This window comes from Rhodococcus koreensis (assembly GCF_900105905.1).
In the GTDB taxonomy this organism is placed as follows: Bacteria; Actinomycetota; Actinomycetes; order Mycobacteriales; family Mycobacteriaceae; genus Rhodococcus_F; species Rhodococcus_F koreensis.
Genome location: NZ_FNSV01000005.1, coordinates 6816309 through 6871766, shown reverse-complemented (window position 1 = coordinate 6871766; position 55458 = coordinate 6816309). Strand labels below are relative to the sequence as shown.

Below are 55458 nucleotides of genomic sequence, written 5' to 3'. Positions count from 1 at the left end.
CGCGCACCGATCACGATCAGCGACTGCCCCTGCGGCGACCGCGGCGTGATCGAGGGACCCTTGACGGAGAAGTGGTCTCCCTCGAAATCGATGTAGTGCAGCTTGTCCCGGTCGATGAAACGGCCGGTGGCCACGTCGCGGATCTCGGCGTCGTCCTCCCAGCTGTCCCACAGCAGGCCGACCACCTCGATCGCGTCGGCCGCCTCCGCCCACAGATTCTCGGCGTCCTGCGCGTCCTTGCGCCCGAACAGATCCGCCTGGACCTGACCGGAGGACACGTCGACCTGCCACCCGGCCCGGCCGCCCGACGCGTGGTCGAGGCTGGCGATCGCCTTGGACACGTGGAACGGTTCGGTGTGCGTGACGGTCACCGTGGGGACGAGGCCGATGCGCTCGGTGGACGCGACGGCCCGGGCGGTGATCGCCACGGCGTCCAGTTGCCCACGCTGATCGGCATGTCCGGTCGTGGCGATCGCGAAGGAATCGCCGACGAACGCGAGGTCCACGCCGGCCGAGTCGGCCTGCCCGATCAGGCCGGTCCAGTAGGCGGCGGTGAAGAGGTCCTCGGCGCGCGAGTCCTGGCGACGCCAGGACTGCGGATGAATCCCCGTGCCGTACAGATCGACGGCGACGAGGGGACGGTGTGGCTCAGGCATGAATCGATTCCTCCAGCTGTGCGGAACGTGGGCGCCCGACGGACCGTCCCGGGATGGCGTCGAGCAGCTGCCGGGTGTAGTCGTGGCGCGGGTTGTCGAATATGTCGGCCGCGGTGCCCGATTCGACGATGCGGCCGGACCGCATCACCGCGACCGTGTCGCTGATCTGCCGGACCACGGCGAGGTCGTGCGAGATGAAGAGGTAGCTGAGCCCGAGGTCGCGTTGCAGGCTCTCGAGCAGTCCGAGGATCTGCGCCTGCACCGAGACGTCCAGGGCCGACACCGGTTCGTCCAGCACCACGAGTTCGGGGCGCAGAGCGAGCGCGCGGGCGATGGCGACCCGTTGACGTTGCCCGCCGGACAGCTCGGCCGGCCGGCGTTCGAGGTAGGTGCGCGGCAACGCGACCTGTTCGAGCAGTTCGGCCACCCGCGCGGCCCGCTCCGCCCTGGTTCCGACATCGAACGCACCGAGCGGTTCCGCGACGATGTCCGCGATCGCCAGTTTCGGATCGAGGGAGGCGTACGGGTTCTGGTACACGATCTGCACCCGCCGGCGCAGTGCCCGCAGCGCGCCGCCGCGCAGACCGGTGATGTCCCGGCCGTCGAATTCGACGCGGCCCGCGGTGGGCGACTCCAGCCGGATCGCGATCCGGGCCACCGTGGACTTGCCCGACCCGGACTCCCCCACCAGCGACAGCGTGCGCCCGCGGGGGACCTCGAACGATACGTCCCGGACGGCGTCGATGGACGTGCGCCGGTCGACCCGGAACGTCCTGGACACGCCGGAGACGCGCAGCAGGACGTCGGGGCCGGCTCCGCCCGCCTCCTCGCCGCGGGTGCGGTCCTGTCCCACCGACAGGCTCGGCGCCGCGGCCAGCAGGGTGCGGGTGTACTCGTGCTGTGGGTTCGCGAGGATCTGACGGGTCGGGCCGGCTTCCACCACCTCGCCCTGGCTCATCACCACGATCCGGTCCGCCCGGTCGGCCGCGACACCCAGATCGTGCGTGATCAGCAGGACCGCGGTGCCGGATTCGGCGATCCGCGCGTCGAGATGATCGAGGATCCGGCGCTGCACGGTGACGTCGAGGGCGCTGGTCGGTTCGTCCGCGATCACGAGTTCGGGGCTGCACGCCAGCGCGATCCCGATCAGGACACGCTGCCGTTGCCCGCCGGACAGGTCCTGCGGGTACTGCCGCGCCCGCACCTCGGGCTCGTCGATCCCGGCCTCGGCCAGAATGCGCACCGCCTCGATGCCTGCCGTCCGCCGGTCGGCGAGACCGTGGATCCGGAGCACCTCCGCCACCTGGGCGCCGACCCGCAGGACCGGGTTGAGCGACGTTGTCGGGTCCTGCGGAACGAGGCCGATCCGGGCGCCGCGGACGCGTTCGAGTGCGCGTTCCGACTTGGTGTCGAGACGCTCACCGTCGAACGTGACGGTGCCGGCGACGGCCCGCCCGGATCCGCTGAGCAGTCCGAGAATGGCGTGCGCCGTGGTGGATTTTCCGGAGCCGGACTCGCCGACCACGGCCACCACCTCACCGCGCGCGACCGTGAGGTCGACGCCCTGCACGGCCACGATGGGTTCGCCGGCGCTCCCGTACGCCACCCGCAGTCCGGAGACCTGCAGCAGCGGAGTGTCGTTCGCGCTCATCGCACTTCTCTCTGTTCGAGTGCATGCCCGAGCCGGTGCGCCGACAGCACGACGGCCACGATCACCAGTCCGGGCAGGGTTGTCATCCACCACGCGGTGGCGAGGTAGTTCCGGCCCTCGGAGATCAGCGAGCCCCATTCCGGGGTGGGCGGCACCGCGCCGAACCCGAGGAAGCTCAGCGACGACACCGCGAGGACCGCCATGCCGAACTCGACGGCGGCGAGGGCGACGACCGGCGCGTACGAGTTCCGCAGCACGTGGCGGCGCAGCACCGTGTGCCAGCGGACACCCGACGCGAACGCGGCCTCGACGTACAGCGACCGCCGCACCCGCAGCACCTCCGACCGCATCACGCGGGCGAAGTTCGCGATCAGCGACACGCCCACCGCGATCGCGACGTTGACCGTGCCGAATCCCAGTGCGGTCACCAGTGCCAGCGAGAGCAGCAGCGCCGGGATCGACAGGAGGACGTCGACGACCCGCATCAGGACGGCGTCCAGAGCACCTCCGAGGGCGCCGGACAGCAGTCCGATCAGCGAACCGACGACCAGTGCGATGCCCACCGCCAGCAGTGTCGCGGTCAGCGACAATCCGGCGCCGTGCACCACCCGGGTGTACACGTCGCGTCCGATGTTGTCGGTGCCGAACCAGTGCGCGGCACTCGGCGCCTGCAGCTTCTGCGCGGGCACCCCGACCAGCGGGTCGCCGCTCGCGAACACCGACGGCGCCACCGCGAATCCGACCGCGACGAGGAGCACCGCCGCCGAGGCGACGAGCACGAGGTTGCGACGCCACCACGCCACCACGCGGCGTCCGCGGCCGTGCGGACGGGGCGCGATCGCGGGAGGCGCTTCGACCGGCGGAGGGCCGAAACCCTCGGCCTCCTCGATCAGTTCTCTGGTGAGGATGTCAGACATGAACCTTCTCCTCCACATTCGCGACGGTGTCGCTGCGCTCGGAACTCCGCCTGCCCTCGACGATCCTGGGGTCGATCAGTGGGTAGAGCAGATCCACGGCGAGATTGACGAGGACATAGACGAGCGAGCTCAACACCACGATGCCCTGGACCACCGGAATGTCCTGCGCCATAACGGAAGTCTGGGTGAGCCGCCCCACCCCGGCGCGGGAGAACACCGTCTCGACGACGACCGATCCCGCCAGCAGATTGCCGACGAGCACACCGGCGATGGTGAACGCGGGAATGCTCGACAGGCGCAGCGCGTGCCGGGTCTGGATCTGCCAGCGCGACGCCCCCTTCGCCCGCGCGGCCTCGATGAACGGCTGCCGCCACGTGGTCTGCAGACTCGCCGCGAGCACCTGGGCGATGACGGCCCCGGTCGGGAGCGCGAGCGTCACCGCCGGCAGCACCAGCGTCGCGACCCCCTGGTCGCCGAACGCGGGGAAGGCCTTCAGCCGGAACGAGAACAGTTGCAGCAGAATCAGGCCCACCCAGAACGTCGGCACCGCGACACCGAGCGGGGGCAGGGAGAACAGCAGGTTCCGCACCCAGTGGACCCGCGTGTAGGTGGCGAGGAACGCGACCCCCGCCCCGAACACGACGGCGAGGACCAGCGCCGCGGACGCCAGCGCGAGAGTGCTGGGCACCGCGTTGCCGATGGCCTCGGTCACCGACTGCCCGGTGGCGATCGAGTACCCGAAGTCACCGCGGACGGCGTGGCTCAGCGAGTTCCAGTACTGCACCCACACCGGCTGGTCGAGTCCGTACCGAGCCTGCAGTTCCGCGACGGCCGCCGCGTCGACCGTCGTCCCGGTGGACGCCGAGTCGACGGCGATGCTCACCGGGTCGGACGGCAGGAGGAACAGCACGGCGAACGACACGGTGAACGTCGCCCACAGGACGGCGATCGCCTGCAGCACGCGGAGTCCGAGGTAGCGAATCATGGCTCAGCGTCCGCTGATCCAGGTGTCGAAGAACTGGAGCCGGGCCGAGGCCTCAAACTTCAGGTCCTGCACGTTCGGGCCCGCGCCGATCGCCTGCGACAACTCCACCGTGGGGATCCACAGGCCGTTGTCGAGGACCTGCTGCTGGGCGTCGGCGACGAGCGCGCTCCGCGCGGCGGGATCGGTGGTGGCGAGCTGCTTCGCCAGCACGTCGTCGAGCGCGGGAATCGGGCCGCGGCTGTTCAGGTTGCGACCTTCGAGCCCGAACTGGGTGCGCAGGATGTCGCCGTCGGCACGGGTGCTGTTGTAGTAGGTGGCGTCGAAGTCCTTGGAATTCTGGCGGGCGGTGGCTTCCGGGGTCGACACGAGGTCGAGCTGCAGGTCCACTCCCACCGCTCTGAGCTGCTGCTGCACCAGTTCGAGGATGGCCTGGTTGCCGGCGAACACGGAGCTGAACAGAACGGGGAAGGCGAGCTTCTGACCACCCTTCTCGCGGATGCCGTCGGCGCCGGGCACCCAGCCCGCCTGATCCAGGATCGACTTCGCCTTCTCCGGGTCGTACGTCACGTCGGGCAGTGCCACGTAGCCCGGGGTGCGGCTGGCCAGGGTGCTGGTGGCCGGCTTGAAGTTGGGGCCGAGCACGGTGTCGACCAGTTCCTGCCGGTTGATCGCCGGCACCAGCGCGCTGCGCACGACGGGGTCGACGAGCGGTCCGCGGGTCACGTTGGGCTGGAAGCCGAACGGGGTTCCGGGATTCGAGGTGGTGAGCACCTGCCCGCCCGCACCTTCGATCTGCGGGGCGTCCTGCGGCAGCGCGTCGCTGATCGCGTCCAGCTGTCCCGAGGACAGGCTGCCCGTGCGGACACCGGATTCGGGGACGACGGTGAACTCGATGGTGTCGAGGTAGGCCTCGCCGTCGTGGGCGAACACGTCGGAACCCCAGTTGTATCCGGCGCGCTTGGCGAGGGTGACCGACTTGTCCTGCTGGTAGTCGGCGTACGTGAACGGCCCGGTGCCCGAGATGTTGCCGGTGCACCGCTCTTCGGCGGACTTCGCGACGGACGCGTCGGACAGGATGCCGAGCTGCGGGGTGGACGACGCCTGGAGGAACTGCGCGTTGGGTGCGGCGAAGTCGACCTGCGCGGTCTGCGGGTCGATCACGGTGGTGCCCGTGTACCCGGTGAGGTAGCTGGCACCCAGTGCGGCCTTGGCGCCGGTGAGGGTGTTCACGATGGCGTCGAGGTTCTTCTTCACCGACTCCGCGGTGAAAGGCGTTCCGTCACTGAACGTCACCCCCTCCTTCAGATGGAACGTGAAGGAGGACGCGTCGGCGTCGGTGTCCCAGCTCTCGGCCAGCCACGGCTTCAGTTCGCCCGTCTCCGGGTCCTGATCGGTGAGCGAGTCCACCACCTGCCGGGCCACGTAGATCGTCTGGTTGGTGCCCGACTGGGCGGGGTCGGCGCACGTGGGTGCCTGGGACAGGCCGTAGCGGAGGGTGCCGCCGGGCTGGGGCGGGCCCGCGTCCGCGGAGGAACTGCTGGAGCCGCCACCGCAGGCGGTGAGCGCCGTGGCCAGCACGGCGGCGGCGCCGATACCTGCCGCGATGCGGCCGCGGTGGGACGAGGACAAAGGCACTGATGGCACCGAGAACTCCGTGATCTCGAAGAAGTGCCGTGCGCGCTACCCGTCGAGTGGGCAGCGCTCACGCGCACAGAAAGGTGAGTGACACCGGATCCGACGCGGATGCGGTGTGTAGAGCAGGAACCCCGGATGTCTGCCGGGGTGTCAGATCAGCTGTGACAGATGGAGGTGGACAACCGGCAGAGATCGACGTGCAGACGCCCCCAGGCGCTCACGAAGCCTTCGGTCAACATGGTTCCTCCATCGATCCCGGCGGTAGCACCCGCACCCGCAGGGCGGGGGGTTGCTGCGACGTCAACGAGCCAGGTCTCTCGGTCGCTCTGGATGGTCGTTACCGAGTGTAAGAGATCGCCGGTCGCCGCGCCACACGGCCCCCGCTACCCGACTGCCTGCCGGGGCGGGAGTTCCCGTCGCGACAGCGGCGGGCGGAGACCGAGATGCTCACGCAGCGTCGAGCCTTCGTATTGCGTTCGGTACGAGCCGCGCTCCTGCAGTTCGGGTACGAGCAGGTCGACGATCTCGTCGAGTCCGGTGGGCACCAGGTAGGGGGAGATGTTGAATCCGTCGGTCGCGCCGCTGCGAACCCACCGGGTGAGTTCGTCGGCGACCTGCCCCGGGGTGCCCGCGAAACCGGACCGCTGAGTGGTCGCGATCGCGACCTGCCGCAGCGACAGGTTCTGCGCCTCCGCCAGGGCCCGCCACTCGCGGGCGATGGCGAGCGGGTCCTTGCCGTCGCGGGCGGCCCCGCGGGTGACGGAGATCGGTGCGGGCACCGGATCTAATTCGGGCAGTGGACCGTCCGGGTCGCGATCGGACAGATCGCGGCCCCACACCTGCCCGACCAGCGACAGCGCCGTCTGCCCGGTGTACTGGCCTTCGCGGACCCAGCGGACCTTGTCCTCCACCTCGGACGCGTTCTCCGCGAGCACGATCTGGGTGCCCGGCAAAATCTTGACGTCGTCCTCGGGGCGCCCCGCGCGGCGCAGTCTCGCCCGGATGTCCTCGGCGAAGCCGAGCGCCTCGTCGAAATGGGTTCCGTGGCGGGAGAAGATCACGTCGGCGTGCGTGGCCGCGAAGTCCCTGCCTGCCGGTGAGTCGCCGGCCTGGAAGATGACGGGATGGCCCTGGGCGCTGCGCGGCAGGGTGGGGGTGATCGTGACGTCGAACTGCGACGTGCGCCGCGACACGTCCTGCACACTGCCCGCGGTGGCCCAGGACGGCGCCTCGGTGCTCGTCGCGACGGTGCCGTCGGCCCACGCGTCCCAGATCGCCCGCGCGGTGCCCAGGAACTGCCCGGCCCGTTCGTACCGGTCGGCGTGATCGAGGAAGCCGCCGCGCCGGAAGTTCTCACCGGTCCACGCGTTGTCCGTGGTGACGGCGTTCCAGCCGGCGCGTCCGCCGGACAGCAGGTCCAGCCCGGACAGTCGCCGGGCGAGGTCGGCCGGTTCGTTGTAGGTGGTGTTCTGGGTGGCCACCAGCCCGATGTGCCGGGTGATGCCGGCCAGCGCCGAGAGCTGGGTGATCGCATCCGGCCTGCCCACGATGTCGAGATCGAGGATCTTGCCTTCCTGTTCCCGCAGGCGTAGACCCTCACCCAGGAAGAAGGCGTCGAACAGGCCCCGCTCGGCGGTCTGTGCCACCCGACGGAACGTTTCGAAGTCGATCTGCGATCCGCTCGTCGGATCCGACCAGATCGTCGTGTGGTTGACGCCCTGGAAGAAGACCCCGAAATGCACCTGGGCTTCGGGCCGGGCGTACGAGTTGTCGGTCATGATCTCCACAACCTTTCAGCGAGAGGATTCTGCGAGGCGCTCGGCCCGGAATCGGTTGGCGGGGCGGTCGAGTCCGAGCGTGCTGCGCAGAGTCGAACCGGGAACGGGACGGTGGGCGGCACCGGCGCGCAGGAGTGCCGGGATCACGTACCGCGCCAGCACCGGGAGGTCCTCGTCGACCACGGCGGGATGCAGGCGCACACCGTCGACCTGCGAATCCAGTGCGCGCAGCAGTTCCACCAGTCCGGTGGCCTCGCCGGCGAACGACAGCCGCTCACTCGACGGGGCGGGAGTGGCTGCGCCCAGCGCCACGTCGAGTTCGGCGAACACCAGCGCCGCCCCGCGGTCCTTCGCCCGCGCGGCGGCGTCGGCGATGTCACCGGGCGTCGTCCCGGACACCAGCACCACGTCGACCTGGGTCGGATCGGTCTGCCCGTCGAGTCCGAACACCACCAGTTGCCCCTGCGGCGGCCGCGGCACGATCGCCGGACCCTTCACCGAGTACGTCTCGCCCCGGAAGTCGATGTAGTGCAGCCGGTCGCGGTCGACGAAACGGCCGGTGGCGTAGTCGCGGATCACCGCGTCGTCCTCCCAGGAATCCCACAGGTTCCGGACCACGGCGATCGCGTCCCGCTCCTCCCGCGCGAGGTCGGCGGGTGCGGTGATCTCGGTCCGGCCCAGTGCGCCCGCGACCCGCGGGTCGGTGTCGCGTGCGGCGATCCAGCCGCCGCGGCCCCGCGACGCGTAGTCGAGTGTCGCGAGCTGGGAGGACGTGTGAAACGGTTCGGCGTAGGTGGTGCCGACCACCGGTACGAGACCGATCGTGCTGGTGGTCGCGGCCACGAACGCGGCGCGGTTCACGGCGTCGATCCGGCCGACGGGTCCCCCGACGGCGCCGGGCGGCAGCAGCGAATCGTCGAAGGAGGCGAATGTGAAACCGGCGTTCTCCGCCGCAGCGACCCGGTCCGCCACCGTTCGCCCGGTCAGCAACCGGTCGGGTGTGTGCGCGGCGCGCCGCCAGGCCTCGGGATGCGTTCCCTCGCCGTCGAGTTCGATGCCCAGATGCAGGCTCATGGCCGTTCCTCCTCTGTGTCGGCCGCGAGGGGGCGGCTCTGAATGGTCTCGCGCAACGCGGGCGCCACCTCGGCCTGGAACAGCTCGAGGCTCTCGCGGTGCTGTTTGTCGCTGCCGACGCGGTCGGCGCTCAGGTGGATCACCTCGTGGCCGAACTGCTCGTGGTAGCGCTGCACCTTGTCGATCACCTGCTGCGGGCTGCCGATCAGCGCGGAGCTGCGTTCGACGAAGTCCTCGAGGGTCTCGAATACCACGGGAAGTCCTGCCCTGCAGGCGAAGTCGAGCCGGGCGGCGTGAATCGGCCGCCACACGTCGAGCGCGTCCTGCGAGTTCGGTGTGACGTAGAACCCGGCGGTCCCGGCGCCGACGAGGGCGTCGGCGGGATCGTGACCGTAATGGGTCCACCGTTCGCGGTAGTGCCGGACGAGTTCGGCGTAGGAGTCGATGGGATACGTCACGTTCGCGGAGAAGATCGGATCTCCGTAGCGGGCGGCGAGATCCACCGATTCCTTGCTCGTCGCGCTGCCGTGCCAGATCCGGATCCGCCGCTGCAACGGGCGGGGCAGCGCGACGGCGTGCTCGAGCGACGGCCGGAACGTGCCCTCCCAGGTGACGTCCTCGCTCTCCCACAACTTCCGGAACAGCTCGTACCCTTCTCGGTTGCGGTCCCACTGGTCGTCCGGCGTGACGTGGAACAGCTGTGCCTGCGCGGTGCCGTTTCCCTTGCCGATGATGAGCTGCAGCCGGCCACCCGACAGGTTGTCGAGCGTCGAGTAGTCCTCGAACGCACGGACCGGGTCGAGCAGGCTCAGCGTGGTCACCGCGGTCCACAACTGCAGGGTGGTGGTCCGCGCCGCGATGGCGCTGAGCACCACGGGCGGCGACGAGGACAGGAAGGGGTGTTCGTGGCGCTCGCCCACCGCGAAACCGTCGTACCCCAGTTGCTCGGCGAGGACGGCCGATTCCACGACCTCCCGAAGCCTGGCCGCGGTGCCGATCTTCTCCCCGGTCACCGGATCCGGGTGGTGAGTGATCAGGCTCATCAGCAGAAACTTCATACGGACTCGTACTCCTTTGCGGCGCAGTCGGAAGGCAGGGCGGTGTGCAGGAGCTTCTCGAATCCGTGGACCCCGATTTCCTGCGGTGGGAGGGAGCGGTCGAACAGCGCCGTGTACCCCGCGGCCAGGTACAGGGCCACCGCCTCGGGTTGCCGCGGCCCGGTGGTGAGGAAGATGCGCGAGTAGCCGGCCCGGACGATCTCGGCCTCGAGTTCCCGCAGCACGATGCGCCCGAGTCCGCGCCTGCGGTGCGAGGACGAGGTCCAGATCCGCTTGAGTTCCGCGGTCGTGTCGTCGTAGCGGCGGAAGGCCCCGCCCGCCACCGACATCCCGTCCTCGACCACGACGAGCAGCGCGCCCCCCGGCGCGGCGAACTCTTCCGCCGGATACGTGCTGAGATCCTCGTACATCTGGTCGCGGGACCGCCCGTACCGAGTGCTGTATTCGGTCGCCAGTTCTTCGAGCAGCGGCGCGGCCAGTGGATCGGTCTGATCGACGAACACGGTCTGCACGGGGTCGGTCCTCTCGCTCACTGTTCCTCCTGTCAGCTGGTCTTCGGGAGCCCGGGCGGGTTGACGACCGACGTGTTCACGGCCTCGTTCGCGATGTTCCAGCGGTCGAGAACCTGTGCGTACGTGCCGTTCTCGATGACATGGTTGATGGCCTCGTTGACGGCGGTAATCAGCCCGTTGTCCTTCTTGGTGAGCACGGCGATCTCACCCTGGAGTGCGTCGCCGGCGCCCGAGAACGTTCCGGCGATCTCGGTCTCCCCGGCCTGCGCCACGTGGAACGACGAGGAGGGGTTGGGGCCGAAGTAGGCGTCGATCCGCCCCGACGCGAGCGGCAGGTAGTAGTCGGTGGCGTTCTGGTAGTAGGTGATGTCGGTGGGTTCGAGACCGGCCGCCACGTTCTGCTCGCTCCACTTCACCAGCAGCGCTTCCTGATTGGTGCCGGAGGAGACCGCGATCTTCAGGCCCGCGACGTCCTTGGGTTCCTTGATCTGGATGCCGCTGTCCTTCTTCGTCTCGAACGCGACCGTGTCGAGGCGGTATGTCGAGAAGTCGTACTTCTCCTTCCGCTCCTCGGTGACGGTGACGTTGGAGATGAAGGCGTCGGCCTCCCCCGAGTCGATCCGGACGAAGTTCTGCGCCCAGTCCGCGGCCTGGAGATCGACCTTCAGGCCGAGGACGTCGCCGATCAGGTATGCGAAGTCGGTTTCCGAGCCGATGAGCGTCTTGTCGTCGTCGGCGTAGAAGCGCAGCGGCGGGGCGGAACCGGCACTGCCCGTGACGACGAGCGTGCCGCGGTCGCGGATCTGCTGGGGAACCTTCGCGGCGATCGACTCGACCTCGTCGGTGGTGATGCGATTCTGATCGGCGGTGAGGTTGTAGCCGGCGGCCGAGGTGGGCCCCGATCCCTCGTCCTCGACGTCGCCGCCCCCGCACGCGGCGGCGAGGAGCGCGACGGTGGTGAGAGCCGAGGCCAGAATCTTCTTACGGAACCGTGCGGTGGACATGTGTGCCTTTCGGGGATCCACACCGGGGTGTGGAGGTCAGAGAACTCGGGAGAGAAAAGCTTTGGTGCGGTCGTGCTGTGGGTCGTCGATGACCTGCTCGGGCGGGCCCTGCTCCACGACGACGCCGGCGTCCATGAAGACGGCCGTGTCGGCGACCTCCCGCGCGAAACCCACCTCGTGGGTGACGATGACGAGGGTGGCGCCGTCGCGTGCCAGTTGCTTGATGACGGCGAGAACCTCGCCGACCAGTTCCGGGTCGAGCGCCGACGTGGGCTCGTCGAACAGGATCACCGCAGGGCGCAGTGCGAGGGCCCGGGCGATCGCGACCCGCTGCTGCTGGCCGCCGGACAGTTGCCGCGGGTACTCGTGGGCCTTGTCACCCACGCCGACCCGTTCGAGGAGGGCGATCGCCTCGGCCTCGACCTCGGCCCGGTCACGGCCCTGCGCCGACACCGGTGCCTCGACCACGTTCTCCAGCACCGTGAGGTGGGGGAACAGGTTGAAGTTCTGGAACACGAATCCGATCCGGGACCGCTGCTTCAGGATGTCGCGTTCCCGCAGTTCGTGGAGTTTGTTGCCCTTGCGCCGGTAGCCGATGAGGTCGCCGTCGATCCGGATGGTGCCCCGGTCGACCTTCTCCAGGTGGTTGAGCGTGCGGAGCAGCGTGGACTTGCCGGAACCCGACGGGCCCAGGATCACCGTCACCTCGCCCTTGCGGACCAGCAGGTCCACACCCTGGAGGACTTCGAGTGCGCCGAAGGACTTGTGGACTCCGCGAACCTCCACCGCGAACTCTGCCTGCTGGGTGTCGGTCGTCATTTCGTGGCCCCTCTCGGTACGGAGACGCCGGCGTCGCGGATCTCGGCGAATTTCCGGGTGACCTTCTGCCACGGAGTCGGGGGCAGTGCCCGAGCCGATCCGCGGGCGTAGTGCCGCTCGACGTAGTACTGGCCGACCGACAACAGCGTGGTCAGGATGATGTACCAGATCGTCGCGACCATCAGCAGGGGCACGACGCGACCGTTGCGGCCGAAGATCACCTGAACCTGGTAGAACAGTTCCGCGATCGCCATCGTCGACACGATCGACGTGCCCTTGAACAGGCTGATCACCTCGTTCGCGGCGTTCGGCAGGATGCCGCGCATCGCCTGCGGCAGAACGATCTTGAAGAACTGGCGACGACGCGGAATACCCAGCGACTGCGCCGCCTCGATTTGCCCGTGGTCCACCGAGATGATGCCGGAACGGATGATCTCGGCGGAGTACGCGGCCTGGTGCAGGGCCAGACCGATGACGGCGGCGGTGAAGCCGCTGATGACGCCGTTGACCTCGAACGTGAAGAAGCCCGGTCCGAACGGAATTCCCAGCGACAGAGTCTGATACAGGTACGTGATGTTGAACCAGAACAGGAGTTGCACGATCAGCGGGATCGACCGGAACGCCCAGATGTAGACCCAGGCGATCACCTGCAGCACCGGGTTGTGCGACAGGCGGCTGACCGCCAGCACCACACCGAGCGCGAATCCGAGGACCGTCCCCCAGAGGGTCAGCTTCACCGTCATCCACAGGGCCTGCAGCACGGAGCCGGCGGTGAAGTACTTGCCGAACGTCGCCCAGTCCCACCCCGGGTTGGTGGCGAGGCCGTGGACGAACTGGGCGAGCAGCACCAGCACGGCGGCGCTGACCACCCACCGCCACGGGTGCCACCGCCGTGCGACCTCCAGCGCGGCGTCCGCGGGCCGGTCACCATTGCCGGACGGTTCGGAATCAAGGGGCGCGGCCGAACGCGCCCGGACGGGGGCGCTCACGCTCGCTCACCACTGGGAACAGACATCACTGAGGCGGCCTTTCACCTGGAGACGGGACGGGGAAGAGGGCGCGTCTTCCGCGGGATGCGGGCGCGCGTCAGGCGCTCACCTGGCGTTTTACCCGGTGAGCGTGCGGTGAGACCTCGTCAACAGTGGCAGGAGGTGGTACGGCACAGGTCGATGTGCCGTCTGCGCCACGCAGGGCGCGCGGGGTAGTTCATGTGCTGCCTTCCATCGATCCCGGCGGTAGCACCCGCACCCGAAAAATTCGGAAGGGTTGCTGCGACGTCAACGAGCCAGGTCTCTCGGTCGCTCTGGATGGTTGAAGCGAACACTAGCTGCATTCCCGGACGTCGTCAACACGGGGTATTTCCCTGCAACACAGGGGAAATGGCGTCGAGCGGACGCAAGAATCACCGTGCGCAGAAGTGCTGACAAGTGGTCGGAGATGCGGTTGGATGAGACGAGCAGTCGCGTATCGCCACCGCCGCGTGACCCGGCTGCCGGGCCGTCCGAGGCCCTTGTAACGTCGCCTCGGTGACACCACTCGAAGTCATCGCGATCCTGGTAGCCGGCGTCGGCGCGGGCGCGATCAACGCCATCGTCGGCAGCGGCACGCTCATCACCTTCCCCACCCTGGTGGCTTTCGGGTTCCCTCCGGTGACCGCGACGATGTCGAACGCGATCGGCCTGGTCGCCGGTGGCGTGTCCGGCACGTGGGGGTACCGGCGGGAGCTGGCCGGGCAGGGGCCGCGGTTGCGGTGGCAGATCCCGGCGTCCCTGTGCGGTGCGGTTCTCGGCTCGTGGCTGCTGCTGCACCTCCCCGAAACGGTGTTCGAACTCGTCGTCCCGGTGCTGCTGATCCTCGCCCTGATCCTGGTGGTGCTGCAGCCGAAGATCCAGGCCTGGGCGAAGCAGCGTGGCAGCCACGAGGCGGGCCTGAGCACGGCGCGACTCACCCTGCTGACCGTCGGCACGTTCGCCGTCGGCGTGTACGGCGGATACTTCACCGCTGCGCAGGGCATTCTGCTGATGGGCGTGATGGGCGCGATCCTGCCGGAGAGCCTGCAACGGATGAACGGCGCGAAGAATCTGCTGTCGCTCATCGTCAACGTCGTCGCGGCGACCGCGTACACGCTCGTGGCCTTCGACCGGATCAGCTGGGCGGCCGCCGGCCTCATCGCGGTGGGCTCGCTGCTCGGAGGCGTCCTCGGCGCCCGCTACGGCCGCCGCCTGTCCCCCACCGCACTACGGGGAACCATCGTCGTCGTCGGTCTCATCGGCCTGTTCCGGCTGCTCGCATAGTCACGCATGCACCCTCCCGCTCCCCCATACTGAGTCGGTGAGCAACGAAGTAGAGCACCCGGGCTGGACCTATCTCATGGACATGGACGGCGTTCTCGTCCACGAAGAGCATCTGGTCCCCGGCGCCGACCTGTTCCTGGCCGAACTCCGGGAGTCCGGCACCCCGTTCATCGTCCTGACCAACAATTCCATCAGGACTCCGCGCGATCTCCGCGCCCGGCTGCTCCGCACCGGCCTGGACATTCCCGAGGAATCGATCTGGACGTCCGCCCTGGCCACCGCGACGTTCCTGGCGAACCAGCGCCCCGGCGGCAGCGCCTACGTCGTCGGCGAGTCCGGGCTCACCACCGCACTGCACGACATCGGATACGTCCTCACCGAGAACGATCCCGACTACGTAGTGCTCGGCGAGACCCGCACCTATTCCTTCGAGGCCATCACCACCGCAATTCGACTGGTGGAGAGAGGCGCTCGCTTCATCGCCACCAACCCCGACCCCACCGGACCGTCGCGCGAGGGTTCCCTTCCGGCCACGGGATCCGTTGCGGCACTGATCAGCCGGGCCACCGGCCGCGACCCGTACTACGTGGGCAAGCCGAACGCGCTGATGATGCGCTCGGCCCTGCGGGCCATCGGCGCGCACTCCGCGAACACACTGATGATCGGTGACCGCATGGACACCGACATCGTCTGCGGTCTCGAGGCCGGGCTGCAGACCATCCTCGTCCTCACCGGAATCTCGACGCGGGATTCGGTGGAGTTGTTCCCCTACCGCCCCACCGCCGTGCTCAAATCGGTCGCCGATCTGGTCGGCCGCACGTCGGATCCGTTCGGCGATGCGGCTGCGCCACCCGTGAGTACTTATTAACCGCCGGACGTTAACAAGTACTCACGGGTGGCGGCAGCCGGTGACGCCGCGGAGGGAGGCTGCCTTGTACGTCCCGAACGTGATCCGGTTCCCGTCTCCACCGGCGAACGTCACATCGTGACGTCCGGGCTCGTCGACGTGGACGTCGAGCCGATCCATCCCGGCGTCGGCGGCGACCTCGCGGACCGCCGCCAGCACCGCCGGCCAATCATCATCACGGATCGGGTTGTCGGACAGTAGCGCTCGCGTGGTGACGGACTTCCCCTCCGTGTAGGCATACGGTCCGGGGCATCCGCCACCCTGGCTGCGTTCACGATGCCACCGCCACTGGACATCCGGAGCGAGCGCGCCGACGGCTTCGCTGATCCGCACCAGCGCATCGGTGACGTGTCTCTCGGTGACGGCGAGCGTCGGCCTGCCGCTCAGGCTCTCGGCCGCCGCCGCGATCTCCTCGTCGCCGAAGTTGTACGGGTTGTCCGTCATGCCACCACATCCGCTCGTCAGGATCGCCGCGCCGATCACGGCGACCGTCTTCGTCGCCCACCGGATCGTCACCGGAGCGCCAGTTCCGGCAGACCCGCCGCGATCACGGCCATGTTGTAGCCCGACGCCCGGAGTTCGCCGTTGTCACTCGGCCGTGGATACTCGCTGTGCCCGTTGGCATCTTCCCGCCGGACGCCGTCGGGGGTCGTCGCCGCACGCACCGACAGTTGCTCGAGATCGGTCTGCACCGGATCCGGTCCGAGCCGGCCGAACCCGTCCGCCACGGTGATCGGGTCGTCGTGCGCGCGCATCACGAACCCGTGGCCGGGTGCCAGCCCGAGGTCCGATTCGTCGTTCGCATCGAAGCCGGGCGAACCGTAGAACACGGCGTCGTCCACCGGTTGCCGCGGTCCCGCTTCCTGCAGGGCCAGGCCCTGGGTGTACGAACCATACGAATGTCCGAGGGCTGTGATGTGCGGGTCGGGCGTCTGCGAGGCGACGTCGAGACCCTCGTAGAACGAGGCGAGCTTCGGGGCTCCCGCGGTCGCGCGGTCGGACTGCCATGCGTCGAGGAGCCATCCGCGCCCGAGGTTCTGGTCGATGAACGGGACGTCGTAATTGCCCGGGCCGGTGGTAGTCGGCGGCTGATACCCGAGCCACGCGATCGTCGACACCGTGTCGCCGGTGTGTCCGGACAGGTCCAGCTGCCGTTCGATTTCCGCCTTCAGCGCCCTCGCCTCGTCGGTCATTCCGGCGAGGGAGCCGACGGTGGTGTCGATGCCCGGGGTGGTGACGGAGATGTGGTCGGCGGTGTCGGGGTCGCCGAGCGCGAACGCGGCCATCGTCCGTTCACCCGACTGCAGGTCGAGCAGCATCAGCCTGCCGTCCGGGTGGTCGCGGACGAGTGCCTCGAGGTGGTCGAGGTCCTGCAGCTTCTGCTCGGCATACCACAGGCGTGCATCGTCGTCGGTGAACGCGCCACCGAACACGTTGTGGTCCAGCCTCTCCCGGAGGCGGTCCCGTTCCCACTCCCACCGCGACCGCTCGTCGGCGAATCGGCTCACGTTCGCCTCGTGCCGCACCGCGGACGGAATGCCGTCACGGGCGCCCACCCACTCGGGATGCCGCTCGATCACCTCGCGCCGCTGAGCTGTGGGCAGGGCATCCCAGTACTCGCGGTTGGCGAGCGGGGAACCGTCTGGTGGCGGCGCGGGGGCGGACAGGCCGCGACCCACCTCACCGGGTTCGACACCGCCCTCCGCGGCCCGCGTCAGGACGGCAGCCGCGTCGGCGACAAGGTCCTCCGCCTGCTGGATCAACGCCCGGGCCGCGGCACCCAGTTCGGCGCGGAGTTCCTCGCGCCCCGACGCGTCCGGCACGTCGACCGGCGGTCCCGGTACGTCCTCGACGTCCCCGTTGTCCGACACTGCCATACCGTGGGCGAGAGCAGTGTCCCGGACGCCGTCGAGTTCGGTCTGCAAGTGCGTGACCGCGTCGAACAACTCGCGGGTCAGCGATTCGACGACGGCGACCGACGCCGCCTCGCCGCTCAGTTCATCCGCGGCGATCCGGAACCGCCGACGTGCGGCGTCCGCGGCCTCGTCCTGCCACGCCGGCAACCGGCCGATGTCGGCGAGACCGTCCTGCACGAACGCGATGGTCGCCGCCCGCTCGGACAGCGACCGTTGCACGGCCTGCAGCGCGCGGACGTCCCACTGGGTTATGTCCCTCAGATTCACGATCCCCCCAGGATGCATAATGCCCGTACCCTAGCGGATCGATCGCGCCCGCGGGAGTCCGATCTCGTCTCGACCGACACGAAGGATCGAAAATGAGCGGTTCCACCCACGTCGACACCGGTACCCTGCGCGCAGCGGCCGGTCAGCTCGACGCCCTGTTCGACGATGCACTCTCACGGCTGAACCCCATCGACGCTGTCGTCGCCGACTCGGGGGCTGCGTGGCCGGACGCGGCCGGTGCCGGGTTCGCCCTGTTCACGTCCTACCTCGACGGCAGGCAGGAGTCGTTGCAGCGCACCCTCGCCGAGATGTCGGCGACACTCGTCGAGTGCGCCCGCCGATACGACACCCAGGACGCCGCGACCGCCGAGCGCCTCCACGCGGTCGCGCCGGCCACGAGCCTCGACCTCTAGGCCCTCCGGGCTCGTGCGCCGTTCTGGTTGCTGGAACAACCAGAAAGGCGCACGGGCGGCGGAGCCGCCCAGAAGTCGATGATCTCCGCGGCCATCTCTTCAGGACACTCCTCCGGCAGGTGATGTCCGATTCCCTCGAAGACGCGGTCGCGGACGTCGGTACTGAACTGACGCATCGTGTGGAAGAGGTTGTCCGCGTCGGCGTAGGACCCGCCGAGAGTCAGGATGGGCATGTCGAGCCGCTTCTGTTTGCGCGCCTCGCTCGCCGCGCGACCGCGTGGGCTGAACACCTCGCGGTAATAGTTCAGACCTGCCCGGACCGCCCCCGGTTTGGAGAAGACCCGTAGGTACTCTTCGAATGCTTCCGCATCGATGACCCAGGTGCGCGCGAGCTTGGACGGGCCGAAGAACCAGCTGAGGAACTCTCTTTCCCGGCCGTGAATGAGTGCCTCCGACAATCCTTCGACTCGGTTGAAGTAGAAGTGCCACTGGCGGGCATTCAGACTGTCGTCCGGATAGCCGCGCTCGGGCAGCGGTGACACCCAGGGAATATGAGCGTCCGAGAGAACCAGAGTTCGGACGTCCTCCGGATAGGCTGCGGCGTGCGCGTGCGCGATCCAACTCCCCGTGTCGTGGCTGACGATGTCGAGGCCATCGGGACCGGCGAGCCCGAGTTGCTCGATGAAGACGTGTACGTCCTCGGCAACGTTGTCCAAACCATATCCCTCACTGGGCATATCGCTGTCGCCAAATCCGCGCGGGTCGATGGCGTAGACGCGGCGCCCGGCCTCCACGAGGAGGGGAATGATGAAGCGCCACGCGTACCAGCTTTGCGGCCAGCCCGGTATGAGCAGGACGGGTTCGCCCTCGCCCGCGACGACGTAGTGCAGTCGCACTCCCTCCGCGACGGGGACGAGGCCGTGCTTCAGATCATGCTTCTGGATACTCGTTTTGCTGCGCCTCGGCACCGCATAGGGCGGGGTCGCGGTTCCGAACCGTGTCGATGGGGTGGCATTGTCGGACATGACAGCGTATTACCTCCATGTGTCGAGGATGTAGGGCATGAGCATGCGGCAGTCGGGAGATCCCGCTATTTGATGAAGCTGTATCGGCTTCTGTCGATCGTCAATGCGACCGACGCGACCACTACGAGCCCCTTCACGATCTCCTGGGTGAAGTTGTTCACCCCGGTGAGGTCCATGCCGTTCGACAACAGGGCGATGACGACGACGCCCAGTACCGTCCGGTGCGCTCCTCCCAGTCCCCCGGAGAGGGCTGTCCCGCCCATGACGACCGCGGCGATCGAATCCAGCAGGAGCGCGTCACCGGCGCTGGGCGAGCCGGCTTGGACTTGGCCGGTGAGGATGACCCCACCCAATCCACACAACGCACCGCCGAGCACGAACGCGAGAACTTTGTACCTGCGCAGGTTGATTCCGGACAGTACGGCGACCGGTTCGCCGCCCCCGATCGCATAGAGATACCGCCCGAACTTGGTTCGGAACGACACGGCGGTCAGGAGGGCCGCCACAGCAAGCACGATGAAAATCACGTTGGGTATCCCGAGGACCGATTTCGAATTGACGAAGCCGGGAAGGGCCGTGCTGGAGTAGACGATCGCACTGCCCCCGGACAGGTGGCCGGCAACTCCGGCACATACCGACATGGTTCCGAGTGTGACGAGGAACGAGGGCACCTTCAGTCCCGTGTAGATGACGCCGTTGGTGAATCCGATTGCGGCACCTGCCAGGACACCCACGACGATGGCGCCCAGGAGCCCGACCCGATCGACCGCTGCCGCGGTCACGAGCCCTGACAGCGTCACGTTCGCCCCGACCGACAGATCGATCGATCCGATCAGGATGACAACCGTTCCAGCCAATGCGACGAGAAGGAGGACCGCGGCCTGCCGTCCGATGTTCGTCGCGTTGTCGAATGTCAGGAACTGAGGGCTGGTGATCGTGAAGTACGCGATGATCGCAAACACCGAGACGAACGGGTATACGAGCGTACTGTTTTTTCGCAGTGTTTCCGATATGTCGAGGGTGGTTCGTTCGAGAGTCGCGTTTGTCATGATCAGACCATCTCCTTGACGATATCTCGCTCGTCGGGCTTTGCGCTCGCCGGGCTCTTCAGCGACGCAGTGATTGCACCCGATCGCATTACCAGAATCGTGTTCGACAGCCCGATGATCTCGGGCAGGTTGTCCGACACGAGGATTACGCTTCCACCTGATTCCGCAAACGAGCGGACCAGTTCGTACAGCTCTTCTTTGGCGCCGACATCCAGCCCGCGACAGGGGTCGTCGAGCACGAGGATGGAGGGCTCGCGTTCGAGACATCGAGCGAACACCACCTTTTGCTGGTTACCCCCGGACAGCCGCCCGATCGGCGCATCCGGGCCCGGTGCCTTGATTCGCAGCCTCGCGATCCAGCGCTGTGTCATCGCGCGACCTCCCCGCAGGTTCAGGATCGAGGTGCTGCGGTAGGTGAGCTTGTCGAGCAACGTGAGTGTCAGATTCTTTTCGACGCTGTGCGAGAGAATGACGCCTTCGGCTGTCCGCTCTGCCGGAACGTACTGGATTCCCTGCCTGATCGCGTGGGAGATCGAGCCGTTTCGTAGGGGCGCACCTGCGATCTCGATGGACCCCTGGTCTGTTTTCTGGATACCCGCCACGGCACGTGCGAGATCGGATTTCCCGGAGCCGAGCACACCGGCCAATCCCACGATCTCCCCCTGGCGAAGCTGGAAGTTCACCTCCCGGAATCGTCCCGCACTGGACAGACCAGCAACGTCGAGAACCACAGGACCGAGGGTGTCGCGTTGGTCGGCCTCCTTGTAGTACTCGACATCTCGTTTGCGCCCGACCATCAACTCGTGCAACTGGTCGTCCGTGGTGTCGGCGATCGGCAGTTGAGCGATCAGCGAACCGTCCCGAAGCACCGCGACGTCATCGCAGAGCGCCTGAAGGTCTGAGAGCCGATGCGACACCAGCACGAAGGTCGCGCGATCTCGCCATCTCCGCACGTTGTCGAAGAGGAGTTCTGTTTCTACAGCCGACAGAGCGCTGGTCGGCTCGTCCAGGAGGATGATCGGGTGCGCATCGTGCGCAGCCGTCGTCGCGAAGGCCTTGCCGATCTCCACCAGCTGCCTCTGGCCGAACGACAGGTTCTGGGTAGCCTGAGTGGGATCGATGTCCACGCCGAGATCCCGAAGCACCTTCGCGGCCTCGGCGATCATCGAACGGCGACGCAGAATTCCGTGGTGGATGAATCGCTTCTCCCGGCCGAGGAACATGTTTTCGTACACCGGTAGCGACGGGATGAGACCTTGCTCTTGGAACACTGTCGCCACGCCGTGCTCGGCGGCTTCGAGGGGATGCCCGTAGCCCACAACCGAGCCTGCGATCTCCATCGTGCCGCTGTCGGGCCGATTCGTTCCGTTGATGATCGACAGAATCGTCGACTTACCGGCGCCGTTCTCGCCGACGAGGCCCAGAACTGTGTTGGGACGGACACTGAGGTCGACTCCATCGACTGCCGTGAACGAGCCGTACCTCTTGGTGATTCCGGTCATCTCGAGAGCGAGAGCCTCAACAGCCGGATCGAGCGAATCGGAAAGGGTCTGACTGAGATTGATTTCCACGGTTCCTCCTCAGGACTTGAACGGGCCGGACCGGTAGCGATCCGCGTAGTCCGCTGCCACTCGACGGAACTCGGTGTTGAAGCCCGGCTCCGAGTACGCTCCGTTGAGGGAACGGCCGGCCTTGTCGAGACCGCGCCAGTGCAGTTCGGGATCGATGGGAATCATCAAGTTCTGGGGATCCCAGTCGCTCGGATTCAGGGTGCGACTCATCTTCGCGACGTCATAGGGCAGTCCGCCTCGGTAGACCTTGTCGTACGCGTCTTCCGCGTTCTCGCGGGTGATCAGGGTCGATTCCTGATACATCATCCGCTCTGGCAGGGTGGGCTTCCATCCGTTGAGCGCATCGAAGGCCGCCACCGCCGAGTAGGCGGCCAGATGTGGCGGCACCGACATGTGCGTGACCGCCATGTTGGGCCCGGTCATGATCTTCTGCAGGTTCTCCTTGTTTCCGTCGATGCCGGAGACTTTGACGTGCCGCATGTTTCGCTCCTCGAGGACACTGAGGACGCCGTTGGCCTGCGCGTCACTCTGCGCGAACACCGCGACCATGTCCGGATACGCAGTGACCATGTTCAGCATCACGGATCGCGACTTCTCGCGATCCCACTCTCCGAACAGGCCGCCGACGAGTTCGATTCCAGGGTTCTCCGCGAGAGCGCGAGCCAGCCCCGCACTCCGGTAGAGATCGGGCGTCGAGCCTCTCAGACCGGCGATGTGAACCACTTTTCCCGTGTTCCCGATCTGCCGAAACAGCTCGGTCGCCACCTCGTACGCGATCTTCTCCGACGGCGGCGTGACGTGAGTGACCAAGTAGTCCCCCACGTCGATCGGCGTCAACCACGGCTGGAGTTCCCACGACGGCACCCAATAGGTCTGATTCTCTTGGATGGTCCGGGCCATCGCGGGAACGATCCCGGCAGTCGCGGGTGCCCCGATCAGCATCCGGCTACCGGTCGCCTTCACGGTCTGCAATTGCCCGACCTGCTTCGCCGGATCGTTGTCGTGGTAGAACTGGCGGGCGTTGCACTGCAACGCCTTCGTGGCCGCCTCGTATCCGGCGTTCCAGCTGTTCCAGTAGTCGTTCGTGAGACCGCAGATTTGTTGCGAGATGCGCCCGGTCTGAAGGTCGATACCAGTCGCCGACTGGATTGTGCCACTCGCGGCGGCTGACTCTCGATTGCAGGCCGCGAGAAGCGGAGCAGCCGCTATGCCGGCGCCTGCCAACGTCGCGAGCTTCAGAAACGATCGGCGGGCAAGAGGATCCCTGAGCCCATTCGCTGCGTTGATGAGCTTCTGCTCGTCGGAAACCCTAGGCATCGGACATCCTTGCCGCGACATCGTAGATTGCGCCGTTGAACGCGCGGACCGGGTCGACGAGGTCCCCGTACGGCTCGTCCTCGTGATCTTTCAGTCCCCAACCGCGGGCGTCGTTCTCGATGTAGCCGCACCAGTGCCAACCAACCAACCACGGCTCACCGAGGACGCGGCCAATGCTCTGGACGTAGTCGTCACCACGCGCAGCGTGATCCTGCAGTGCAGTGCGGTCCGGGTTCAGCACGGTGGGGGCACAGTTGCCGATGTCGGCGATGAGGACGGGCTTGTCGATCCCGGCGGACCACTTCGCGAGATCGTTGCGCATCACTTCGTGGTCTTGGCGCTCATCCGTGAAGTACTGGATCGACAGAACATCGATGAACGGCCGCGCGGCGTCGAGAACCGGCTGCGGAATACCCTTGTTTCCGTTGTATCTGTCCCCCAGGATCAGGTGATTCGGATCCTGCGCTTTGATGTGACGGGTCACCGTCTCGTAGTACTTGTGCGCAATCTCGTACAGCCGTTCGTCGCGCTCCCGGGGACTCAGCCCCTGCACCGAGGGAAAGTCGCTTCCGGACGCGTGGGGCAGCCACGCCGGGATGTCTACGAGGAAGTATCCGAGCAACTTCTCGTTGCCGGCCTGGTCGAAGCAGACCTGGCGCGCTTGATACTCGACGAAGTCTTCCCAATCAGACGAGAAAACGTCCGGATGGATCGGGTTGCCGTTCCAATCCTCGATCTGCGCGACCCGCAGGTTCTGAACGAAGGGCATGCCCGCGATCTCGTAGTCAGCACTGCTGAAACCCTGTGAGTGCTGCAAGTCGAAGGTCTTGTTCCAGTCCGTGATCAGCTCCCCACCACCACTGACCCACTGCTGTGTCCAGCCGAGAGTGTTGAAGCCCCAGTCCCTCAGATCGCGGACGACGCCTTCTCGGATCCAGGTCTCGCGGTCGCCGTACTTCTCCCGCCAGATATGCGCGTTGTAATGGTGCTTGAGGTCTGTGTCCTCCGCGTGATTGACACCTGCCGAGAGGAATCCGTTTCCCGCCGGGTCGATGAACCACCATCGGCCGTCGATCCTCTCTACCCTGAAGAAGCCTGTAGCCCTCGAAGTAACCTCGGGGGTCCCGCCCCACGGGTCGAGACGCCTGGGCGCACGTGCACTCATATTGTTCCTTTTCTGGTGATCCGATGTCCGGCCTCGACGAGGCGCAGAATTACCCGAGACAATTACTCTCGGTGAGGTCCGCACTGGGAAAGTTGGGTGATCCCCAACACATTGCGATGCGTGCAAGAGTGCTACGTCACAGATGAATTGTCAACGGCCGAAGGGGGATGCGCGAAGAATTCCCCGGAAGGCAGGATCGAAGCCATCCAATATGGGACCCTACCTGCATAAATAGAATAATTCGCCGATCAGACGCGATATTCAGAATTCGTATTCAGAAGGCCTGTTCAGAATCGGTGATCAGAATCGCCGTTCTACGTCTGAACACACGTGAATTCCGCATTTCACTCGGCACGAATAGTTGCAGCTTTACTGGGCCGAAATCTGCTCGACAGCCGGAAATTTCACCTACGGACGGATGATCCGCACGTCACCACGAGGCGACGATCGAATCGACGAGGTCGCGCAGCTCGCCCCTGCTCGTGCCATGCTTCGCCTGCACTGCCATTCCCTGAACGACGGTCGAGACGAACAAAGCAGCCTTAGCCGGCGTCATGCCGCGAGGCAGCGGCTCACGGCGCATTGTCGCGGCGAATCGCGCTTCGAGCGAAGCCCGGGTCTGGTCGCGGCTTCGAATCAGTTCGAGCCGAACATCGTTCGACTCCACGCACGAAAGTGCGGAATTGGTTTCGAGGCACCCTGGAGGCGTGTTCAAATCCGTGTGCAGCTCGGCCAAACCGTAGAGCAGCTTCTCGACGATTCTCCGCGGAGTGGGCTCGGCCAACGCATCGTCACGAAAGGACAGATACTTCTGCTGGTAGCGTGCGACCGCGCGCGCGAACAGATCTTCCTTGCTGTCGAAGACGCGATAGAAGCTGGCCCGGTTCAATCCGGTCGCACAGAGGAGTCCGGCCAGGGACGACCCTTCGTATCCACGGAGCCAGAACAGACGAAGAGCCCCCTCGAGTGCACGGTCTTCGTCGTATCCTCGCGGAGCGCCCATCAGAGCACACACCCGGTCGTTGCCACACATGCAGTTTCACTGCCCAGCAGGAACATCGGTATCTCCAACGAAGTACGCCACTCACGACTAGTACGTTCTAGTAGGGAAGATTAGATTCTCGGACCAGGCTCGGTCAAGGTCACGCCGATTTTCGATCCGGAGAACCGAGTTCGGCGGCGGATCAACAGTCAGTCCGTTGATCCGCCGCCGACGCGGACTACGCCCCCGGAACAACCCGCACTTCACTCGACTCCGTCATACGCTACGCATCGATCCACCGTCGATTGCGTACTCGGCGCCGATCACGGAGGGGCACCGGTCGGACACCAGAAAGCCGACCAGCTCGGCCACTTCAGCGGTCGTGGCCACGTCACCCAGGGGAACACCGCCGAAGAGGCCCATCAACTCCGCCTTCCCCTCATCCAGAGAGTTCGCGAAATCCTGCGACATCTCCGTCTCCACGATTCCCGGGGCGATGCTGTTGACCCGAACTCCGAACGGTGCCACCTCGACGGCGAGCGCCTTGCTGTACGCGGTCAGCGCCGCTTTGCTCGTCGCGTAGGGAACTGAGGCGCCGAGGGCGAATCTCCGTTGGATGGAGCTGATGTGGACGACCGCACCGGATCCCTGGCCCTTCATCGCGGGAACGAGCTCTCGGTCGATTCGGACCGCCGCCATGAGGTTCGTCTCCAGAGCGACGTCCCAGTCGTGCTCCCCCATCGCGAGAACTCCGCCGTCCGACAATGTCGCGGCGCCGGCCGAGTGGACGACGATGTCGATGCCGCCCAGCCGATCCAGCACTGCGTGTGCCACGCGCTCGGCCTCGTCGGGCCGCGTGAGGTCACCGGTGATCAGGTCCGGAAGCAATGGGTTCTGTGCGGGCAGCGAACGGGCCACGGTCGCCACTCGGGCGCCGCGTTCGCGCAGATGGTGGGAGATTGCGGCCCCGATGCCGCGTGAGCCTCCGGTCACCAGGACGCGCTTTCCGTCGAATTCGCCGTGCGGAATCGACTCGGGTGCGGTGTCCCGAACCCCGTTGTCCGATACGGACATGTTTACTCCATTTCACTTGCGCCCCGTGGTGCGCGACCATGCGCACCACTGGCCGTACTGGTTACGCCGGAACTTCTTTCAGGAACGATTGGACAGACTCGAGGAACTCGGCGGGGCGCTCTTCCGGAAGCCAGTGACCGCAGTTCGGCACCACGACGCCGCGGACGTTGTCCGCTACCGCCTCCATCGAGCTGACACACAGATCCCGAATGCTGTTCGCGCCCCCGAGCGCGAGGACCGGAATGGTCAGCTTGGTCTTCGACAGTTCGGCATTGTCGATACCGTCCTGGTAGAAGGCCCGGTACAGCTCGAGCCGCAGACCACCCGGGCCCGAGTAGCTCCGCGCGTAGACGTCGATGTCCTCGTCCGTGATGCCGTCGAGGTTGTACATCTGCATGCGGTAGAACCACCGCAGATACTCGCGCTCCTTACCACTGATCAGCATTTCGGCGACGCGGCTCGCTGCGTGGAACGACAAGTGCCACAGTCGAAGCTCGTCGCGCTGATCCATGAAGTACTCGATGCCCTTGTCCCCCGCGACACCCTTGAGTGCCATTTCGCAGAAGACGAGACTGCGGACCTCGTCGCGGTGAGTCGCCGCGTATGCATACGCGACGGCGGCACCGTGGTCATGGCCCGCGACGTGAACGGGCCCCAACTCGAGCTTCTCCACCAGCTGGTGGATGTCCTGAGCCACCGTCTTCTTGTCATATCCCGTCAGCGGCTTTTCCGGGACGCCGGAGTCGCCCAGGCCACGAAGATCGGGCACGATGACCGTGAAGTGATCGGCCAGCTGGGAAATGACCTTCCGCCACATGTACCAGGTCGAGCCCCAGCCGTGCAGAAGCACCAACGGCGGCCCGTCGCCTCCGCGAACGTAGTGCAACCGGACCTCGTCGAGGTCGATCATGTGATGTGAGAACCGTGGGTCCAGTTCGTATGCCATGGTGATTCCTTTGGGAGAGGGTGTTTCAACGGAACAAGACGCCACCGTTGACGTCGATGGACGCCCCGGTGACATAACGTGCTTCGTCCGAGGTGAGGAAGAGAACAGCGTTGGCGATGTCGACGGGATCCGCCGACCGCCCCAGCGGGATGTGGGCATACTCCTGATCGCGGAACTCTTCGAAGGTGATCGATCTCTTGGCGGCCTCTTCGACCAGGGCCTGGCGGTGCAGGTCGGTGTTGGTCATCCCCGGCGCGACGGTGTTCACGGTGATACCGTCGCCCGCCACCTCCGCGGCAAGGGATTGCGCCAGGACGATGATTGCCGCCTTCGACGCACAGTAGGCAGAGAACAGTGGCTGGCCGACGCGTCCCCAGAACGAGGCGATCAGCACGATCCGCCCGCGCCCCTGCCCCTTCAGTACCGGCACCGCGGCCTTGGCGAACAGGAACGGCCCTGTCACGTTGATGGCGAAGACACGATTCCATTCGGCTTCAGGCAAGGTGACGACGTCAGCGGGGTTGTTCACGACGCCTGCGGCGATGACGACGTTGTCGAATGCTCCGAACTGTGCGGTTGTCTCGGATACGACACGTTCGCAGTCTGCTAGCGAGGTGATGTCGGCAACTGTGCCGACTACGGTGACGGCCGGGTACTCGGCCGCCAGACTCGCCGCCGTTTCGGTGACGGCCGGATCGATGTCGGCTATGACGACGTTCGACCCCTCCTGCGCGAGGCGCTCCGCGGTGGACTTTCCGATCCCTTTCGAACCGCCGACGACGATGGAAGTGTGACCGTTGAAGCGCGCCGTGACTGACGGCTTCAACTCGTGTGCGGCCGCTTCGAGCGACATTGTTGAACTCCTCTGCTGTGATTGTGCGGATTCGAAGGTGTTGTTCTCGCGCATCTCTCGATGAGAGTGTGGAGGTGAGTGGGCGGATCGGCGCGGTGTCGCGTTCGGCGGATCAGAGGATGCTGCCGATCGAGCCACCGTCGACGCCGTACACACTCGAGGTCACGTAGGAAGCCAGGTCCGAGGCGAGGAACACGACGACGTTGGCGACCTCGGCGGGCGTCCCGATCCTCGCCAACGGGAGATGCCGTGACTTCATCTCCGCCTCGATCGATTCCGTTCGGTCGACACCGTGCACTGCGGCGAAGGTGTCTGCGAGTCCGCCTGCGCGCTCCCACATCGGTGACATGATCGCGCCCGGTGCAACGGCGTTGACCCTGATGACGGGTCCTTCGGCCTTCGCCAACGACGTCGTGAGGGACAGGATCGCTGCTTTCGATGCCGCGTAGTCGGGACCGCCGATGATGGGCTGCCGGCCGAGATCTGACGCGTTGTTGACGATTGCTCCGCGCCCGGCGGCACGCATGAGGGGAAGCACGTAGGAGATCGCACGTACCTGGCTCATGAAATTCAGTTCCATGCTGTTCATCCAGTCGGTGTCGGAGAGGGTGTCGAAGACGCCGAGGCTGCCGGCTCCCACGTTGTTGAACAGCACGTCGACCCGGTCGGCGAACGGGTGCAGTACCTGGGCGAAGCCACTCTCCACGCCGCTCTCGCTCGCGAGGTCGGCGACGGCGTAATGCGTGACGGTCCGGTCGAGTTCATCCGACAGTGCCTTCAACCCGGCTTCATCGCGGTCGACCAGCGCCAGGTGCGCCCCCTCGGCGGCGAAAGCCCGTGCGGTCGCGGCTCCGATACCTGATGCGGCGCCGGTGATCAGAACGATCTTGCCGCTGAGGCCAGTATCCATTGTCTATCGCCTCTCTCGAGTCTTGTGTGATGGGGGCAGTGCTGTGTTCAGGTCGTCGGAGGTGTGAAGATCTTCGGCGTCTGCAGTACTTCCGCGGAGCGGAGTCGGCTGGTAGGCCAGCAACCTCCATCCCGAGCCCGAGTACTTCCACACGGCAAGGCAGCGGTTTCGCAGCCTCTTCGGTCTGCCGCCTGCTGTGATGTGGGCGTTCATCTCTCCTACGACGAGTGCGACATCGCCGACGATTCGGACGAAATCGATGGGATGCTCGATCTTGTGGTAGACGTAGAATCCACTGCGCACCTTGTCGAGATACGTCTCGAGGGTGTCGGTGTCGCCTGACGAGTGCGAATAGGCGAGATCGGGATGACACAGTCTCGCGAAGGTGTCGAAATCCTGACCGACTACCGCGTCGTATCGTGCATCCTCGAGTTCGCGGATCGTGAGTGTGTCTGTGGTGTTTGCCATGTGAAGCTCCTGGCTCGACGGCAGAACTATCGTGCCGATTCGGTTCGAAGGTCGGAAACGGTGGGCCGCCGGCCGGCGAGCGCATCCTGCAGGAGGCCCCGGAGGCCTTCCTCGGTCACCTCACGCGGATTCGAGTACGGGTTTCTCAGTGCCTGCTCGACGACGGTGTCGATGTCGCTCGCGGTCATGCCGATCTGCGTGAGAGCGTGCGGAATGGGGAGGCTCTGTGTGAGTTCCCACAGAGCGACCGCCGCCGAAGTATCGGTGTGGAGGGCTCGCCGAACTGCGGCCTGCGCCGCCGGAGCGCTCGACTCGTTGTACGCCATCGAATAGGGCAGCACGATCGCGTGTGTTTGCGCGTGGGGCAAGTTCAGCGACCCGCCGATCGCGTGGCAGAGCTTGTGGTGGAGTGACATGGTGGTGGCGCCGAGACTGGCGCCGCACAACCACGCGCCGTACAGGGCTCGAGTACGGTGGTCGATGTTCTGTGGATCTGTGACCACTCGTGGGAGCGCCTCGGCGAAGGCGCGAATTCCCTCCTCTGCCATCAGTGAGATGATCGGCGACGCATCCGGCGCATACAGGGCTTCGACCGCGTGGGCCATTGCATTCATCCCACTTGCCGCCGACAATTCGGCAGGAAGTGTGGTGGTGAGTCCCGGGTCGTACAGGACGAGTGCGGGGAGCACGGACGGGCTCGAGCCGGTCTGCTTGTGACCGTCGCGAGTCGAGCCCCAGACCGGCGTCATCTCCGATCCCGCGTACGTGGTCGGAATCGCAATGATGGGCATTCGGTGTTGGAGCGCAATTGCTTTGCCCAGTCCGACTGACGAGCCACCGCCGACCACGACGCACGCGTCCGCACCACGGTCGACTGCGAACCGGACGGCATCGTCGGCCACTTCTACCGGTACGTGCATCTCGGCTCTGTCGAAGATGCCGGCGCCGCGGTCGTCGAGACGGGCGAGCACCGATTCCGCCACGGTTCGTTGCTCCGGGGTGCAGACGACGATCGCCCGCTCGATTCCAAGCTCTGCGATGTGCGATCGAAGTTGGCCGAGTACATCGATACCGAAGCGAACCCTCATCGGGAGGGCGGTGTATCCGAATTCGGACTGGAAACTCATGACGAGGCCACCATCCGTTCGCCCTCTTGACTGAGAGTCACATCGAAATGCACTGCGCGATAGGGACTGTCGAACTCCAATTTCGCGGCCCGGTCCGGATCGTCGATGACGACGAACTGGCGGATGAGGCTTTCCTTCACACCGAACACGACGTCGGAGTCCAGGTAGGCGCTGTCGTCGACGAAGAGATGAGTGGTGACAGGCTGATACCCCTCGGCGGCGACGATGAAGTGCATGTGCGCGGGCCTGTTCGGATGACGGCCGGTCCGTTCGAGAAGCACACCCACGGGCCCGTCGTCTGGAATCGGATAGAACCGCGGGACGATCGTCCGGAACCAGAATCTTCCGTCCTCGTCGGTACGGAACAATCCCCTGAGATTGCGATGCGGTTGAATGGCCGGCTGCTGGACGTCGTAGAAGCCGTCCGCATTGGCCTGCCACACGTCGACGGTCGCACCGGCCAGGGGTGTGCCCTCCGGCCCCGTGACCCGTCCCGTCACGAGGCATTGCTCCCCGCCGCCGTCGAGCGCGATGTTCGCGCCGAGTTCGCGATCCGGGGATTCCACCATGTGAAACGGCCCCAGCACCGTCTGCTCGGTCGTATCGTCGAGCGCCCGGTGGTTGATGGTCTCCACCAGCGTCGACACACCCAGCACATCCGACAGCAGAATGAACTCCTGCCGCACGTCGTTGCAGCTCTGCCCGGTTGCGGTCAGGAAGTCGACTCCTACTCTCCACTCCTCGTCCGTGAGCTGGACCTCCTTCACGAATGCGTGGAGGTGCGTCACCAGCGAACTCAGGATCTCGCGCAACCGCGGACCGGTGCCGTCGCCGAAGCTGTCCACCACTACCTCGGCGGAGCGTTCCTCACTGAACAATCCTCTACGGCTCATGTTCGGCCGTCCTTCCGTCAACGTTCTCGACACTTCAACCGGCTCCTATGCCGTTCAGTGCGGGCGACCCCTCGTGGGGTACCGCACCCAGTCCGTTGCCTTCGATGGGAACGGGGGGAGCATCAAATTTCACTCACACTGAATATTGTGACATGGAGCATGCCCATCCGGAAAGGGATTGTCAACTGCACTGAAATTCCTGGAGTCGCGCGCCACACGAATCCCGATCGACAGTGACGCCAGTGGACACCCGGGAACAATGCCGAAGAAATCGTGGTTGAACTGTGTCGACTCTAGTGAGACGCGGGGACGGCGCAGCAGGCCGATGATTGACAGCCTCGCCAGCCTGAGTGCATGATCGAGTTCAGAATATTGAGCCAGAGTGAAATCTATGTCGGACCCCGCCACCGCGGGCGTCACAGGATTTCGACAGTCGCTTCACAATCACCCGCACAACAGGAGAATCATGTTCATCAAGCGTGCCGACCAACTCGAGCCGGAAATTGTCCACGACACCGGCGCTGTCTATTGGATCGTCCCCGAGGGATCCATGCGCGACGAGACCGAAGGGTCGTCGTTCTTCGACTTCGTCTCCGAATTCACCGTGCAGCCCGGCGCCCAACTACAGCCGCACTACCACGACACTTTCGAGTTCTACTACATCCTCTCGGGCCGGGCGGTCATGCAGATCGAGGACGAGGCCAGCCATGTCCAGCGGGGAGACCTCGTCAAGATCCCGCGGAACGCCCGGCACACCATCTGGCCGACCGCCGACGAAGAGATCCGCGCGCTCTGCTTCTCGACGTCATTCCAGGCGCCCGGTGAGCGATTCGTCCCGTGCGAATTGCCACGGGTCGAACCCGCCGCCGAACCCACCCGGCCCTGACAGCGACCCCACAAGGCTGAGATTCATCGACACTGAAGCATCAATCCACCATTGCACGATTAATGTAGTCTCATTGTCGAGATTCGGTCTTCGGAGGCCTCGCCTCGCGAGAACATGAAGTGATAGTGGACAGGGCGTCAGTGAGAACGGAGCCGGCAGTGGACGAAGCAATTGGTGTTGCCTTCAAGCGAGCGCGTCTGCAGAAGAAGATGTCGCTGCGCCAGGTAGCGGAACCGCTCGGAATCTCGACGAGTCTGCTGTCACAGGTCGAGAACCAGAAGACTCAGCCCTCGGTCAAGACCCTGTTCGGGCTCGCCGCAGTGCTTGGTGTGTCGCTGGACGAGATCGCCACTGGCGGTACCGGATTGGACGGCGCGGAAGTCAGACTCGCGCAGAACCAGGACGCTGCCGCCGGTATCCAGCGCGCTGTCGACAACCCCGTGCTCGAGATGGAAAAGGGGGTCCGTTGGGAGCGCTTGGCGACCGGCGGGCGCACCGACATCGAACCCCTCTTCGTAACCTACGAACCGGGCGCCTCGAGTTCCGTCGACGGCAAATTGATGCGGCATGCGGGGGTGGAGTTCGCCTACGTCCTCGAGGGCACGCTGAGGCTCAAACTGGATTTCGACGAACACGAACTGCGGGCCGGGGATTCGTTCTGCTTCGATTCGTGCCGCCCACACCTCTTCTACAACGCCGGCGACGTTGCTGCACGCGGTGTCTGGTTCGTCTTCGACAGCGTAAGTCGATCGAGTGATACGACCGCGCTGAACGGCGCGTTGCGCGCCCGAGGCATCGAGCCCGGCAGAAGCACGTCGCCCCACGCACCGCTCTAGGCCCTCCGGGCTCGTGCGCCTTTCTGGTTGCTGGAACAACCAGAAAGGCGCACGGGCGCGAAGCGCCTATCCCAGTGCCTGCTCCAGGTCGGTCAGGAGGTCGGCGGTGTCTTCCAGTCCGACGGACAGCCGGACGACGCCGTCGGTGATGCCCACTGCCGCACGACCTTCCGGGCCCATCGCCCGGTGGGTGGTGGTGGCCGGGTGGGTGATGAGCGACTTGGAGTCGCCGAGGTTGTTGGAGATGTTGACCAGCCGCAGGGCGTCGAGGAGTTCGAACGCCCGCTTCTTCGCTTCGCTCTCGGGCGCGTTCAGCGCGAAGGTGACGACGGTGCCACCGCCGCTCATCTGCCGCTTGGCGAGGTCGTACTGGGGGTGCGACTCGAGATACGGGTACTTGACCCAGTCGACGGCGGAGTGGCCTTCGAGGAACTGGGCGATCTCCAGTGCCGAGCCGACGGAGTGCCGCACCCGGATCGGCATCGTCTCGAGCCCCTTGAGGAGCGTCCACGCGTTGAACGGGCTCAGTGCCGGCCCGGTGTGGCGCATGAGGTTCTGGACGGGTCCCTCGATGTAGTCCTTCGGACCGAGGATCGCCCCGCCGAGCACGCGGCCCTGGCCGTCGATGTGCTTGGTGCCGGAGTAGACGACGATGTCGGCGCCCAGTTCCAGGCTGTGCTGCAGCAGCGGGGTCGCGAACACGTTGTCGAGCACGACCTTGGCGCCGGCGGCGTGTGCGAGTTCCGCCACCCGGGGCACGTCCACGAGTGTCTGCATCGGGTTCGATGGTGTCTCGAAGAACACCGCGGTGGTCGGCTCGGACAGAGCCTTCTCCCATTGGTCGAGGTCTTCACCGTCGACGAACACCGTCTCCACACCCCAGCGGGGCAGGATCTCGTTGCACACCACGAAGCAGGAGCCGAACAGGCTGCGCGCCGCGACGAGTCGGTCGCCTGCCTTGAGCAGCGCACCGAGTGCGGTGAACACCGCGGACATTCCGCTGGCGGTGCCGAAGCAGGCCTCCGCGCCCTCGATGAGGCGCAGCCGCTCCTCGAACATCTTGACGGTGGGGTTGCCGTACCGGGAGTAGACGAAGTGGTCGATGTCGCCGGTGAACGACGCCTCGGCCGCTCCCGCGCTCTCGAACACGAAACCGGAGTTCAGGAAGATCGCTTCGGACGTCTCTTCGAAGCCGGAACGGAGGGTTCCTCCGCGCACGCTGATCGTGCCCTGGCCGATGTCGTCCGGCAGCGCCTTCTGAAACGCGCCGCCTTGAGGAATTGCACTCACCACTGCCTCCACGGCAGGCCCAGAGCCCGCCAGCCGACCGCCCCACGATGACCGTCGGCGTCCAGGCCGCCTTCGAAACCGTCGAGCACGTTGTACGACGGGCCGATGCCCGCCGCTGTCGCGGCTTCCGCCGCACCGATGGACCGCTGGCCGGAGCGACACAGGAAGATCACCGGGGCGTTGTCGCCGCCCGCGATCCCGGCCTCCTTCAGCTGGTCCACGAAGTTGTCGTTACGACTGCCCGTCGGGTAGCTGACCCATTCGATCAGCACGGTCTTCCGCCCGAGGGAGGTCGTGTCGGGGACTCCGACGTATTTCCACTCGGCGTCCGTCCGCACGTCTACCAGCACCGCGTCGGGATTGTCGCGGAGCAGCTCCCAGGCATGCTCCGGCGTTATGTCGCCTGCGTAACTCACCATGTCAGCTTTTCACAACCCTGTTCTGTGCGCCCTTCCGGGCAACGGTCAGTTGCAGACGACCCATGTCTCGCCGTCCCGCGTCAATTGCCAGGTATCCGTCGTCTCGCCCTTGCCGTCGTCGGCGCTGACCCGGACCTCTGCCCGGGCACGGTCGCCGTTGACCTCGGACGACTCGACGCCCTGCAGCGTGACGTCGCCTTCCCTGCCCCGGAGCACGGACCGGTCGTCGGACCACGTCGGGCAGACCAGCGTCTTCTGCAGATCGGCGTCGTCGTGGTTGTGGGCCTGGATGAAGTCGGCGACCGAACGGTTGATGCGGTCCGCTTCCGTGACGTTCTCGTCGGCGGGCGAGAGCATGCTGGACACCACGATGGCGACGAGGATGACGACGATGACGGTGACGGCGGCGATGAACGGCACCGCCGTGATGCGCCGGGGATCCACCGGATCTTCCGCGCCTCCCACGTCGTGCTGAGGCGATTCGCTCGAACCGGACATGACTTCCCTTCGATCTCGGCTGGCCACGAGTGTATAGAGCTGCCCCTACAAATCGTGTTTGTGACCCCCCAACGCGGAGGCGACTACCCTCTACAGGCGTGAGTCCCGAGAATGGGCTTTGCCCTGTCTGCTGCACCTCGGCCACCCGATTAGGCTGGGCTTAATTTAAGCTGAGGTTTCGTTGTCCGCCCTTCAGAAGGTAGTTCGCTCCAGATGACTGATCAGACACGTCCGTTGCGCGTTGCGATCGTGGGTGCCGGCCCCGCCGGTATCTACGCAGCCGACGCACTCATGAAATCCGATGCCGCGTCTGACGGCGGGATCAGCATCGACCTCTTCGAGCGGATGCCTGCCCCCTTCGGTCTGATCCGGTACGGCGTCGCCCCCGACCACCCGCGCATCAAGGGCATCATCACCGCCCTGCACAAGGTGCTCGACAAGCCGTCGGTCCGCCTGCTGGGCAACATCGACTACGGCAGCGACATCACCCTCGAAGACCTGCACAGCTTCTACGACGCGGTGATCTTCTCCACCGGCGCCAACGCCGACCGCGCCCTCAACATCCCGGGCATCGAACTCGACGGCAGCTACGGCGCCGCCGACTTCGTCTCCTGGTACGACGGCCACCCCGACGTCCCGCGCACCTGGCCCCTCGAGGCCGAGAAGGTCGCCGTCCTCGGTGTCGGCAACGTCGCCCTCGACATCGCGCGCGTCCTCGCCAAGACCGGCGACGAACTGCTGCCGACGGAGATCCCCGCCAACGTCTACGAGGGACTCAAGGCCAACAAGGCCGTCGAGGTCCACGTGTTCGGTCGCCGCGGACCGGCGCAGGCCAAGTTCACCCCCCTCGAACTGCGTGAACTCGATCACTCGCCGACGATCGAGGTCATCGTCGATCCCGAGGACATCGACTACGACGAGGGCTCCGAGCAGGCGCGCCGCAACTCCAAGCAGGTCGACATGGTCGCCAACACCCTGCAGGACTGGGCCATCCGCGACGTGGGCAACCGTCCGCACAAGCTGTTCCTGCACTTCTTCGAGTCGCCCACCGAGGTGCTCGGCGAGGACGGCAAGGTCGTCGGTCTGCGCACCGAGCGCACCCAGCTGGACGGCACCGGCAACGTCAAGGGCACCGGCAAGTTCAACGACTGGGACGTCCAGGCCGTGTACCGCGCCGTGGGTTACCTGTCGCAGAACATCGCGAAGCTGCCGTTCGACGAGCAGGCGGGCACCGTCCCGAACGAGGCCGGACGCGTCATCGCCGACGACACCGCCGAGGGCAACGCCCGGTTCATGCCGGCCACCTACGTCACCGGCTGGATCAAGCGCGGCCCGGTCGGCCTGATCGGACACACCAAGGGCGACGCGAACGAGACCGTCGCGAACCTGCTCGAGGACCGGACCGGCTTCCCCGAGCCCGCGAACCCGGGCGAGGACGCGATCATCGAGTTCCTCGAGGGCAAGCAGGTCCCCTACACCACCTGGCAGGGCTGGTACCGCCTCGACGCGCACGAGCGCAGCCTGGGCGAGCCCGAGGGCCGCGAGCGGATTAAGGTCGTCGAGCGTGAGGACATGCTCAAGGCCAGCGAGCCCGACAAGGCCTGATCTTCCGACTCGATGCGAAGGGAACCTCCCGCGGGAGGTTCCCTTCCGTCGTCTCGGACCAGGTGTCTCCGGATGGCCGCGAGGCTCACCCCGGTTGCCGACGCGATGCCCCGCGCCGTCGCCCGCAGAAGGCAGGATATGAGTCGTGTTTGACGCCCACGTTCACATCATCGATCCCCGGTTCCCGGTGGTCGAGAACCACGGCTACCTTCCGGAGCCGTTCACCGTCGCCGACTACCGGGCCCGCACGGCAGGCTTCGGCGTGGACGGCGGCGCCGTCGTCACGGCCTCGTACCAGGGCACCGATCAGAATTACCTGAAAGCCGCGCTCGAGGAGCTCGGCCCCAGCTGGGTGGGCGTCACCCAGATGGAACTCGACACCACCGACGAGAGCATCCTCGAACTCGACCGCGCCGGGGTCCGGGCCGTCCGGTTCAACCTTCGGCGCAGCGCGACCGACGTGAAGCTCCTCACCAAACAGGCCCTGCGGGCGTACGAGCTGGCCGGCTGGCACGCCGAGTTCTACGTGGACGCCACCCTGCTGCTGTCGCTCGAGCCGGTGTTCGCCAAACTGCCCGCCGTGTGCATCGACCATCTGGGGATGTCGACGCGGGGCCTGCCGTACCTCCTCGATCTCGTCGACCGGGGAGTCCGGGTGAAGGCCACCGGGTTCGGGCGGACCACCATCGAGAACGTCGGCGACGTGCTGCGCAAGATCCACGCCGTCAACCCCGAGGCGCTGATGTTCGGCACCGACCTACCGGGCAGCCGATCCCGAAGAGTGTTCCAGGACAGCGACATCGACATCGTGGCGGACGCCGTCGGCGACGACTTCGACAAGGTCATGGGCGGCAACGCGCGTGCGTGGTACCGCTGCGACACTCCGGACGGACGCTGCTAGCACGCAGGCCCCTCGTCAGCAGCCTTCCATCTGCACGCTGTTCATCGACACCATCTCGGCCACCGGCGGGGTCTGCGGCTGCGACACCAGCCACGTGTTGTAGTTCTGCATCTGATCGCAGTCCAGCTGTTCGCGGCGTTCCTGCCGCCGCTCGCGCTGCCGGTCGTCCATCTGGTCTTCGTTCCGGTCGACGGCGATGCCACCGGTGGTCGAGCCGTTGGCCTGCCGTTCCAGCCCGCGGACGCCGTCGGGGGTCATGATCCAGCCGAGGGTGTAGTCGGTGCCGTCGTGGTTGGTGGTGGCCCGGAACAGCCCGTCCTCCGCGGCGACAGGTTTAGCGGTGAACGCCTTGTCGGGCATGCCCGGCGCGCTGACCTGCCCCGTCACGGTGCCGTTGCTCATCGACGCGGTGAGCGTCGCCCCGTCCGGCGAAGACAGCGTCGCTTTGTCACCCTCCATGGTGCCGGTCATCCACGTCCACATCTGGTCCCCGTCGCACAGGAAGGCGACCATGTCGTTCCCCGACCTGGCCAGCGCAACGTATGCGTCGGATCCGTCGACCGACCCGACATAGGTCGGGTCCATCTGCGGGGTCATCACGAAGGGCGACGGAATCTTCTCCATCATGTTCGACGCGGGCGCCGCTGCGCCGCTGCTCGTGGCCTCCGCGGCGCTGGTGGCGCTCGGCGCGGACGAGTCGGACGAGTCGTTGCCGCAGCCACTCAGTGCGAGGGTCGCGGCAGCGAGCGGGGCCAGGATCCAGGTCGTCTTCTTGTTCACGGCGCATTCCTCCGCTAGCCGGGAAGATCAACATCCGCATTTCATCATCGCAGGTGGAGGTCGCTCCTGGATACCCCCGGCGACGATTTCGGCGACCTACGTCGCGACCACCGCGGTCAGCCACACCCCCGACGCGATCAGGGCGCCGAGCAGTTCGATCAGCATCGACAGTCCGACGGCCTTGCACGCGTGCCACGTCGACGCCCACGCCCGGTTGTGGGCACGCAACCGGTACAGCTCGGCCACATACGTTCCCGCGATGAACCCGAGAAACAGTCCCACCACGGGAACGACGAAGAACCCCACGATCCCGAGCAGCCCACCGACGATCAGCGACACGTTGGGCACGCCGGCGCTGCGCATCCGCTTGCCGGGCCAGGTGTATTTGACGACACCGCTGATCACGAGGAACAGCGTGGCGACCGCGAACACCGTCCACGCCGTCGCACCTCCGGTCAGGATGGCCCACACCAGGATTGCGGCGAAGATGAGGATCGTGCCGGGCAGGATCGGGATGACGATCCCGACGAGCCCGACCACGATGGCCAGGCCGACGAGGACTTCTGCGCCCGGACTCACGCGACGGGCTCGACGCGGGAGGCCGCCTCCCGCGCACGGCTGCGCGCGGTCTCGACGTCCGGCCCCGTGGACACGGCGACGCCCATCCGCCTCCGCGCGAAGCTCTCCGGCTTGCCGAACAGCCGCAGGTCCGTCTCGGGGACGGCCATCGCGTCGGCGACACCCTCGAAGCCGATCCCGGCGGCATCCAGTTTTCCGTAGATCACCGCGGACGCACCGGGTGTCGTGAGGGTGGTGTCGACGGGCAACCCGAGGATCGCACGGGCATGCAGTTCGAACTCCGAGAGTCGTTGCGTCCGAAGGGTGACCAGTCCCGTGTCGTGCGGGCGGGGGCTGACCTCCGAGAAATACACGTCGTCACCCTTCACGAACAGTTCCACCCCGAAGATCCCGCGGCCGCCCAGCGCCGACGTCACCTTCTCCGCCACCTCGCGCGAGCGGGCGAGCGCCGTGTCGCTCATCGGTTGCGGCTGCCACGACTCCACGTAGTCACCCGAATCCTGCAGGTGCCCGATCGGCTCGCAGAAGAAGGTGCCCACCTCGCCGTCGGAGCCGATCGCCCGGACGGTGAGTTGGGTGATCTCGTAGTCGAAGTCGACGAACCCCTCCACGATGACGCGGCCGTAATTGACGCGGCCGCCCGCGAGCGCGTAGTCCCAGGCCTTCTCGACGTCGTCGGCGGCACGCATCGTGGACTGCCCCTTGCCGGACGAAGACATCACCGGCTTGATCACGCAGGGAAAACCGATGCGTCCGGTGGCCGCCCGGACCTCCTCGAGCGATTCCGCGAACTCGTACGGCGACGTGGGCAGTCCCAGTTCCTCCGCCGCGAGGCGCCTGATCCCCTCGCGGTTCATGGTCAGCTGCGTCGCCCGCGCGGTGGGCACCACGACGGCGACGCCGCGCTCCTCGACAGTGGCCAGCGCATCGGTGGCGATGGCCTCGATCTCGGGCACCACGAAATGCGGCTTTTCGGCGTCGACGAGCCGAAGCAGCGCCTCGGGGTCGCTCATGTCGATCGTGTGCGCGCGGTGCGCCACTTGATGGCCCGGTGCGTTGTCGTAGCGGTCGACGGCGATCACCTCGACCCCCAGCCGTTGGAGGGCGATGATCACTTCCTTGCCCAGCTCACCCGACCCGAGCAGCATGACCCGGGTCGCGCCTGCCGTCAGAGGGGTACCGAACCGTCCGGGTGCCTGTTCACGCATGGTCACAACTATATGCGGGCACAGTTTCTCTATGCGGGCGCGGTTTCGCACCAGCGCCTACTTCAGCAGCCGCGACATCCGGCGGTCGGCGAGCACCTTGCCTCCGGTCTGGCACGTCGCGCAGTACTGAAAAGACTTCTCCGCGAACGACACTTCCCGCACGGTGTCACCGCAGACGGGGCAGGGCAGACCGGTTCGGGCATGGACGCGCATCCCGGACCGCTTCTCCCCCTTCAGCCGTGCCGCGTCCTGGCCGAGCGACCTGTCGACGGCGTCGGTGAGCACGGAACGCATCGCGTCGTACAGCACGTGCACCTGGTCTTCCGGCAGGGTGCGTGACGTCGCGAACGGGGAAATCTTTGCGGTGTGCAGGATTTCGTCGGAGTAGGCGTTGCCGACGCCGGCGAGCAGCGACTGGTCGACGAGCGCGTTCTTGATCCGCGCCGACGTGGTGGACAGCAGCGCCGCGAACTCGGGTTCGGTGACGGCGAGGGCATCGGGCCCGAGCCGGGCTATCCCCTCCACCTCCTGCGGGTCGTGCACCAGCCACACCGCGAGCCGCTTCTTCGTGCCAGCCTCGGTCAGGTCGAACGCCGGCGTCGCGCCCTCCGGGGTGAAGAAGTGCACCCGCAGCGCCAGTGGGCCCTTGCCCGGTTTCGGCGGCGCAACAGACGGGTTGTCGGTCCAGCGCAGCCAGCCCCCACGCGACAGGTGGGTGACGAGCCACAACCCGGAGCAGTCGAGCGCGAGGTGCTTGCCGAACCGGGCGGCACCCGTGACGTCGCGGCCCTGCAGGGCGGTGATCGGGGGGTCGAACGTCTTCAGCACGCTCAGGGCCGCCACGTCCACCCGGCCCACGACCGCTCCCACGGCGTGTTCACGCAGGAACTCGGCTAACGCCTCCACCTCGGGCAGCTCGGGCATGTTCCCAGGCTAACGGCATGTGAGCGGGAAAGTGTGCTCCTCCACACTTTCGCACTCACCTGCGGAGGAGGTAGGTGTCCATGATCCAGCCCTTGCGTTCGCGCAGTTCGGCGCGCACCCGCTGGATCTCGTCCTCGACGTCCCGCAGGCGACCGGAGATCAGCACCTCGTCGGGGGTGCCCAGGTAGGCGCCCCACCAGATCTGGACGTCGTCGCCGGGGACCTGCGTGAACGTGCAGTGGGCATCGAGCATGACCACCGCGTTGTCGACGCCGTCGGGCAGCCCCTCGGCGAGGCGGCGTCCGGTGGTGACGTGGACGGGTTCGCCGATCCGGTTGAGCACGATCCGATGCTGGGCGGCCAGCGACTGCACGCTGGTCACGCCCGGGATCACCGAGTAGTCGAACGACACGTTGCCGCGGGCGAGCACCCGCTCGACGATCCGCAGCGTGCTGTCGTACAGCGACGGGTCGCCCCAGACCAGGATCGCCCCGACCCCCGGCTCCGACGCGAACTCGGCCTCGAACAGCGCCGCCCGGCGCTCGTGCCAGTCGTCGACGACACCCTCGTAGTCGGACGGCGTGCGGTCGCGGGGCGGGTCGACGATGTCCACGACGCGGTACGGGCCGGCGACGTGCTCCTCGAGGATGCCGGTGCGGAGATCGACGAGGTCCTGCTTCTCGTCGCCCTTGCCGATGACGAAGAACACGTCCGCCTTGTTCATCGCCTTGATCGCCTGGACCGTCACCTGGTCGGGGTCGCCGGCGCCGATGCCGATCACGAAGAGTTCACGCATGTGGCGAGGCTAACCCTCGTGCGCCTTTCCGGTTGCTCCAGCTACCGGAAAGGCGCACGGGTGGCGGAGCCGCCTATGCTCGTACCGTGACATCTGTGCCGACCCCGTACGAAGACCTGCTCCGACTCGTCATGGACACGGGCACCCCGAAGGCCGACCGCACCGGGACCGGCACGAAGAGCGTCTTCGGGCATCAGATGCGCTGGAACCTCGCGGACGGGTTTCCGTTGATCACCACGAAGAAGGTGCACCTCAAGTCGATCGTGTACGAACTGCTGTGGTTCCTGCGCGGCGATTCCAACGTGAAGTGGCTCCAGGACAACGGCGTCACGATCTGGGACGAGTGGGCAGACGCGGACGGCGAACTTGGCCCGGTCTACGGCGTGCAGTGGCGCAACTGGCCGACCCCGTCCGGCGAGCACATCGATCAGATCAGCCAGACCATCGAGACACTGAAGTCGAACCCGGATTCGCGTCGCATCATCGTGTCGGCGTGGAACGTCGGCGACATCCCGCAGATGGCGCTGGCGCCGTGCCACGCGTTCTTCCAGTTCTACGTCGCGGACGGCAAGCTGTCGTGCCAGTTGTACCAGCGCAGCGCCGACATGTTCCTGGGCGTGCCGTTCAACATCGCAAGTTACGCGCTCCTCACCCACATGGTGGCGCAGCAGGCCGGGCTCGAACCGGGCGACTTCATCTGGACAGGCGGCGACTGCCACATCTACGACAACCACGTCGACCAGGTCACCGAGCAGTTGAGCCGGGAGCCGTTGCCGTATCCGACGCTGAAACTGAACCGGCGGGATTCGATCTTCGACTACACGTTCGAGGACGTGGAGATCGTCGACTACCGGCACCATCCGGCCATCAAGGCGCCGGTGGCCGTCTAGTGGCCCGCGAGGTCAAGCTGGTCTGGGCGCAGGGTGTCGGCGGCGTCATCGGTCGCGACAACACGATCCCGTGGCACGTCCCCGAGGACATGGCGTACTTCAAGAAGGTGACGCAGGGCCACCCCGTGATCATGGGCCGCAGGACGTGGGACTCGCTGCCCCCGCGATTCCGGCCCCTGCCGGGTCGGCGCAACATCGTGATCAGCCGTCAGCCCGACTGGGCTGCGGAGGGGGCGGAGTCCGCCGACGGCATCGCCTCGGCGCTCGCGCTCACCGACGAGGACGTCTGCGTCATCGGCGGCGGCCAGATCTACACGGCGGCAATGCCGTTCGCCACACAGCTGCTGGTCTCCGAGATCGACGTGACGATCGACGGCGACGCCTGGGCACCCCCCATCGACGAGTCCTGGCACGCACAGGACACCGGTGAGTGGCTCACGTCGGCGAAGGACGGCACCCGGTACCGCTGGATCACCTACACCCGGCGCTGACCGGCCAGCTGTTTGCCACCGCACCGTTACCCCATTCGACGGGTGACGATGGGCGCAGTGGTTCATACTCACAGCATGGACAAGAAGTCACTGACCGCCCTTGCCCGTCAGCAACTGAAGTTGGCAGGCGGGACGTCCAGCGGCCGCAGTTCGCAGACCGTGTACGGCGGGCATCGACGTAGCCTCCGGCAGACCGTCGTCGCCCTGGCCGCGGGTCAGAAGATGGCCGAACACGAGAGCCCGGGCGAGGCCACCCTGTTCATTCTCAGCGGCAAACTGAACCTCGTGGCCGGCGAGGACTCGTGGAAGGGTTCCACCGGCGATCTGCTGGTCCTCCCGACGGACCGGCACAGCGTCGAGGCCATCGAGGATGTCGCGTTCCTGCTCACCGTCGCCATGTGACGGTCGTGCGCGATCGTCTCGAGGATTCCGTTCGGAGCCTGAACCCGGGCTACTTCGCGATCGTCATGGCCAGCGGGATCATCTCGGTGGGCATGAAACTGGGCGGATTCGACGTGCTCTCGGCTCTGCTGCTCATCGTCTGCGCCGCGGCCTACGTGACGCTGGTGATCCTCACGATCTGGCGGATCGCGGCGTATCGCGGTCAGGTCGTCGACGACCTGACCGACGCGAGCCGCGGATTCGGTTTCTTCACGTTCATCGCCGGGACCGACGTGTTCGGCGTGCGCCTGGCGATGGACGGCCACCACACTGCCACCGCGGTGCTGCTCACCGTCGCCGGGCTGACCTGGATCGTGCTCGGCTACGTCGTCCCGTGGACCGCCGTCCTGGGCACGTCCGAACGTCCGGTGGTGGCACGTGCCAACGGAACCTGGTTCATCTGGGTGGTCGCCGCGCAGTCGGTGGCCGTGGCCGCCGCGACCCTCGAACCGGTGTACGACGGCGCCCGCCGGTTCCTGGCCGTGGTCGCCGTCTTCACCTGGTCGGTCGGGGTGTGCCTGTACGGCGCGGCGGGGATCTTCGTCGCCGCGCGGATGTTGCTGTATCCGCTGCGGCCGCGCGACCTCACGGCGCCGTACTGGGTGGCGATGGGTGCGTGTGCGATCACCGTCCTCGCCGGCGCCCGCATCGTCGAGATGGAGGACGCGCCGATGGTGAACGCCACACGTGGGCTCATCGGCGGATTCGCGGTGGTGTTCTGGGCGTTCGCGACCTGGCTCATCCCGGTCCTGGTTGCCGCCGGATGGTGGCGTCACATCGCGAACAAGGTGCCGCTGCGCTACGACGCCACCGTGTGGAGCATCGTCTTCCCCCTCGGCATGTACGCGGTCGCCGGCATCTACCTGGGCCGGGCGGATCACATCCCGCTCGTCGGTATGGTCGGTAGTGCCGAACTGTGGTGTGCATTCACCGTGTGGTGCGTGGCGTTCGTCGTCATGGTGGTGCATCTCTGGCGGTCGGTGGTGCAGGTCGGACCGGCAACAGTGGAGACGCAGGAGAGCGCATGACGGAAACCCCACCCGTGATCGAGGTATCGGTGGCTGCGGCGCCGTCGGTCGTATGGCCTGCCCTGCGCGACCCGGAGTTGCTTCGCCGCTGGCACGGCTGGGACTGCGAGGGCCTGGACGACGAGATCAGGGAAATCTACTTCGGCGACGACGTGACGGAGGACGCCGAGGCCTTCATCCTCGCCCTCGGCGGCGCCGACCGGTTCAGCCTCCACGAGCTCGACGGCACCACGCTGGTGCGGATCACCCGGCCGCCCCGGGGCGCCGATCCCGCCGCCGACGACTGGTACGACGACGTCACCGAGGGCTGGACCACGTTTCTGCAGTTCCTCAAGTTCGGCATCGAACGGCACGGACTCGACGAGCGTCGCACACTGTTTCTGCAAGGCCCGGTCGCGGACGGAGATTCGGCGCGGCACCTGCTCGGCCTCGACAAGCTCGCGGGCCTGACGGTGGGCGATCACTTCACCGCGGTCGCCGACACGGGCGATCTGCTGCACGGGGTGGTGTGTTTCGTCGGCGAGCACCAGACCGCGGTGAGCGTCGACGATCTCGGCCCCGGACTGTTGCAGTTCGGCGAGCAGCCCGTCAACGCGGCGCGTCCGAACGGCGGTGCGCAGATCCTCCTGGCCGCCTACGGCCTGGACGACGAGGAGTGGGCCGAACTCGCGCAGCGCTGGACGGAGTGGTGGCAGGCCCGGCCGGGGGCCGAACCTGCCACCTGAGTTGTCGACCGGTCAGGCGAGCACGGTGCCCAGGGTGGGCCACCAGATCGTGCTCTTGACGACGTTCGGCCCCACCTGGTGGTTCAGCGAGCCGTACACGGCCGCGACGACCAGGCCGCTGCCGAGCCCGGCGACCGGGGCCGTGGACACGACAGTGGGCACCGCGACGTTGTTCTGGTCCAGCTTCACGATGCCGCTGGCACCGGTGGCGAAGCTGTAGTAGACGACGTCGAGTTCGGCGCCGGTCTGGTCGTTCGCGATGACGCCCGGTCCGCCGAAGAATCCGAAGCGGAACTGGTTGCTCATGTTGGTCGCCACGCCCGCTCCGTACAGCTGTCCGAGAACGGGACCGCCCTGCCCGGTGTCGGAGTACGCCGGGACCTGGAAGATCTGACCCGGCAGGGCGATGTTCGTCGCCGCCGTGTCGGTCGGGGATGCGGCAAGTCGCTCGATGGCGGCCTCCGCCTCGGGGTTTCCGGCGGCCACGGTGCGCAGCTTCGTGATCGCGGTCGCCGGGTCGACGACGGGAGCGGAATCTGCGGGCTGCGCCGACACGACACCGGTGAACATCATCGTCGCTGCCACTGCAGCGGTCAGACCTGCCGCGATACGTCGTGCGAAGTGCCGTCGATTCATTCTTCTTCTCCCTCGTCACGTCAATGGGTAAGCATTAGTTCGGATGAGTAAACACTCGAGCTCTTATCGACGCCGTGGTTCGCGGTGTTACGCCTCCCTCAGACCTATGCTGCTGGCATGGGATCGGATGGTGGGCACGAGGCGAGGATCAGTGAGTTCCGGGAGGGGCTCGCCGACGTGGTCCCCACACGCCGAAGTCTGCAGCGCCTGTTCGAGGCGGTCCTCGTGGTCGGGTCGGGGCTGGAGCTGGATTCCACCCTGCAGCGCATCGTCACTTCGGCCACGTCCCTCCTCGGGGCCCGCTACGGCGCGCTCGGTGTCCACGCCCCCGACGGCGGGCTCTCGGAGTTCGTCTACGAGGGCATCACGCCGGAGGAGCGTGCGCGCATGGGCCACCTGCCCGAGGGCCGCGGGCTGCTGGGACTGCTGGTCCACGACCCCCGCCCGGTGCGCCTCGCCAACCTGGCCGATCACCCGGGGTCGATCGGCTTCCCGCCCAATCATCCACCGATGAAGAGCTTTCTGGGCATGCCGATCATGATGCGGGGCAAAGTTTTCGGAAGCATCTATCTCACCGAGAAACTCAGCGGACCCGAGTTCACCGACGAGGACGAAGTCATTCTGCGCGCGCTCGCGACGTCGGCCGGCGTGGCGGTGGAGAATTCCCGGCTGTTCGAGGAATCGCGGACGCGGGAGCGGTGGTTGACGGCCGTCGCGGCGATCACCTCCCGGCTGATGGTCGGCGGATCACTCGACGAAACGCTGCACACGCTCGCCGCCGAGGTACGCGAACTGTCCAGCGGTGACGAGGTCTTCATCGTCGTCACGCTCGGCGAGGGCGCGGTGGTCGGGGCGGACAGCACGGTGCGGCCGCTGCGCACCAACTTCCGAAGCGCCACCCAGGCCGAACCGTTCGCCGAAGTGCTGCGCTCCCGCACCCCCGCACTGCTGACGGGGATCGACGGTCTCGCACCGTTCTCCGCCGAGGCGGGCCGGGCCGCGGTGCTGCCGCTGTCGACGGCGTCGGGGGTCGGCGGGGTCCTGGTGGTCACGGCGCGCGGCACCGCTCCGTGGGATCCGGACGAGGTGGCCCGGCTCGAATCGGTGGCCGACCTCGCCGCCGTCGCGGTGGAGTTCGCCGATCAGCAGAGCAAGCAACGTCTGCTGTCGGTGCTCGCCGACCGCGACCGGATCGCGCGCGACCTGCACGACAACGTGATTCAGCGGTTGTTCGCCACCGGCATGAGCCTGCAGAGCACGCACGCGGTCGGGGACGTTCCGGACGGCGTGCGCTCCATCGTCTCCACTGCGGTCGAGCAACTCGATCGGACGGTGCGCGAGATCCGCACCACCATCTTCGATCTGCAGGCCACCGGCATCGCGTCGGCGACCAGTCTGCGCCGCCGCCTGCTCGACGTGATCGGCGACCTCACCTCCCATTCGCCGGTCGCGCCGAACGTCCAGTTCACCGGCGCCATCGACACTCTCGTGCCCAGCCGCATCCACCCGCACGCGGAGGCGGTGTTGCGCGAAGCCCTGAGCAACGCGCTGCGGCACGCGCGGGCCACCACCATCGACATCTCGGTGGCCGCCGCGGACGACCTCGTTGTCACCGTCGCGGACGACGGCATCGGGATCGCCGACGGCGCCCGGCGCAGCGGACTGGACAATCTCGATCGGCGCGCCGAGCACTGCGGCGGCACCTGCACCGTCGATTCCGCCGACGGGGGAACCGTCGTCACGTGGCGGGTACCGTTGACGTGACGAAACTGTCAGTGCTCTTTGCGTAACTCGGTGGCCAGCACCGCCGCCTGCGTGCGCCGCTGCATCCCCAATTTGGACAACAGCCGCGACACGTAGTTCTTGATCGTCTTCTCGGCGAGGAAGAGCCGCTCGGCGATCTCCCGGTTGGTGAGCCCCTCGCCGATCAAGTCGAACACGGCGCGTTCCTGCTCGGACAGTTGCGCCAGCGGATCGTCCCGGCGGGCGGACCTGATCCGGTTCATCAGCGCCGACGTCGCCCTGCTGTCGAGCAGCGAACCGCCCTCCCCCACCGTCCGCACGGCCGCCACCAGGTCGGTGCCGAGGATCTGCTTCAGGACGAATCCGGACGCCCCGGCCATGATGGCGTCGAACAGCGCCTCGTCGTCGGAATACGACGTCAGCATCAGGCACCGCAGTTCGGGCAGCGCAGCGCGCAGGTCCCGGCACAGCTCGACACCGTTGCCGTCCGGCAACCGGACGTCGAGCACGGCGACGTCGGCACCGCTGCCCGGGATCCGCGCCATCGCCTCACCGACCGACGCGGCCTCCCCGACCACCTCGAGGTCGGGCACGCTGCCGAGTAGATCGACCAGGCCTCGTCGCACGATCTCGTGGTCGTCGACCAGGAACACCCGCGTGGTCATGTGTGCACCTCCACCGTCTTCTCTTCGAACCGTACCGCGCACACCCCGGGGATCCACCGATCCGGGACCTCTCCCGCACACAACGGGACCTTCGACCCCAGCGAGCGCCACTCGGCGCGCGGAATGCTGAGGATGCGGGGGAACACCCGGACACCACTACTGGAGGTCGCGATGAACAGCTGGTCGCTCAGTGACATCGAGGTGGTCTCCCGCGCCATCGTCTCGGCTCCGTCGGTCCACGACACGCAGCCGTGGGATCTGCGGCTGGACGGCACGTGCGCGCAGATCAGCGAGCGCCGCGGCTTCACGGACACACCGCGCGCCGACCGCGTGATCTCGTGTGGCGCTGGTGTCACGAACGTGGAACTCGCGTTGCGGGCACTCGGCAGACAGATCGAGACCGATCTGCTGCCCGATCCGCGCCGGCCCGAACTCGTCGCAACCGTTCGCACAGTGGGGACGGCTTCGCCGTCGAGCACCGATCTGAGGCTCTTTTCCGCCATGGCCCGCCGCCGCAGTCATCGAGAGGCGTTCGCCGACATACCGGTTCCCGCGGCCACCGTCGCCGACATCGTCGACGCGGCCGAGATGGAGGGTGTCTGCGCTCGCCTGCTCGCCGCGGACGAGGCGCCCGCGCTCGCCGACGTGCTGCTCTATTCGGCCGACCGCGTTCGGCAGGATCCGGGCCACCAGCGCGATCTCTTCCCGTGGACGTCGCACTGGCTGCCGCAGGGCGGTCACGAGTCTTTCGACACGATCCGCACCGTCGTCACCCGCGGCGTCCCCGATTCGGCACGCCTCGCCGCCGCCATCGAGAGCGAGACCGTCCTCGTGTTCGCATCGGACACGCAGGAGTCGATCGACCTGGTCCGCACCGGAATCGCGGTCGAACGTGCGTGGCTCACCGCCGTCGACGCCCGGCTCGGCGCCTCCGTTCTCTCCCACCCACTGCGTGTCGACGACTCGGCTCCTCGGCTCGCGAATCGACTGAACCTGCCGGGCAATCCCCAGCTGATCCTGCGAATCGGATACTGACAGAACAGAAACGGAGCGCCATTGTGAGCCGCGTACTCACGGACCGCGAACTGCTGCACGAACTCGAGGACGTTGCGGAAGACAACGTCAACCGGCACCTCGCCATGGCCAGGGACTGGCACCCCCACGACTACGTTCCGTGGGACGACGGCCGCAACTTCGCGGCGCTGGGCGGCGAGGACTGGGATCCGGAACAATCCCAGCTCAGCGACACCGCGCGGGCGGCGATGATCACCAATCTGCTGACCGAGGACAATCTGCCGTCCTATCACCGCGAGATCGCCCAGCACTTCTCACTCGACGGCGCGTGGGGCACGTGGGTGGGCCGGTGGACCGCGGAGGAGAACAAGCATTCGATCGTGATGCGGGACTATCTGGTCGTGACGCGAGGGGTCGACCCGGTAGCGCTCGAGCATGCTCGAATGGCCCACATGACACAGGGCTTCGATCCCGGCGGCGGGTCGATGCTCGATTCGGTGTCGTATGTGACGTTCCAGGAACTGGCCACCCGGGTGTCGCACCGCAACACGGGTAAGGCATGCGGTGATCCGGTCGCGGACCGCATGCTCGCCCGGGTGGCGGCCGACGAGAACCTGCACATGATGTTCTATCGCAACATCGTCGGCGCAGCCCTGGACTTCGCTCCCGATCAGGCGATCGCCGCGATCCACAAGGTGGTGACCAACTTCCAGATGCCCGGCGCGGGCATGCACAACTTCCGCCGCAATGCGGTCCTGATCGCGAAGGGCGGCATCTACGACCTGCGCCAGCACCTCGACGACGTCGTACTGCCCGTGCTTCGAAAGTGGAACATGTTCGAGCGCAACGATTTCGGTCCGGAAGGGGAACGCTGCCGCGAGGAGCTGGCGACGTTCCTGCACGGCATGGAGGCCAAGGCATCCCGGTTCGAGGAGTCCCGGGATCGCGCACTCGCCCGCGAGGCCCGTCTCGGCGAACGCATCGCGGCCCGCTGACGCACCTCGAAGACCTAGCTGTCCGGCCGGACGATCATCACCGGGCAGTCCGCGGTGTGGAGCAATGCGTTGCTGGTGGAGCCCAGCAGCATTCCCTTGAAGCCACCCCGGCCGCGGCTGCCCACGACAATCAGTTGCGCCTTCTCGGCGAATTCGCTGAGCACCCGCACGGGGCGGTCGCGCGCGACGACGCGTTCGACCGTCACGTCCGGATACCGCTCCTGGTACCCGGCGAGACGCTCCGACAGCACCACTTCCTCGCCCGTCTGAATGCTGCTCCACAGCGGGTCGTCCGGACTGGCACCGAGCGACGGCTGCACACTCACATCGCTCCACACGTTGACCGCGACCAGGCTCGCACCCCGGGCGGCGGCCTGCTCGAACGCCACTTCCAACGCGGCCCTGCTGCTTTCCGAACCGTCGACACCGACCACGATCGGCCCCTCGGTCGGCGGCTGCCCGTCCAGGGTGCGCCCCCGCACGACCACTAGCGGGCAGTGGCCGTGCGCGGCGACCGCGGACGTCGTGGAACCGATCAGCAGGCCGGTGAACTCGCCGTGCCCGCGCGAGCCGAGCACCACCATGTGCGCGTTGGCGGACAGTTCGATGAGGGTCTGACTCACCTTGGCCTCGAACTGTTCGGTGGTGATGTCGAGCGGCTCGTCCACCGTCTGCTTGGCGTGCACCCGCGCACTGCCCAGCCGGGCCTTCGCCGTGTCCTCGAGTTCTTCCTTGAAGCTCTCGGCCAGATACGGCTCGGTGTAATAGAAGGCAGGAATGTGGACCACTGTCACGATGTGCAGCGGGAGCGACAGTGCGGCGGCGGCCCGAGCGGCCCACGCCACAGCGGCCGACGCCGACTCGGATCCGTCCACACCCACGACGATCGGCTTGATTCCAGTCATGGTCACCTTTCCTGATTCTTCCGGCTGTGCACTGCTGAGGTGTGCGGGTGCTACCCGCAGATCTTGCGGAGCTTCTCGACCAACGCGACACGATCCGCACGATCCGCGGCGAGCGGTGTGACGGTGAGCGTGGTGACCCCGGACTCGGCGAACGCGGCCACCCGCTCCGCGACGTAGCTCTCCGGACCGATCAGCGACACGGCCCGCACCAGGTCGTCCGGCACCGCGGCTGCGGCCTCGTCCTTCTTGCCCGACAGGTAGAGGTCCTGGATGGTCTCGGCTTCCTTCTCGTAGCCGTACCGGACCGCGAGGTCGTTGTAGAAGTTCTTGCCCTTCGCGCCCATGCCGCCGATGTACAGGGCCAGACCGGGGCGGACCCAGTCGAGCATGTGGTCGACGTCGTCGCCGATAGCGAGGGCGGGCGACGCGAAGACCTGCAGGTCGCCGAGGCTCGGGTCGCGCTTCGCCTTACCCTTGGCCAGCGGCTCGCCCCATACGCTCGCGGCCTTCTCCGGGTGGTAGAAGATGGGTTCCCAGCCTTCGGCGATCTCGGCGGTCAACTCCACGTTCTTCGGTCCGAGGGAGGCGATGACGATCGGGATGCGGTCACGCACAGGGTGGTTGATGATCTTCAGCGGCTTGCCCAGCCCGGTGCCCTTCTCGGCGGGCAGCGGAATCTGGTAGTACTTGCCCTGGAACTCGACCTTCTCGCGGCGCCACACCTTGCGGCAGATCTCGACGACCTCGCGGGTGCGTCCGAGCGGGGCGTCGTATTTGACGCCGTGGAAACCCTCGATCACCTGCGGACCGGAGGCGCCGAGTCCCATCACGAAGCGCCCATCCGACACGAAGTCGAGGCCGGCGGCCGTCATCGCGGTCAGGCTCGGCGTGCGGGTGTAGATCTGGAAGATGCCCGAAGCGAGTTCCAGGGTGGTGGTCTTGGCGGCGAGGTAGCCGATCTGGCTCACCGCGTCGAACGAGTAGGCCTCGGGCACGAACGCGATGTCGAGTCCGGCTTTCTCCAGGTCGGCGACCTCGTCGACCGTCTCGGCGAAACCGCCGCTGTAGTTCAAGCCCATACCTATGCGCACGTCGTTCCCCAATCCTGGCGTTACCTGCAACCTGTTCCTGCTTCGTTCCAGAACACTACTGCGCGTAGTCGCCTCAGGGGCGTGCAGGCCTCACGACGACTACCGGGCAATGCGCACCACCGACCAGGCTGTTGCTGGTCGAACCGAGCAGCATCCCCTTGAATCCTCCGCGCCCCCGGCTGCCGACGACCAGCAGTTGCGCCTTCTTCGACCAGTCGAGCAACCGTGCCCGCGGATTGTCGATGTACACCTCGCGGGTGACCCGCACGTCGGGGTATTTCTCCTGCCAGCCGGCGAGGCTCTCGGCGAGGACGGCACGTTCGTCCTCCTCGAGTCCCTGCGGCACGAGGGCCGCGGCCCGCGGATCCTCGAACGCCTTCGATCCGAGGTCGCTCCACACGTGGACGGCCACGAGCGGAGCATTCCGCATCGACGCTTCCTGGAAGGCCACCGAGATCGCCCGCTCACTGGTGGCGCTGCCGTCGACGCCGACCACGACGGGCCCGTTCGCGTGGGCGTCGCCGCGGACCACGACGACCGGGCAGTGCGCGTGGCTGGTGACGTTGATCGCCGTGTTCCCGAGCAGCGCGGTGGCCGCCGCCCCGGACCCGGACGCGCCGACCACCACGATCCGGGCGTTCTCGGACAGGTCGACGAGCCACTGAGCGCTGCTCCCGATCGACAGTTCGGTGCAGACCTCGATGATGGGATTGACCGCGAACGCCCGCTCCTGCGCCTCGGCGAGAATCGCCTTGCCACTCGCCTCGACCCACTCGTACACGCCGCCCGAATCCATGTACGGGCCACCGAACCCATACGGAGCGAAGTCGAGTGCGTGGATGATCTTCAGGTTCAGTCCACGTTCGGTGGCGAGTTCGGCAGCCATCCGGACAGCGGACTTCGAGCTGTCCGATCCGTCGACGCCGACGACGACGCTGTTGCGGTCCCGTGTGCTCATGGCTTCACACTATCCCCGGCCTCCTTTTCGCGTCTGCCGCCCTTCACCTTTCGACGTGGGGACTTAAGTCCCCATCGATTCGGGCTCTCCGGCCGTAGCCGCAGCGGCCCGATTAGGCGATGATGAGAAATGGAGGCGTGTGTCTCGTCGAATATTACTGGGCCACTGCCTTTTTCGGCCCAGAAGATCACGAGCGATCTCGGTCACAAATTTGGTATCCAAGATGCGAATTAAAGTACATTCGGGTCATGCAACTCACACAGTTCACCGACCTCGGACTGCGGGTGGTCATGCGACTGGCCGTGGCCGGGGACGGCGAACGACCGGGTAGCCGGGCGATCGCCGAGGAACTGTCGGTGTCGTACACCCACGCCGCCAAGGTGATCACCCGACTCGGCGAACTCGGCATCGTCGACGCACGCCGCGGACGCGCCGGCGGCCTGGCCATCACCGAACTCGGGCGCACCGCGTCCGTCGGCTGGCTCGCCCGCCGACTCGAAGGCGACGCGGAGGTCGTCGACTGCGACGGCGCCCAGCCGTGCCCGCTGCGATCGGGGTGCCTGCTCCGGTCGGCGCTCCGGCGCGCGCAGAACGCGTTCTTCGAGTCGCTGGACGGCCTCACCGTCGAAGACCTCACCCGAACCCCCACCGGAACCGTGCTGCTCGCCCTCCCCGGGTGGCCACCTCAACTTCCCAGTTTTCTCGAACGATCGGAGAATGACATGCTCTCGCCCACCTCGACGGACGTCATCCGCGCCACCCTGCCCGTGGTCGGCGCCGCGATCTCGGACATCACGACGCTGTTCTACCGCAAGATGTTCGACGCTCATCCCGAACTCGAACGAGACCTGTTCAACCGCGGGAACCAGAAGCAGGGCGAACAGCAGAAGGCGCTGGCCGGCGCCATCGCCGCGTTCGCCGCCCTCCAACTCGAGCCCGATCAGGCGCGCGTCGACCTCATCCTGTCGCGGATCGCCAACAAGCACGCCTCGCTGGGGATCGAACCCTCCCAGTACGCGATCGTGCACACCCACCTGTTCGCGGCCATCGTCGAGGTCCTCGGCGACGCCGTCACTCCCGAGGTCGCTGCCGCCTGGGACGAGGTGTACTGGCTGATGGCGGAGACCCTGATCGCGATGGAGGCCGGACTGTACGCCTCGGCGGGAGTGGCCGCCGGTGACGTGTGGCGCGACGTGCGGGTCCGCGAGCGCAGGCACGAGTCCGCGGACACGGTGTCGTTCGTGCTCACCTCCGTCGACGGCTCGCCGCTTCCGTCGTTCACTCCGGGGCAGTACCTGTCCGTCGCCGTTCGCCTGCCGGACGGCGCACGCCAGATTCGCCAGTACAGCCTGTCGTCGGCCCCGTCGCGCGGCGACTGGAGGATCTCGGTGAAACGCGCCGGCGAGGTGTCGAACTTCCTGTACCACAATGTCTTCGAAGACGATGTCTTGACGGTGTCGACGCCGTTCGGCGATCTCGTCCTGCAGGACGACGACGCGCCGCTGCTCCTGGTGTCCGCGGGCATCGGGTGCACCCCGATGATCGGGATGCTCAGCCACCTCGCCGACACCGACGACAGCCGCCCGATCTCGGTGCTCCACGCCGACCGGTCCGCCAGCAGTCACGCGCACCGCGCGGAGCTCACCGAACTGGTGGAACGTCTGCCGTTCGCGGTGATGCACCGCTGGTACGAAGACCTGGGCACCCGACGTCCCGTGGGCGGCCTGCGGGAGGGACGGGCCGACCTCGGCGAGGTCACGATCGCGCCCGGCACCCGCGCCTACCTGTGCGGCCCGCTGCCCTTCATGCTGGGAATACGCGAAGCGCTCCTCGCCAAGGATGTGCCCGCCGAGAACATCCACTACGAGGTGTTCGGCCCCGACAGCTG

Annotated in this window: 59 protein-coding genes, 1 pseudogene and 2 riboswitches (2 of these 62 running past the window's edge); of the genes and pseudogenes, 17 read left to right on the top strand and 43 right to left on the bottom strand. The window is 66.7% G+C overall.

Features of this window, described 5'->3' with window-relative positions:
- From BLV94_RS35850 to BLV94_RS52230, 14 genes are all read right to left on the bottom strand, one after another.
- Positions 1-656, bottom strand: partial view of an LLM class flavin-dependent oxidoreductase gene (locus BLV94_RS35850; protein WP_072947123.1) — the 5' portion only. 481 nt of this gene lie to the left of the window's left edge; the window shows 656 of its 1137 coding nt (coding positions 1-656); its start codon is at positions 654-656; its stop codon lies off the left edge, out of view.
- On the bottom strand, positions 649-2307 hold the full coding sequence (locus tag BLV94_RS35845; RefSeq protein WP_072947124.1) for a dipeptide ABC transporter ATP-binding protein: 1659 nt from the start codon (positions 2305-2307) through the stop codon (positions 649-651). Before BLV94_RS35845 ends, BLV94_RS35850 begins: the two co-directional genes overlap by 8 nt.
- Positions 2304-3224, bottom strand: a complete 921-nt coding sequence (locus tag BLV94_RS35840; RefSeq protein WP_072947125.1) for an ABC transporter permease — start codon at positions 3222-3224, stop codon at positions 2304-2306. Before BLV94_RS35840 ends, BLV94_RS35845 begins: the two co-directional genes overlap by 4 nt.
- Positions 3217-4209, bottom strand: a complete 993-nt coding sequence (locus BLV94_RS35835; RefSeq protein WP_072947126.1) for an ABC transporter permease — start codon at positions 4207-4209, stop codon at positions 3217-3219. The genes BLV94_RS35840 and BLV94_RS35835 overlap by 8 nt, the downstream gene beginning before the upstream one ends.
- Before the next feature lie 3 nt (positions 4210-4212).
- Positions 4213-5844 carry an ABC transporter substrate-binding protein gene (locus tag BLV94_RS35830; RefSeq protein WP_072947127.1) on the bottom strand — a complete coding sequence of 544 codons (1632 nt, stop codon included), beginning with the start codon at positions 5842-5844 and terminating at the stop codon, positions 4213-4215.
- Positions 5845-5999: 155 nt separating this feature from the next.
- Complete coding sequence (locus BLV94_RS51870; protein WP_310794466.1) at positions 6000-6083, bottom strand: putative leader peptide; 84 nt, start codon at positions 6081-6083, stop codon at positions 6000-6002.
- Between the two features lie 4 nt (positions 6084-6087).
- Positions 6088-6181: riboswitch (SAM riboswitch) on the bottom strand.
- 46 nt (positions 6182-6227) lie between these two features.
- Positions 6228-7622 (bottom strand): NtaA/DmoA family FMN-dependent monooxygenase, encoded by a 1395-nt coding sequence (locus BLV94_RS35825; RefSeq protein WP_072947162.1) that lies wholly within the window; start codon positions 7620-7622, stop codon positions 6228-6230.
- 15 nt (positions 7623-7637) lie between these two features.
- The gene (locus BLV94_RS35820; RefSeq protein WP_072947128.1) at positions 7638-8696 is read right to left on the bottom strand and encodes an LLM class flavin-dependent oxidoreductase; all 1059 of its coding nucleotides are present in this window, start codon (positions 8694-8696) and stop codon (positions 7638-7640) included.
- Positions 8693-9754: an LLM class flavin-dependent oxidoreductase gene (locus tag BLV94_RS35815; protein WP_072947129.1), complete on the bottom strand. Its 1062-nt coding sequence runs from the start codon at positions 9752-9754 to the stop codon at positions 8693-8695. The genes BLV94_RS35820 and BLV94_RS35815 overlap by 4 nt, the downstream gene beginning before the upstream one ends.
- Complete coding sequence (locus tag BLV94_RS35810; RefSeq protein WP_072947130.1) at positions 9751-10287, bottom strand: GNAT family N-acetyltransferase; 537 nt, start codon at positions 10285-10287, stop codon at positions 9751-9753. Before BLV94_RS35810 ends, BLV94_RS35815 begins: the two co-directional genes overlap by 4 nt.
- An 11-nt stretch (positions 10288-10298) precedes the next feature.
- Positions 10299-11270, bottom strand: a complete 972-nt coding sequence (locus tag BLV94_RS35805; RefSeq protein WP_072947131.1) for an ABC transporter substrate-binding protein — start codon at positions 11268-11270, stop codon at positions 10299-10301.
- Positions 11271-11306: 36 nt separating this feature from the next.
- The gene (locus BLV94_RS35800) at positions 11307-12089 is read right to left on the bottom strand and encodes an amino acid ABC transporter ATP-binding protein (RefSeq protein ID WP_072947132.1); all 783 of its coding nucleotides are present in this window, start codon (positions 12087-12089) and stop codon (positions 11307-11309) included.
- Positions 12086-13078, bottom strand: coding sequence for an amino acid ABC transporter permease (locus BLV94_RS35795; protein ID WP_072947133.1), 993 nt, complete (start codon positions 13076-13078; stop codon positions 12086-12088). Before BLV94_RS35795 ends, BLV94_RS35800 begins: the two co-directional genes overlap by 4 nt.
- Positions 13079-13224: 146 nt before the next feature.
- Positions 13225-13299 (bottom strand): putative leader peptide, encoded by a 75-nt coding sequence (locus BLV94_RS52230; RefSeq protein ID WP_369426197.1) that lies wholly within the window; start codon positions 13297-13299, stop codon positions 13225-13227.
- A gap of 7 nt (positions 13300-13306) precedes the next feature.
- Positions 13307-13403: riboswitch (SAM riboswitch) on the bottom strand.
- A gap of 212 nt (positions 13404-13615) precedes the next feature.
- Between BLV94_RS52230 and BLV94_RS35790 the strand changes: the two genes are divergently transcribed.
- Together BLV94_RS35790 and BLV94_RS35785 are read left to right on the top strand one after the other, a co-directional pair.
- On the top strand, positions 13616-14383 hold the full coding sequence (locus BLV94_RS35790) for a sulfite exporter TauE/SafE family protein (RefSeq protein ID WP_072947134.1): 768 nt from the start codon (positions 13616-13618) through the stop codon (positions 14381-14383).
- Positions 14384-14459: 76 nt separating this feature from the next.
- The gene (locus BLV94_RS35785; RefSeq protein ID WP_072947135.1) at positions 14460-15251 is read left to right on the top strand and encodes an HAD-IIA family hydrolase; all 792 of its coding nucleotides are present in this window, start codon (positions 14460-14462) and stop codon (positions 15249-15251) included.
- A 21-nt stretch (positions 15252-15272) separates the two neighbouring features.
- On the opposite strand, the gene BLV94_RS35780 is transcribed toward BLV94_RS35785, so the two are convergent.
- A complete protein-coding gene (locus BLV94_RS35780; protein WP_072947136.1) occupies positions 15273-15806 on the bottom strand; it encodes an LppA family lipoprotein in 534 nt (177 codons plus the stop codon).
- Positions 15803-17473: an alpha/beta hydrolase gene (locus tag BLV94_RS35775; protein WP_072947137.1), complete on the bottom strand. Its 1671-nt coding sequence runs from the start codon at positions 17471-17473 to the stop codon at positions 15803-15805. Before BLV94_RS35775 ends, BLV94_RS35780 begins: the two co-directional genes overlap by 4 nt.
- Positions 17474-17565: 92 nt before the next feature.
- On the opposite strand from BLV94_RS35775, the gene BLV94_RS35770 reads away from it, so the two are divergent.
- Positions 17566-17886, top strand: a complete 321-nt coding sequence (locus BLV94_RS35770; protein ID WP_072947138.1) for a WXG100 family type VII secretion target — start codon at positions 17566-17568, stop codon at positions 17884-17886.
- On the opposite strand, the gene BLV94_RS35765 is transcribed toward BLV94_RS35770, so the two are convergent.
- The 13 genes from BLV94_RS35765 to BLV94_RS35705 form a co-directional block, all read right to left on the bottom strand.
- Complete coding sequence (locus BLV94_RS35765; protein WP_072947139.1) at positions 17883-18911, bottom strand: alpha/beta fold hydrolase; 1029 nt, start codon at positions 18909-18911, stop codon at positions 17883-17885. The genes BLV94_RS35770 and BLV94_RS35765 overlap by 4 nt on opposite strands.
- Before the next feature lie 65 nt (positions 18912-18976).
- Positions 18977-19960: an ABC transporter permease gene (locus tag BLV94_RS35760; RefSeq protein WP_083395786.1), complete on the bottom strand. Its 984-nt coding sequence runs from the start codon at positions 19958-19960 to the stop codon at positions 18977-18979.
- A gap of 2 nt (positions 19961-19962) precedes the next feature.
- A complete protein-coding gene (locus BLV94_RS35755; RefSeq protein WP_072947164.1) occupies positions 19963-21462 on the bottom strand; it encodes a sugar ABC transporter ATP-binding protein in 1500 nt (499 codons plus the stop codon).
- 78 nt (positions 21463-21540) lie between these two features.
- Positions 21541-22848, bottom strand: a complete 1308-nt coding sequence (locus BLV94_RS35750; RefSeq protein ID WP_072947140.1) for a sugar ABC transporter substrate-binding protein — start codon at positions 22846-22848, stop codon at positions 21541-21543.
- Positions 22841-24097 carry an agarase gene (locus BLV94_RS35745; RefSeq protein ID WP_208613723.1) on the bottom strand — a complete coding sequence of 419 codons (1257 nt, stop codon included), beginning with the start codon at positions 24095-24097 and terminating at the stop codon, positions 22841-22843. The genes BLV94_RS35750 and BLV94_RS35745 overlap by 8 nt, the downstream gene beginning before the upstream one ends.
- A 346-nt stretch (positions 24098-24443) precedes the next feature.
- Positions 24444-25016: a TetR/AcrR family transcriptional regulator gene (locus tag BLV94_RS35740; RefSeq protein ID WP_072947141.1), complete on the bottom strand. Its 573-nt coding sequence runs from the start codon at positions 25014-25016 to the stop codon at positions 24444-24446.
- A gap of 255 nt (positions 25017-25271) precedes the next feature.
- Complete coding sequence (locus BLV94_RS35735; RefSeq protein WP_083395783.1) at positions 25272-26069, bottom strand: oxidoreductase; 798 nt, start codon at positions 26067-26069, stop codon at positions 25272-25274.
- A gap of 61 nt (positions 26070-26130) precedes the next feature.
- Positions 26131-27015 carry an alpha/beta fold hydrolase gene (locus BLV94_RS35730; protein WP_072947142.1) on the bottom strand — a complete coding sequence of 295 codons (885 nt, stop codon included), beginning with the start codon at positions 27013-27015 and terminating at the stop codon, positions 26131-26133.
- A gap of 25 nt (positions 27016-27040) precedes the next feature.
- Positions 27041-27868 (bottom strand): SDR family NAD(P)-dependent oxidoreductase, encoded by an 828-nt coding sequence (locus tag BLV94_RS35725; protein WP_167372206.1) that lies wholly within the window; start codon positions 27866-27868, stop codon positions 27041-27043.
- Between the two features lie 112 nt (positions 27869-27980).
- Positions 27981-28778: an SDR family NAD(P)-dependent oxidoreductase gene (locus tag BLV94_RS35720; RefSeq protein ID WP_072947143.1), complete on the bottom strand. Its 798-nt coding sequence runs from the start codon at positions 28776-28778 to the stop codon at positions 27981-27983.
- 3 nt (positions 28779-28781) lie between these two features.
- Positions 28782-29246: a nuclear transport factor 2 family protein gene (locus BLV94_RS35715; protein ID WP_083395781.1), complete on the bottom strand. Its 465-nt coding sequence runs from the start codon at positions 29244-29246 to the stop codon at positions 28782-28784.
- 26 nt (positions 29247-29272) lie between these two features.
- Positions 29273-30373, bottom strand: coding sequence for a maleylacetate reductase (locus tag BLV94_RS35710; protein WP_072947144.1), 1101 nt, complete (start codon positions 30371-30373; stop codon positions 29273-29275).
- Entirely contained in the window at positions 30370-31266 is an 897-nt protein-coding gene (locus BLV94_RS35705; protein ID WP_072947145.1) for an intradiol ring-cleavage dioxygenase, read from the bottom strand. Before BLV94_RS35705 ends, BLV94_RS35710 begins: the two co-directional genes overlap by 4 nt.
- A 466-nt stretch (positions 31267-31732) precedes the next feature.
- On the opposite strand from BLV94_RS35705, the gene BLV94_RS35700 reads away from it, so the two are divergent.
- Both BLV94_RS35700 and BLV94_RS35695 read left to right on the top strand, forming a co-directional pair.
- Positions 31733-32152: a cupin domain-containing protein gene (locus tag BLV94_RS35700; protein ID WP_074933899.1), complete on the top strand. Its 420-nt coding sequence runs from the start codon at positions 31733-31735 to the stop codon at positions 32150-32152.
- Positions 32153-32310: 158 nt separating this feature from the next.
- Positions 32311-32988 carry a cupin domain-containing protein gene (locus tag BLV94_RS35695; protein WP_244163735.1) on the top strand — a complete coding sequence of 226 codons (678 nt, stop codon included), beginning with the start codon at positions 32311-32313 and terminating at the stop codon, positions 32986-32988.
- A 66-nt stretch (positions 32989-33054) separates the two neighbouring features.
- On the opposite strand, the gene BLV94_RS35690 is transcribed toward BLV94_RS35695, so the two are convergent.
- From BLV94_RS35690 to BLV94_RS35680, 3 genes are read right to left on the bottom strand one after another with little or no spacing between them, the layout of a single operon-like run.
- Positions 33055-34278: an O-succinylhomoserine sulfhydrylase gene (locus BLV94_RS35690; RefSeq protein WP_083395780.1), complete on the bottom strand. Its 1224-nt coding sequence runs from the start codon at positions 34276-34278 to the stop codon at positions 33055-33057.
- Positions 34275-34694 (bottom strand): rhodanese-like domain-containing protein, encoded by a 420-nt coding sequence (locus BLV94_RS35685; protein WP_072947168.1) that lies wholly within the window; start codon positions 34692-34694, stop codon positions 34275-34277. Before BLV94_RS35685 ends, BLV94_RS35690 begins: the two co-directional genes overlap by 4 nt.
- 48 nt (positions 34695-34742) lie before the next feature.
- On the bottom strand, positions 34743-35195 hold the full coding sequence (locus BLV94_RS35680; RefSeq protein WP_072947149.1) for an Rv0361 family membrane protein: 453 nt from the start codon (positions 35193-35195) through the stop codon (positions 34743-34745).
- Between the two features lie 213 nt (positions 35196-35408).
- Here BLV94_RS35680 and BLV94_RS35675 point away from each other — a divergent pair, with 213 nt between their 5' ends.
- Entirely contained in the window at positions 35409-36800 is a 1392-nt protein-coding gene (locus BLV94_RS35675; RefSeq protein ID WP_072947150.1) for an FAD-dependent oxidoreductase, read from the top strand.
- 145 nt (positions 36801-36945) lie between these two features.
- The gene (locus BLV94_RS35670) at positions 36946-37701 is read left to right on the top strand and encodes an amidohydrolase family protein (protein ID WP_072947151.1); all 756 of its coding nucleotides are present in this window, start codon (positions 36946-36948) and stop codon (positions 37699-37701) included.
- 15 nt (positions 37702-37716) lie between these two features.
- Here the strand turns inward: BLV94_RS35670 and BLV94_RS35665 are convergent, their stop codons facing one another.
- The 5 genes from BLV94_RS35665 to cobF all read right to left on the bottom strand — a co-directional run bounded on the left by BLV94_RS35665 (position 37717) and on the right by cobF (position 41988).
- Complete coding sequence (locus BLV94_RS35665; protein ID WP_072947152.1) at positions 37717-38481, bottom strand: hypothetical protein; 765 nt, start codon at positions 38479-38481, stop codon at positions 37717-37719.
- Positions 38482-38577: 96 nt separating this feature from the next.
- A complete protein-coding gene (locus BLV94_RS35660) occupies positions 38578-39060 on the bottom strand; it encodes a DUF456 domain-containing protein (RefSeq protein WP_072947153.1) in 483 nt (160 codons plus the stop codon).
- Positions 39057-40268, bottom strand: coding sequence for a formate-dependent phosphoribosylglycinamide formyltransferase (purT, locus tag BLV94_RS35655; protein ID WP_072947154.1), 1212 nt, complete (start codon positions 40266-40268; stop codon positions 39057-39059). Before purT ends, BLV94_RS35660 begins: the two co-directional genes overlap by 4 nt.
- Before the next feature lie 57 nt (positions 40269-40325).
- Positions 40326-41192 carry an Fpg/Nei family DNA glycosylase gene (locus BLV94_RS35650; RefSeq protein ID WP_072947155.1) on the bottom strand — a complete coding sequence of 289 codons (867 nt, stop codon included), beginning with the start codon at positions 41190-41192 and terminating at the stop codon, positions 40326-40328.
- Between the two features lie 55 nt (positions 41193-41247).
- On the bottom strand, positions 41248-41988 hold the full coding sequence (cobF, locus tag BLV94_RS35645) for a precorrin-6A synthase (deacetylating) (protein ID WP_072947156.1): 741 nt from the start codon (positions 41986-41988) through the stop codon (positions 41248-41250).
- A 131-nt stretch (positions 41989-42119) separates the two neighbouring features.
- Between cobF and BLV94_RS35640 the strand changes: the two genes are divergently transcribed.
- From BLV94_RS35640 to BLV94_RS35620, 5 genes are all read left to right on the top strand, one after another.
- Entirely contained in the window at positions 42120-42878 is a 759-nt protein-coding gene (locus BLV94_RS35640) for a thymidylate synthase (protein ID WP_244163864.1), read from the top strand.
- Entirely contained in the window at positions 42878-43369 is a 492-nt protein-coding gene (locus BLV94_RS35635) for a dihydrofolate reductase (RefSeq protein ID WP_074933895.1), read from the top strand. Before BLV94_RS35640 ends, BLV94_RS35635 begins: the two co-directional genes overlap by 1 nt.
- 75 nt (positions 43370-43444) lie before the next feature.
- Positions 43445-43771: a cupin domain-containing protein gene (locus BLV94_RS35630; RefSeq protein ID WP_012689167.1), complete on the top strand. Its 327-nt coding sequence runs from the start codon at positions 43445-43447 to the stop codon at positions 43769-43771.
- Positions 43768-44838 (top strand): tellurite resistance/C4-dicarboxylate transporter family protein, encoded by a 1071-nt coding sequence (locus tag BLV94_RS35625; protein WP_083395779.1) that lies wholly within the window; start codon positions 43768-43770, stop codon positions 44836-44838. The genes BLV94_RS35630 and BLV94_RS35625 overlap by 4 nt, the downstream gene beginning before the upstream one ends.
- A complete protein-coding gene (locus tag BLV94_RS35620) occupies positions 44835-45563 on the top strand; it encodes an SRPBCC family protein (RefSeq protein WP_072947169.1) in 729 nt (242 codons plus the stop codon). Before BLV94_RS35625 ends, BLV94_RS35620 begins: the two co-directional genes overlap by 4 nt.
- Before the next feature lie 12 nt (positions 45564-45575).
- Here BLV94_RS35620 and BLV94_RS35615 read toward each other — a convergent pair whose 3' ends face one another.
- Complete coding sequence (locus BLV94_RS35615) at positions 45576-46199, bottom strand: Tat pathway signal protein (protein ID WP_072947170.1); 624 nt, start codon at positions 46197-46199, stop codon at positions 45576-45578.
- 117 nt (positions 46200-46316) lie between these two features.
- Between BLV94_RS35615 and BLV94_RS35610 the strand changes: the two genes are divergently transcribed.
- Positions 46317-47963, top strand: a complete 1647-nt coding sequence (locus BLV94_RS35610; protein ID WP_072947171.1) for a sensor histidine kinase — start codon at positions 46317-46319, stop codon at positions 47961-47963.
- 8 nt (positions 47964-47971) lie between these two features.
- Here the strand turns inward: BLV94_RS35610 and BLV94_RS35605 are convergent, their stop codons facing one another.
- Positions 47972-48607: a response regulator transcription factor gene (locus tag BLV94_RS35605; protein ID WP_072947172.1), complete on the bottom strand. Its 636-nt coding sequence runs from the start codon at positions 48605-48607 to the stop codon at positions 47972-47974.
- Positions 48604-48804 (bottom strand): hypothetical protein, encoded by a 201-nt coding sequence (locus BLV94_RS48935; protein ID WP_143051452.1) that lies wholly within the window; start codon positions 48802-48804, stop codon positions 48604-48606. The genes BLV94_RS35605 and BLV94_RS48935 overlap by 4 nt, the downstream gene beginning before the upstream one ends.
- On the opposite strand from BLV94_RS48935, the gene BLV94_RS35600 reads away from it, so the two are divergent.
- Both BLV94_RS35600 and BLV94_RS35595 read left to right on the top strand, forming a co-directional pair.
- Entirely contained in the window at positions 48779-49642 is an 864-nt protein-coding gene (locus BLV94_RS35600; protein ID WP_072947216.1) for a nitroreductase family protein, read from the top strand. The two genes, BLV94_RS48935 and BLV94_RS35600, sit on opposite strands and share 26 nt — an antisense overlap.
- A gap of 23 nt (positions 49643-49665) precedes the next feature.
- Positions 49666-50616 carry an acyl-ACP desaturase gene (locus tag BLV94_RS35595; protein ID WP_072947173.1) on the top strand — a complete coding sequence of 317 codons (951 nt, stop codon included), beginning with the start codon at positions 49666-49668 and terminating at the stop codon, positions 50614-50616.
- A 14-nt stretch (positions 50617-50630) separates the two neighbouring features.
- Here BLV94_RS35595 and BLV94_RS35590 read toward each other — a convergent pair whose 3' ends face one another.
- The 3 genes from BLV94_RS35590 to BLV94_RS35580 form a co-directional block, all read right to left on the bottom strand.
- The gene (locus BLV94_RS35590; protein ID WP_072947174.1) at positions 50631-51521 is read right to left on the bottom strand and encodes a universal stress protein; all 891 of its coding nucleotides are present in this window, start codon (positions 51519-51521) and stop codon (positions 50631-50633) included.
- Between the two features lie 50 nt (positions 51522-51571).
- Positions 51572-52612, bottom strand: a complete 1041-nt coding sequence (locus BLV94_RS35585) for an LLM class F420-dependent oxidoreductase (RefSeq protein ID WP_072947217.1) — start codon at positions 52610-52612, stop codon at positions 51572-51574.
- 73 nt (positions 52613-52685) lie between these two features.
- On the bottom strand, positions 52686-53570 hold the full coding sequence (locus BLV94_RS35580) for a universal stress protein (protein ID WP_072947175.1): 885 nt from the start codon (positions 53568-53570) through the stop codon (positions 52686-52688).
- A gap of 119 nt (positions 53571-53689) precedes the next feature.
- On the opposite strand from BLV94_RS35580, the pseudogene BLV94_RS48930 reads away from it, so the two are divergent.
- Both BLV94_RS48930 and BLV94_RS35570 read left to right on the top strand, forming a co-directional pair.
- Positions 53690-54199, top strand: a pseudogene (locus tag BLV94_RS48930) (RrF2 family transcriptional regulator); the annotation flags it as partial.
- A 93-nt stretch (positions 54200-54292) separates the two neighbouring features.
- On the top strand, positions 54293-55458 hold the 5' portion of the coding sequence (locus BLV94_RS35570; protein WP_072947177.1) for a globin domain-containing protein. The gene runs 16 nt beyond the window's last position; 1166 of the gene's 1182 nt are visible here — the first part of the coding sequence; the start codon lies at positions 54293-54295; the stop codon falls past the right edge of the window.

What these genes read in the sequence shown, in the direction of transcription:
- BLV94_RS35845 (WP_072947124.1), bottom strand. Translation starts at nt 2,307, where the DNA reads ATGAGCGCGAACGACACTCCGCTGCTGCAGGTCTCCGGACTGCGGGTG.
- BLV94_RS35840 (WP_072947125.1), bottom strand. Translation starts at nt 3,224, where the DNA reads ATGTCTGACATCCTCACCAGAGAACTGATCGAGGAGGCCGAGGGTTTC.
- BLV94_RS35835 (WP_072947126.1), bottom strand. Translation starts at nt 4,209, where the DNA reads ATGATTCGCTACCTCGGACTCCGCGTGCTGCAGGCGATCGCCGTCCTG.
- BLV94_RS51870 (WP_310794466.1), bottom strand. Translation starts at nt 6,083, where the DNA reads ATGTTGACCGAAGGCTTCGTGAGCGCCTGGGGGCGTCTGCACGTCGAT.
- BLV94_RS35825 (WP_072947162.1), bottom strand. Translation starts at nt 7,622, where the DNA reads ATGACCGACAACTCGTACGCCCGGCCCGAAGCCCAGGTGCATTTCGGG.
- BLV94_RS35820 (WP_072947128.1), bottom strand. Translation starts at nt 8,696, where the DNA reads ATGAGCCTGCATCTGGGCATCGAACTCGACGGCGAGGGAACGCATCCC.
- BLV94_RS35815 (WP_072947129.1), bottom strand. Translation starts at nt 9,754, where the DNA reads ATGAAGTTTCTGCTGATGAGCCTGATCACTCACCACCCGGATCCGGTG.
- BLV94_RS35805 (WP_072947131.1), bottom strand. Translation starts at nt 11,270, where the DNA reads ATGTCCACCGCACGGTTCCGTAAGAAGATTCTGGCCTCGGCTCTCACC.
- BLV94_RS35800 (WP_072947132.1), bottom strand. Translation starts at nt 12,089, where the DNA reads ATGACGACCGACACCCAGCAGGCAGAGTTCGCGGTGGAGGTTCGCGGA.
- BLV94_RS35785 (WP_072947135.1), top strand. Translation starts at nt 14,460, where the DNA reads ATGGACATGGACGGCGTTCTCGTCCACGAAGAGCATCTGGTCCCCGGC.
- BLV94_RS35770 (WP_072947138.1), top strand. Translation starts at nt 17,566, where the DNA reads ATGAGCGGTTCCACCCACGTCGACACCGGTACCCTGCGCGCAGCGGCC.
- BLV94_RS35765 (WP_072947139.1), bottom strand. Translation starts at nt 18,911, where the DNA reads ATGTCCGACAATGCCACCCCATCGACACGGTTCGGAACCGCGACCCCG.
- BLV94_RS35760 (WP_083395786.1), bottom strand. Translation starts at nt 19,960, where the DNA reads ATGACAAACGCGACTCTCGAACGAACCACCCTCGACATATCGGAAACA.
- BLV94_RS35755 (WP_072947164.1), bottom strand. Translation starts at nt 21,462, where the DNA reads ATGACCGGAATCACCAAGAGGTACGGCTCGTTCACGGCAGTCGATGGA.
- BLV94_RS35750 (WP_072947140.1), bottom strand. Translation starts at nt 22,848, where the DNA reads ATGCCTAGGGTTTCCGACGAGCAGAAGCTCATCAACGCAGCGAATGGG.
- BLV94_RS35740 (WP_072947141.1), bottom strand. Translation starts at nt 25,016, where the DNA reads ATGGGCGCTCCGCGAGGATACGACGAAGACCGTGCACTCGAGGGGGCT.
- BLV94_RS35735 (WP_083395783.1), bottom strand. Translation starts at nt 26,069, where the DNA reads ATGTCCGTATCGGACAACGGGGTTCGGGACACCGCACCCGAGTCGATT.
- BLV94_RS35730 (WP_072947142.1), bottom strand. Translation starts at nt 27,015, where the DNA reads ATGGCATACGAACTGGACCCACGGTTCTCACATCACATGATCGACCTC.
- BLV94_RS35725 (WP_167372206.1), bottom strand. Translation starts at nt 27,868, where the DNA reads ATGTCGCTCGAAGCGGCCGCACACGAGTTGAAGCCGTCAGTCACGGCG.
- BLV94_RS35720 (WP_072947143.1), bottom strand. Translation starts at nt 28,778, where the DNA reads ATGGATACTGGCCTCAGCGGCAAGATCGTTCTGATCACCGGCGCCGCA.
- BLV94_RS35715 (WP_083395781.1), bottom strand. Translation starts at nt 29,246, where the DNA reads ATGGCAAACACCACAGACACACTCACGATCCGCGAACTCGAGGATGCA.
- BLV94_RS35710 (WP_072947144.1), bottom strand. Translation starts at nt 30,373, where the DNA reads ATGAGTTTCCAGTCCGAATTCGGATACACCGCCCTCCCGATGAGGGTT.
- BLV94_RS35705 (WP_072947145.1), bottom strand. Translation starts at nt 31,266, where the DNA reads ATGAGCCGTAGAGGATTGTTCAGTGAGGAACGCTCCGCCGAGGTAGTG.
- BLV94_RS35700 (WP_074933899.1), top strand. Translation starts at nt 31,733, where the DNA reads ATGTTCATCAAGCGTGCCGACCAACTCGAGCCGGAAATTGTCCACGAC.
- BLV94_RS35680 (WP_072947149.1), bottom strand. Translation starts at nt 35,195, where the DNA reads ATGTCCGGTTCGAGCGAATCGCCTCAGCACGACGTGGGAGGCGCGGAA.
- BLV94_RS35675 (WP_072947150.1), top strand. Translation starts at nt 35,409, where the DNA reads ATGACTGATCAGACACGTCCGTTGCGCGTTGCGATCGTGGGTGCCGGC.
- purT (WP_072947154.1), bottom strand. Translation starts at nt 40,268, where the DNA reads ATGCGTGAACAGGCACCCGGACGGTTCGGTACCCCTCTGACGGCAGGC.
- BLV94_RS35650 (WP_072947155.1), bottom strand. Translation starts at nt 41,192, where the DNA reads ATGCCCGAGCTGCCCGAGGTGGAGGCGTTAGCCGAGTTCCTGCGTGAA.
- cobF (WP_072947156.1), bottom strand. Translation starts at nt 41,988, where the DNA reads ATGCGTGAACTCTTCGTGATCGGCATCGGCGCCGGCGACCCCGACCAG.
- BLV94_RS35640 (WP_244163864.1), top strand. Translation starts at nt 42,120, where the DNA reads ATGGACACGGGCACCCCGAAGGCCGACCGCACCGGGACCGGCACGAAG.
- BLV94_RS35630 (WP_012689167.1), top strand. Translation starts at nt 43,445, where the DNA reads ATGGACAAGAAGTCACTGACCGCCCTTGCCCGTCAGCAACTGAAGTTG.
- BLV94_RS35620 (WP_072947169.1), top strand. Translation starts at nt 44,835, where the DNA reads ATGACGGAAACCCCACCCGTGATCGAGGTATCGGTGGCTGCGGCGCCG.
- BLV94_RS35615 (WP_072947170.1), bottom strand. Translation starts at nt 46,199, where the DNA reads ATGAATCGACGGCACTTCGCACGACGTATCGCGGCAGGTCTGACCGCT.
- BLV94_RS35610 (WP_072947171.1), top strand. Translation starts at nt 46,317, where the DNA reads ATGGGATCGGATGGTGGGCACGAGGCGAGGATCAGTGAGTTCCGGGAG.
- BLV94_RS35605 (WP_072947172.1), bottom strand. Translation starts at nt 48,607, where the DNA reads ATGACCACGCGGGTGTTCCTGGTCGACGACCACGAGATCGTGCGACGA.
- BLV94_RS35600 (WP_072947216.1), top strand. Translation starts at nt 48,779, where the DNA reads ATGAACAGCTGGTCGCTCAGTGACATCGAGGTGGTCTCCCGCGCCATC.
- BLV94_RS48935 (WP_143051452.1), bottom strand. Translation starts at nt 48,804, where the DNA reads ATGTCACTGAGCGACCAGCTGTTCATCGCGACCTCCAGTAGTGGTGTC.
- BLV94_RS35590 (WP_072947174.1), bottom strand. Translation starts at nt 51,521, where the DNA reads ATGACTGGAATCAAGCCGATCGTCGTGGGTGTGGACGGATCCGAGTCG.
- BLV94_RS35580 (WP_072947175.1), bottom strand. Translation starts at nt 53,570, where the DNA reads ATGAGCACACGGGACCGCAACAGCGTCGTCGTCGGCGTCGACGGATCG.